The 57,671-nt window shown below is 31.9% G+C and carries 65 protein-coding genes and 1 pseudogene (1 of these 66 running past the window's edge); 33 read left to right on the forward strand and 33 right to left on the reverse strand.

Features of this window, described 5'->3' with window-relative positions; translation table 11 throughout:
• Positions 1–127: 127 nt before the first annotated feature.
• The 8 genes and pseudogenes from FOF46_RS18820 to FOF46_RS18855 all read right to left on the reverse strand — a co-directional run.
• Positions 128–448, reverse strand: a pseudogene (locus FOF46_RS18820) (ATP cone domain-containing protein); the annotation flags it as partial.
• A 20-nt stretch (positions 449–468) separates the two neighbouring features.
• Entirely contained in the window at positions 469–888 is a 420-nt protein-coding gene (locus FOF46_RS18825) for a pelota family protein (RefSeq protein ID WP_109434299.1), read from the reverse strand.
• A gap of 21 nt (positions 889–909) precedes the next feature.
• A complete protein-coding gene (locus tag FOF46_RS18830; protein WP_143917533.1) occupies positions 910–1,761 on the reverse strand; it encodes a universal stress protein in 852 nt (283 codons plus the stop codon).
• Positions 1,762–1,828: 67 nt separating this feature from the next.
• Positions 1,829–2,677, reverse strand: coding sequence for a universal stress protein (locus tag FOF46_RS18835; protein WP_167571888.1), 849 nt, complete (start codon positions 2,675–2,677; stop codon positions 1,829–1,831).
• 89 nt (positions 2,678–2,766) lie between these two features.
• Complete coding sequence (locus FOF46_RS18840) at positions 2,767–3,264, reverse strand: universal stress protein (protein ID WP_109434472.1); 498 nt, start codon at positions 3,262–3,264, stop codon at positions 2,767–2,769.
• Positions 3,265–3,328: 64 nt separating this feature from the next.
• Positions 3,329–4,177, reverse strand: coding sequence for a universal stress protein (locus FOF46_RS18845; protein WP_160114025.1), 849 nt, complete (start codon positions 4,175–4,177; stop codon positions 3,329–3,331).
• A gap of 20 nt (positions 4,178–4,197) precedes the next feature.
• A complete protein-coding gene (locus FOF46_RS18850; protein WP_143917536.1) occupies positions 4,198–5,052 on the reverse strand; it encodes a universal stress protein in 855 nt (284 codons plus the stop codon).
• A 46-nt stretch (positions 5,053–5,098) separates the two neighbouring features.
• Complete coding sequence (locus FOF46_RS18855; protein ID WP_143917537.1) at positions 5,099–5,947, reverse strand: universal stress protein; 849 nt, start codon at positions 5,945–5,947, stop codon at positions 5,099–5,101.
• A gap of 142 nt (positions 5,948–6,089) precedes the next feature.
• On the opposite strand from FOF46_RS18855, the gene FOF46_RS18860 reads away from it, so the two are divergent.
• Together FOF46_RS18860 and pdxH are read left to right on the forward strand one after the other, a co-directional pair.
• Positions 6,090–8,498, forward strand: a complete 2,409-nt coding sequence (locus tag FOF46_RS18860) for a heavy metal translocating P-type ATPase (RefSeq protein ID WP_143917538.1) — start codon at positions 6,090–6,092, stop codon at positions 8,496–8,498.
• Positions 8,499–8,529: 31 nt separating this feature from the next.
• Positions 8,530–9,135: a pyridoxamine 5'-phosphate oxidase gene (gene pdxH / locus FOF46_RS18865; protein ID WP_143917539.1), complete on the forward strand. Its 606-nt coding sequence runs from the start codon at positions 8,530–8,532 to the stop codon at positions 9,133–9,135.
• Between the two features lie 14 nt (positions 9,136–9,149).
• Here the strand turns inward: pdxH and FOF46_RS18870 are convergent, their stop codons facing one another.
• Complete coding sequence (locus FOF46_RS18870) at positions 9,150–9,356, reverse strand: YgaP family membrane protein (protein WP_143917540.1); 207 nt, start codon at positions 9,354–9,356, stop codon at positions 9,150–9,152.
• A gap of 981 nt (positions 9,357–10,337) precedes the next feature.
• Here FOF46_RS18870 and ccoS point away from each other — a divergent pair.
• From ccoS to FOF46_RS18905, 7 genes are all read left to right on the forward strand, one after another.
• Positions 10,338–10,532 carry a cbb3-type cytochrome oxidase assembly protein CcoS gene (gene ccoS, locus FOF46_RS18875; RefSeq protein WP_109434308.1) on the forward strand — a complete coding sequence of 65 codons (195 nt, stop codon included), beginning with the start codon at positions 10,338–10,340 and terminating at the stop codon, positions 10,530–10,532.
• Between the two features lies 1 nt (position 10,533).
• Positions 10,534–12,735 carry a cytochrome-c oxidase, cbb3-type subunit I gene (gene ccoN / locus FOF46_RS18880; RefSeq protein ID WP_143917541.1) on the forward strand — a complete coding sequence of 734 codons (2,202 nt, stop codon included), beginning with the start codon at positions 10,534–10,536 and terminating at the stop codon, positions 12,733–12,735.
• A 5-nt stretch (positions 12,736–12,740) separates the two neighbouring features.
• The gene (locus FOF46_RS18885; RefSeq protein WP_109434310.1) at positions 12,741–12,926 is read left to right on the forward strand and encodes a CcoQ/FixQ family Cbb3-type cytochrome c oxidase assembly chaperone; all 186 of its coding nucleotides are present in this window, start codon (positions 12,741–12,743) and stop codon (positions 12,924–12,926) included.
• Positions 12,923–13,879 carry a cbb3-type cytochrome c oxidase N-terminal domain-containing protein gene (locus FOF46_RS18890; protein ID WP_143917542.1) on the forward strand — a complete coding sequence of 319 codons (957 nt, stop codon included), beginning with the start codon at positions 12,923–12,925 and terminating at the stop codon, positions 13,877–13,879. The genes FOF46_RS18885 and FOF46_RS18890 overlap by 4 nt, the downstream gene beginning before the upstream one ends.
• 41 nt (positions 13,880–13,920) lie before the next feature.
• Complete coding sequence (gene ccoG, locus FOF46_RS18895; protein WP_109434312.1) at positions 13,921–15,342, forward strand: cytochrome c oxidase accessory protein CcoG; 1,422 nt, start codon at positions 13,921–13,923, stop codon at positions 15,340–15,342.
• Between the two features lie 195 nt (positions 15,343–15,537).
• Positions 15,538–15,984 (forward strand): FixH family protein, encoded by a 447-nt coding sequence (locus FOF46_RS18900; protein WP_143917543.1) that lies wholly within the window; start codon positions 15,538–15,540, stop codon positions 15,982–15,984.
• Positions 15,985–15,987: 3 nt separating this feature from the next.
• A complete protein-coding gene (locus FOF46_RS18905; RefSeq protein ID WP_109434314.1) occupies positions 15,988–16,689 on the forward strand; it encodes a sulfite exporter TauE/SafE family protein in 702 nt (233 codons plus the stop codon).
• 13 nt (positions 16,690–16,702) lie between these two features.
• Here FOF46_RS18905 and hemN read toward each other — a convergent pair whose 3' ends face one another.
• The 4 genes from hemN to FOF46_RS18925 all read right to left on the reverse strand — a co-directional run bounded on the left by hemN (position 16,703) and on the right by FOF46_RS18925 (position 21,427).
• On the reverse strand, positions 16,703–18,067 hold the full coding sequence (hemN, locus tag FOF46_RS18910) for an oxygen-independent coproporphyrinogen III oxidase (RefSeq protein WP_143917544.1): 1,365 nt from the start codon (positions 18,065–18,067) through the stop codon (positions 16,703–16,705).
• A 131-nt stretch (positions 18,068–18,198) separates the two neighbouring features.
• Positions 18,199–19,035 (reverse strand): universal stress protein, encoded by an 837-nt coding sequence (locus tag FOF46_RS18915; protein ID WP_109434316.1) that lies wholly within the window; start codon positions 19,033–19,035, stop codon positions 18,199–18,201.
• A gap of 78 nt (positions 19,036–19,113) precedes the next feature.
• Positions 19,114–20,175, reverse strand: a complete 1,062-nt coding sequence (locus FOF46_RS18920) for a response regulator (RefSeq protein WP_143917545.1) — start codon at positions 20,173–20,175, stop codon at positions 19,114–19,116.
• A 25-nt stretch (positions 20,176–20,200) separates the two neighbouring features.
• Positions 20,201–21,427, reverse strand: a complete 1,227-nt coding sequence (locus tag FOF46_RS18925) for a sensor histidine kinase (RefSeq protein WP_109434318.1) — start codon at positions 21,425–21,427, stop codon at positions 20,201–20,203.
• 285 nt (positions 21,428–21,712) lie between these two features.
• On the opposite strand from FOF46_RS18925, the gene FOF46_RS18930 reads away from it, so the two are divergent.
• The 8 genes from FOF46_RS18930 (at position 21,713) to deoD (ending at position 26,449) form a co-directional block, all read left to right on the forward strand.
• On the forward strand, positions 21,713–22,123 hold the full coding sequence (locus FOF46_RS18930; RefSeq protein ID WP_109434319.1) for a hypothetical protein: 411 nt from the start codon (positions 21,713–21,715) through the stop codon (positions 22,121–22,123).
• 14 nt (positions 22,124–22,137) lie between these two features.
• Positions 22,138–23,013, forward strand: a complete 876-nt coding sequence (locus FOF46_RS18935; RefSeq protein ID WP_143917546.1) for a DnaJ C-terminal domain-containing protein — start codon at positions 22,138–22,140, stop codon at positions 23,011–23,013.
• 10 nt (positions 23,014–23,023) lie between these two features.
• Positions 23,024–23,320, forward strand: a complete 297-nt coding sequence (locus tag FOF46_RS18940; RefSeq protein ID WP_109434321.1) for a chaperone modulator CbpM — start codon at positions 23,024–23,026, stop codon at positions 23,318–23,320.
• An 86-nt stretch (positions 23,321–23,406) separates the two neighbouring features.
• Complete coding sequence (locus tag FOF46_RS18945; protein ID WP_109434322.1) at positions 23,407–23,691, forward strand: hypothetical protein; 285 nt, start codon at positions 23,407–23,409, stop codon at positions 23,689–23,691.
• A 136-nt stretch (positions 23,692–23,827) separates the two neighbouring features.
• Positions 23,828–24,712 carry an RsiV family protein gene (locus tag FOF46_RS18950; protein ID WP_143917547.1) on the forward strand — a complete coding sequence of 295 codons (885 nt, stop codon included), beginning with the start codon at positions 23,828–23,830 and terminating at the stop codon, positions 24,710–24,712.
• Positions 24,713–24,795: 83 nt separating this feature from the next.
• Complete coding sequence (trxA, locus tag FOF46_RS18955) at positions 24,796–25,095, forward strand: thioredoxin (RefSeq protein ID WP_109434324.1); 300 nt, start codon at positions 24,796–24,798, stop codon at positions 25,093–25,095.
• A gap of 2 nt (positions 25,096–25,097) precedes the next feature.
• Positions 25,098–25,745: a deoxyribose-phosphate aldolase gene (gene deoC / locus FOF46_RS18960; protein WP_109434325.1), complete on the forward strand. Its 648-nt coding sequence runs from the start codon at positions 25,098–25,100 to the stop codon at positions 25,743–25,745.
• A 5-nt stretch (positions 25,746–25,750) separates the two neighbouring features.
• Positions 25,751–26,449 (forward strand): purine-nucleoside phosphorylase, encoded by a 699-nt coding sequence (gene deoD, locus FOF46_RS18965; protein WP_143917548.1) that lies wholly within the window; start codon positions 25,751–25,753, stop codon positions 26,447–26,449.
• Between the two features lie 76 nt (positions 26,450–26,525).
• On the opposite strand, the gene FOF46_RS18970 is transcribed toward deoD, so the two are convergent.
• On the reverse strand, positions 26,526–27,365 hold the full coding sequence (locus FOF46_RS18970; protein ID WP_109434327.1) for a universal stress protein: 840 nt from the start codon (positions 27,363–27,365) through the stop codon (positions 26,526–26,528).
• A gap of 144 nt (positions 27,366–27,509) precedes the next feature.
• Between FOF46_RS18970 and FOF46_RS18975 the strand changes: the two genes are divergently transcribed.
• The 3 genes from FOF46_RS18975 (at position 27,510) to FOF46_RS18985 (ending at position 29,048) form a co-directional block, all read left to right on the forward strand.
• On the forward strand, positions 27,510–27,959 hold the full coding sequence (locus tag FOF46_RS18975; protein WP_109434328.1) for a DUF2267 domain-containing protein: 450 nt from the start codon (positions 27,510–27,512) through the stop codon (positions 27,957–27,959).
• 71 nt (positions 27,960–28,030) lie between these two features.
• Positions 28,031–28,303, forward strand: a complete 273-nt coding sequence (locus FOF46_RS18980; RefSeq protein ID WP_109434329.1) for an acylphosphatase — start codon at positions 28,031–28,033, stop codon at positions 28,301–28,303.
• 130 nt (positions 28,304–28,433) lie between these two features.
• Positions 28,434–29,048 (forward strand): WG repeat-containing protein, encoded by a 615-nt coding sequence (locus tag FOF46_RS18985; RefSeq protein ID WP_143917549.1) that lies wholly within the window; start codon positions 28,434–28,436, stop codon positions 29,046–29,048.
• A 7-nt stretch (positions 29,049–29,055) separates the two neighbouring features.
• On the opposite strand, the gene FOF46_RS18990 is transcribed toward FOF46_RS18985, so the two are convergent.
• Positions 29,056–29,496: an Lrp/AsnC family transcriptional regulator gene (locus FOF46_RS18990; protein ID WP_109434473.1), complete on the reverse strand. Its 441-nt coding sequence runs from the start codon at positions 29,494–29,496 to the stop codon at positions 29,056–29,058.
• A gap of 103 nt (positions 29,497–29,599) precedes the next feature.
• On the opposite strand from FOF46_RS18990, the gene FOF46_RS18995 reads away from it, so the two are divergent.
• Positions 29,600–30,529 carry a 2-hydroxyacid dehydrogenase gene (locus FOF46_RS18995; protein WP_143917550.1) on the forward strand — a complete coding sequence of 310 codons (930 nt, stop codon included), beginning with the start codon at positions 29,600–29,602 and terminating at the stop codon, positions 30,527–30,529.
• Positions 30,530–30,532: 3 nt separating this feature from the next.
• Positions 30,533–30,946, forward strand: a complete 414-nt coding sequence (locus tag FOF46_RS19000) for a VOC family protein (protein WP_109434332.1) — start codon at positions 30,533–30,535, stop codon at positions 30,944–30,946.
• Positions 30,947–31,223: 277 nt separating this feature from the next.
• Here FOF46_RS19000 and hpf read toward each other — a convergent pair whose 3' ends face one another.
• Positions 31,224–31,526, reverse strand: a complete 303-nt coding sequence (gene hpf, locus FOF46_RS19005; protein ID WP_143917551.1) for a ribosome hibernation-promoting factor, HPF/YfiA family — start codon at positions 31,524–31,526, stop codon at positions 31,224–31,226.
• Between the two features lie 115 nt (positions 31,527–31,641).
• Between hpf and FOF46_RS19010 the strand changes: the two genes are divergently transcribed.
• Genes FOF46_RS19010 through FOF46_RS19020 form a run of 3 tightly spaced genes read left to right on the forward strand, consistent with a single transcriptional unit; the run spans position 31,642 to position 34,669 of the window.
• On the forward strand, positions 31,642–32,724 hold the full coding sequence (locus tag FOF46_RS19010; RefSeq protein WP_143917552.1) for an efflux RND transporter periplasmic adaptor subunit: 1,083 nt from the start codon (positions 31,642–31,644) through the stop codon (positions 32,722–32,724).
• A complete protein-coding gene (locus FOF46_RS19015; RefSeq protein WP_143917561.1) occupies positions 32,724–33,986 on the forward strand; it encodes an ABC transporter permease in 1,263 nt (420 codons plus the stop codon). The genes FOF46_RS19010 and FOF46_RS19015 overlap by 1 nt, the downstream gene beginning before the upstream one ends.
• An 8-nt stretch (positions 33,987–33,994) precedes the next feature.
• Positions 33,995–34,669 (forward strand): ABC transporter ATP-binding protein, encoded by a 675-nt coding sequence (locus tag FOF46_RS19020; RefSeq protein ID WP_109434335.1) that lies wholly within the window; start codon positions 33,995–33,997, stop codon positions 34,667–34,669.
• Here FOF46_RS19020 and FOF46_RS19025 read toward each other — a convergent pair.
• The gene (locus FOF46_RS19025) at positions 34,662–35,501 is read right to left on the reverse strand and encodes a universal stress protein (protein ID WP_109434336.1); all 840 of its coding nucleotides are present in this window, start codon (positions 35,499–35,501) and stop codon (positions 34,662–34,664) included. The genes FOF46_RS19020 and FOF46_RS19025 overlap by 8 nt on opposite strands.
• A 139-nt stretch (positions 35,502–35,640) precedes the next feature.
• Here FOF46_RS19025 and FOF46_RS19030 point away from each other — a divergent pair, with 139 nt between their 5' ends.
• Positions 35,641–36,423, forward strand: coding sequence for a DUF6544 family protein (locus FOF46_RS19030; RefSeq protein ID WP_143917553.1), 783 nt, complete (start codon positions 35,641–35,643; stop codon positions 36,421–36,423).
• 59 nt (positions 36,424–36,482) lie between these two features.
• Here FOF46_RS19030 and FOF46_RS19035 read toward each other — a convergent pair whose 3' ends face one another.
• The 4 genes from FOF46_RS19035 to FOF46_RS19050 are packed head-to-tail and all read right to left on the reverse strand — an operon-like array spanning position 36,483 to position 39,514.
• Positions 36,483–36,971, reverse strand: coding sequence for a hypothetical protein (locus FOF46_RS19035; RefSeq protein WP_143917554.1), 489 nt, complete (start codon positions 36,969–36,971; stop codon positions 36,483–36,485).
• Positions 36,972–36,985: 14 nt separating this feature from the next.
• Positions 36,986–37,951, reverse strand: coding sequence for an MlaD family protein (locus FOF46_RS19040; RefSeq protein WP_109434339.1), 966 nt, complete (start codon positions 37,949–37,951; stop codon positions 36,986–36,988).
• Positions 37,952–37,979: 28 nt separating this feature from the next.
• On the reverse strand, positions 37,980–38,732 hold the full coding sequence (locus FOF46_RS19045) for an ABC transporter ATP-binding protein (RefSeq protein WP_143917555.1): 753 nt from the start codon (positions 38,730–38,732) through the stop codon (positions 37,980–37,982).
• Positions 38,732–39,514, reverse strand: coding sequence for an MlaE family ABC transporter permease (locus FOF46_RS19050; RefSeq protein ID WP_143917562.1), 783 nt, complete (start codon positions 39,512–39,514; stop codon positions 38,732–38,734). Before FOF46_RS19050 ends, FOF46_RS19045 begins: the two co-directional genes overlap by 1 nt.
• Before the next feature lie 151 nt (positions 39,515–39,665).
• Between FOF46_RS19050 and FOF46_RS19055 the strand changes: the two genes are divergently transcribed.
• Together FOF46_RS19055 and FOF46_RS19060 are read left to right on the forward strand one after the other, a co-directional pair.
• Positions 39,666–39,935, forward strand: coding sequence for a heavy-metal-associated domain-containing protein (locus tag FOF46_RS19055; RefSeq protein ID WP_109434341.1), 270 nt, complete (start codon positions 39,666–39,668; stop codon positions 39,933–39,935).
• Positions 39,936–39,964: 29 nt separating this feature from the next.
• Positions 39,965–40,147 carry a hypothetical protein gene (locus FOF46_RS19060; protein ID WP_143917556.1) on the forward strand — a complete coding sequence of 61 codons (183 nt, stop codon included), beginning with the start codon at positions 39,965–39,967 and terminating at the stop codon, positions 40,145–40,147.
• Positions 40,148–40,206: 59 nt separating this feature from the next.
• On the opposite strand, the gene FOF46_RS19065 is transcribed toward FOF46_RS19060, so the two are convergent.
• Genes FOF46_RS19065 through FOF46_RS19080 form a run of 4 tightly spaced genes read right to left on the reverse strand, consistent with a single transcriptional unit; the run spans position 40,207 to position 43,898 of the window.
• Positions 40,207–41,145, reverse strand: coding sequence for a hypothetical protein (locus FOF46_RS19065; protein WP_109434343.1), 939 nt, complete (start codon positions 41,143–41,145; stop codon positions 40,207–40,209).
• A gap of 11 nt (positions 41,146–41,156) precedes the next feature.
• Complete coding sequence (locus FOF46_RS19070) at positions 41,157–42,116, reverse strand: DUF6175 family protein (RefSeq protein ID WP_109434344.1); 960 nt, start codon at positions 42,114–42,116, stop codon at positions 41,157–41,159.
• A gap of 18 nt (positions 42,117–42,134) precedes the next feature.
• Positions 42,135–42,665: a hypothetical protein gene (locus FOF46_RS19075; protein ID WP_143917557.1), complete on the reverse strand. Its 531-nt coding sequence runs from the start codon at positions 42,663–42,665 to the stop codon at positions 42,135–42,137.
• 18 nt (positions 42,666–42,683) lie between these two features.
• Entirely contained in the window at positions 42,684–43,898 is a 1,215-nt protein-coding gene (locus FOF46_RS19080; RefSeq protein WP_109434346.1) for a hypothetical protein, read from the reverse strand.
• A gap of 740 nt (positions 43,899–44,638) precedes the next feature.
• On the opposite strand from FOF46_RS19080, the gene FOF46_RS19085 reads away from it, so the two are divergent.
• The 3 genes from FOF46_RS19085 (at position 44,639) to FOF46_RS19095 (ending at position 47,967) form a co-directional block, all read left to right on the forward strand.
• Positions 44,639–45,571, forward strand: coding sequence for a metallophosphoesterase (locus FOF46_RS19085; protein WP_109434347.1), 933 nt, complete (start codon positions 44,639–44,641; stop codon positions 45,569–45,571).
• Positions 45,572–45,596: 25 nt separating this feature from the next.
• The gene (locus FOF46_RS19090) at positions 45,597–46,727 is read left to right on the forward strand and encodes a helix-turn-helix domain-containing protein (protein WP_167571889.1); all 1,131 of its coding nucleotides are present in this window, start codon (positions 45,597–45,599) and stop codon (positions 46,725–46,727) included.
• Between the two features lie 103 nt (positions 46,728–46,830).
• Entirely contained in the window at positions 46,831–47,967 is a 1,137-nt protein-coding gene (locus tag FOF46_RS19095; protein ID WP_208746797.1) for an acyltransferase family protein, read from the forward strand.
• 26 nt (positions 47,968–47,993) lie between these two features.
• Here FOF46_RS19095 and FOF46_RS19100 read toward each other — a convergent pair whose 3' ends face one another.
• Positions 47,994–48,233, reverse strand: a complete 240-nt coding sequence (locus FOF46_RS19100) for a NifU family protein (RefSeq protein ID WP_109434349.1) — start codon at positions 48,231–48,233, stop codon at positions 47,994–47,996.
• 3 nt (positions 48,234–48,236) lie between these two features.
• Positions 48,237–49,382, reverse strand: a complete 1,146-nt coding sequence (locus tag FOF46_RS19105; RefSeq protein WP_109434350.1) for an Mrp/NBP35 family ATP-binding protein — start codon at positions 49,380–49,382, stop codon at positions 48,237–48,239.
• Positions 49,383–49,575: 193 nt separating this feature from the next.
• Here FOF46_RS19105 and FOF46_RS19110 point away from each other — a divergent pair, with 193 nt between their 5' ends.
• Complete coding sequence (locus FOF46_RS19110; RefSeq protein WP_143917559.1) at positions 49,576–50,403, forward strand: hypothetical protein; 828 nt, start codon at positions 49,576–49,578, stop codon at positions 50,401–50,403.
• 12 nt (positions 50,404–50,415) lie between these two features.
• Here FOF46_RS19110 and FOF46_RS19115 read toward each other — a convergent pair whose 3' ends face one another.
• Genes FOF46_RS19115 through trmB form a run of 3 tightly spaced genes read right to left on the reverse strand, consistent with a single transcriptional unit; the run spans position 50,416 to position 52,060 of the window.
• Entirely contained in the window at positions 50,416–50,751 is a 336-nt protein-coding gene (locus FOF46_RS19115) for an MGMT family protein (RefSeq protein WP_109434352.1), read from the reverse strand.
• A complete protein-coding gene (locus tag FOF46_RS19120; RefSeq protein WP_109434353.1) occupies positions 50,742–51,371 on the reverse strand; it encodes a LysE family translocator in 630 nt (209 codons plus the stop codon). The genes FOF46_RS19115 and FOF46_RS19120 overlap by 10 nt, the downstream gene beginning before the upstream one ends.
• A 14-nt stretch (positions 51,372–51,385) precedes the next feature.
• Positions 51,386–52,060 (reverse strand): tRNA (guanosine(46)-N7)-methyltransferase TrmB, encoded by a 675-nt coding sequence (gene trmB / locus FOF46_RS19125; protein ID WP_109434477.1) that lies wholly within the window; start codon positions 52,058–52,060, stop codon positions 51,386–51,388.
• Positions 52,061–52,407: 347 nt separating this feature from the next.
• On the opposite strand from trmB, the gene FOF46_RS19130 reads away from it, so the two are divergent.
• On the forward strand, positions 52,408–53,463 hold the full coding sequence (locus tag FOF46_RS19130) for a UDP-N-acetylglucosamine--N-acetylmuramyl-(pentapeptide) pyrophosphoryl-undecaprenol N-acetylglucosamine transferase (RefSeq protein ID WP_143917560.1): 1,056 nt from the start codon (positions 52,408–52,410) through the stop codon (positions 53,461–53,463).
• Here FOF46_RS19130 and FOF46_RS19135 read toward each other — a convergent pair.
• The 3 genes from FOF46_RS19135 to FOF46_RS19145 form a co-directional block, all read right to left on the reverse strand.
• Positions 53,401–54,483 carry a sensor histidine kinase gene (locus FOF46_RS19135; protein ID WP_109434355.1) on the reverse strand — a complete coding sequence of 361 codons (1,083 nt, stop codon included), beginning with the start codon at positions 54,481–54,483 and terminating at the stop codon, positions 53,401–53,403. The two genes, FOF46_RS19130 and FOF46_RS19135, sit on opposite strands and share 63 nt — an antisense overlap.
• Positions 54,484–55,167 (reverse strand): response regulator transcription factor, encoded by a 684-nt coding sequence (locus FOF46_RS19140; RefSeq protein ID WP_109434356.1) that lies wholly within the window; start codon positions 55,165–55,167, stop codon positions 54,484–54,486.
• Between the two features lie 146 nt (positions 55,168–55,313).
• Positions 55,314–57,671 carry the 3' portion of an inorganic phosphate transporter gene (locus FOF46_RS19145; protein ID WP_109434357.1) on the reverse strand. Its footprint extends 42 nt past the window's final position, so 2,358 of the gene's 2,400 nt are visible here — the last part of the coding sequence; the start codon falls outside the window, past its right edge; its stop codon occupies positions 55,314–55,316.

The following is a 57,671-nucleotide window of genomic DNA, read 5'->3' on the forward strand; positions in this document are numbered from 1 at the left end:
TACAAGTTATTTAATACACACACTTTTGGGGGTGGGTCAATTTAAACAAGAATAGGTGGGTCAGTTTAAATAGGATTTACTGGGTCAATATAATAGGAATAGGTGGGTCAGTTTGGCAAGAATTTCCAACCTGGTAACCAGAATATTTCAATATTGCTGCAACAAAACGTTCAAAAGGAAAACCTGTTGGCCCTAATTCATAAATTGCTTTCTTGAGTTTATATTTTGAAGCAAAAACAGATTTCTTCTTTTTAAGTAAAGCAAAAGCCCGATTATAAATTTCTTTAGTAGAAATTCCTTGATATAATTCATCTCGAACAACATCTAGAATATATGCTATCGCTTTATCATCGGCTCCACTTCGTTGCAAAGATTTACGAAGCTTATGCAGTGAAAACTTAACCTTTTCACCAGTAGATTTTAAAATATCAAAATCCTGGTTTTGCATTAAATGTTTATTAATTATGGTTAAAAAGCACTCTTAAACTTATTAAAATAATCTCTTACCAAAGCTTTGGTTTGGTTGTCGGTCATACTATCTGCAATAAGGACATCTTTTACTTTTTTGGCAACATCTTTATAATTATCATTTAATTCTTTATTAAATCTATCTCTGGCCTCTGCTGGTCCAAAAATGACAATCCTGTCTGCATCCTGTATTAACGGAACTATCGTTTTAACATATGCTCTAAATTGGTGTTTTTCTCGCTCTAAATATTTACTATCCTGTACTACATCCTGGGGTCCTCCTTTAAGTCGTGTTCCCGAACCACCATGTATACGATAATTCTCAATTTCTGACGGAATGGTTGTCATATCTTCACTTTCTTCTTTTACAGAAATAATATGAGCTTTTTCTTTATCTATCCAGATTCCTAAATTTTTCATTTGTTCTTTTTTTATTGTTTTTTAATTTCTTAAATCATGTAATGCCAATACAGGTACTTTAGAATGATGGCTTAAATCCTTGACCATTGGTCTGGAGAAAATACTCCCAAAAAAGCTGTGTTTTCTATTAAAAAAGATCACCATATCACTTTCTCTACTTTCTACAAAACACCGTACTCCAGATTTAACATCGATACTATGAAGTGTATGAAAATTATGTTTTAAGTTTTCAAAATATTCTTTTAATAATCGTTTATTACTTTTCTGGTCTTCTGTCAAATCTTCTCCATGAGAAATGTGTAATATGCGTAATTCGGCATTACTCATTTGCACAACATCAATAAGAGTTTGTAATTCTCTTCTTTTATAATTCATCTTATAATCTGTGGGAAATACAATTTCTTTCAATGCTCTATAATCTGCTTCATCTGGTATTGCCATTACAGGACAGTTTCTTGATTTCTCCATAACAAGAACAGTATTACTCCCATAAATAACCTCGCTGGCATTAGTTGTTCCTTTTGTGCCCATGATGATCATTTCTATATCCTGTTTTTCTACAATATCTTTGATGGCATCCAATATTCCATTAAACTGTGATACCATAAAAAACTTGTGATTGGGATAATCATCTCTAAAACTTAGTCTTTCCAAAATTTTACTTAATCCCTTCTCTGATTTATCTCTGGCTTCATCATAAAGCTTTTCTCCCGGTTCTGGAACCATCATACTTTCTAAAGCATAACCGGTAGCATTAAAGGCGTTAAGCACATAAAAATCACAAGCCTCATTTTTATAAAGCTCTAAAGCATATACTATAGCATTCCATGCATTTTTTGAAAAATCGGTAGGTAATAAAATCTTCTTTTTCATCAGTTAGGTTTTTTATTATTAGTGTTGTAAATGTATAGGTATACTTAGATGAATACTATGATAATTATCAGCTTGATGCTGGCATGACTAAAAAAGGAATAGTCAAACGAAAGCCTATTTTTTTGATTACGGCTTCTCTGGTTATACTTTCTATAAAACCATGTTTATAATGAAGCATAGATAACATATCAATCTTCATTTCATCAATAAATTCATTGATGACTCTTGATTTTTGATCGAACTTAGAAACCCAATGCATATTATATTTAACCTCTTTAAGATGTTCTTTTAGTTGTTTAAAATTACGTTCTTGGATTTCATCTAGTTGTTCTTTTTCATGAATATGTACAACTCTAATTTTGGAGTCAAATAACGATGCTATATCTATAAGCGGTTTTAGTTCCTCTTTGCTTTTAGAACGGCTTAAATCTGTTGCAAAAGCTATTTCTTGTGGTATCTTAAAATCAAATTCATCTGGAATTGCTAATATGGAACAACCTCTAATTTTCTGTATAGCTCTTACGGTATTACTACCCATTAAAACCTCTTTAGCACCACTGGCTCCTTTGGTGCCCATCACGACCAAATCAATGCTTTTACTTTTTACGGTTTTGTTAATGGTTTCAGAGAGTTTTTTAGAAACTGAAATCATCTCAAATGTATGATTCAGATCTTCTGTATCTCTTGTTATTGCATGAAAAGTCTCAGTAAGTTTTTCCCGCGACTCATTACTTAATTCCTTATATAGCTTTTCTCCTTTACTTGTATTTAATCTACTAGTCAAAACAGGTGTTTCGACACTAAATGTATTTAGAATATAAAAATGACAAGCCTCATTTTTAAAAAGCTTTGTAGCGTAGCAAAGTGCACTATATGCATTGTTAGAAAAATCGGTAGGAACAAGTATTTTTTTCATAATCTTTAGTTTTATCATATAGGACATAAAACTATCTCCAAAACACAAAAAATACTATGATAATTCTCAGGAATACCCTTAAAATTTCATTATTTTTTTGTTATTACGTCCTCTTCAGAAAATGTAGTTTCGGTGTTTTCAAAATTGAATTCGTGAGGAACGGCCAAAACTGGACAACATTTGATTTTTTGAATGATGTTTGATGTATTACTCCCCATAAAAAACCCTTTGGCACCAGTTGCTCCTTTGGTTCCCATCACGATAAGGTCTATTTTTCTTTGTTTTACAGTTTCTTCAATCACTTCATGAAGTTTTTTTGCGGTACAAATTGTTTCAAAAACATGTCCAAAATCTTCAGAATCTCGAACAATAGAATGGAATGTTTCTTCTAATTTTTCCTTAGACTCTTTTCTTATTTGTTCATCTCCAATACTCGTATCAATAATACCTGTAAAAAGTGGAATTTCTACATCACCAGCATTCAAAATATAAAATTGACAAGCTTCATTCTTAAACAAACGTGTAGCATAGTAAAGAGCACTGTATGCATTATCAGAAAAATCGGTAGGAACAAGTATTCGTTTCATGATATTTACTTTAAAATTATAGCATAAAATTATACTCAATTCATTAGAAATAATATGATATTTATCAGTCATCAGAAGGAATAACCAAAAAAGGAATATTGGTATGAAATGTCATTTTTTTAATCACTGGTTCTTTGGTTAACCGTTCTATAAAACTATGTTCATAATTGATCATAATAAGGAGGTTAATCTCCAATTCTTCAATACACGCCTGAATAGCCTTTTCTGTTGTTGAAAAATCTGAAATAACATGAAAATCATAGTTAACCTTCTTAAAATACTGCTCTAACGTATTCGAATTGTAATGTTGTATATTATCTAGTCCAGGTTGATCATACACATGGATCATTCTAATGGTTGCATTATGATTTTTTGCAAAATCAAGTATAGGTGAAATCTCTGCTTTATGATACAATCGTTTAAAGTCTGTTGCAAAAGCTATTTCTGAAATTTTCTCAAAATATACATCCTCAGGAACAACCAAAATTGGACAGTTGGATATGTTCTTAATCACTTTCTGCGTATTACTTCCCAAAAAAGCTTCCTTTACACCCGTTGCCCCTTTGGTTCCCATAACGATCATATCAAAAGAATATAATTGTATCAGTCTATTTATAGTATCTAATAAAGAACCAGATTTAGAAATTGTTTTGAAATTATGTTCCAAACCCGGTTTAGAGTTTTGAATATCATCTAATATCATTTTCAATCCTTGTTCAGATTCTACCTTAATTCCCTGGTAGAAACGACCAATCCGCTGAGAACTTACTGTGGTTAACAGTTGTACCGGGTTGAGCTCATATGTATTTAACAGGTAAAACTCACAGGGAACATCTCTATATGCCTCGATCGCATACAATATGGCATTCCATGCATTATCAGAAAAATCAGTCGGAATTAGAATTCGTTTCATACGTTTCATCACTTTATAAATTATGATTGCATTCTTTTTTCTGAAGGAATTACTAAAAACGGAATATTAGTATGATAAGCAACTTGGTTAATAACAGGTTTAAATAATAGATTTTCAAAAAAGGAATGTTTATTATGGATCATTACCAATAAATTGATTTTATACTTTTTCTGAAAATCTTCTACGGCTTCTAGTACATCCATTCCATCGGCAATATGAAAAACATGAGCGTTATCTTTAAAATATATATCAAGAAAATCCTTAACTTTTTGCTGATCATCATTTAAGGATACTCCATAATATGCATTTAAAATATTAAGTCTACATATATGCTTATCGCATATTTCTTTTATCAATGGCAGAAATGCATTATTTACATTAAAATTATAATCTGTTGGAAACAAAACATCTTTTGGCGCTTCAAATTCAAAATTAGAAGGAACCGCAATAACAGGACATTTTACTTTTTTGATAGTGTACATTGTATGTGTCCCTATAAATATTTCTTTGGCACCCGTAGCTCCTTTTGTACCCATTACAATAAGATCAATAGCATACTTTTCTAGCACTTCCTCAATTTCGCCGATCAACGTATTAAAAGCTGATAATCTAACAAAACTATGTTTTGGATTATCAAATTCTGCCCTAATTTTCTCCTCGGTTCGTTTAATATCACGTTTAGAATTTACCATTGCTACATCCTCTAGTCCATATAATGTTGGATTTTCGATAAGATATCCTGCATGATAAGATACTGGGGTGAATGTATTGAGAAGATAAAAAGTAACTTCCTCATGTTTAAAAAAATGCATTGCATATCTGATTGCATTAAATGCATTGTCAGAAAAATCGGTAGGTAACAAAATTTGTTTCATCTTATGTATGTATTAGTTGTTCAAACCTGTACTGATAAAATCTGTCTTAAGATCGTTTTAAATTCTGCATAGCTAAAAATGGAATTTTAATATGTAATCCTATTTTATCGATAGTAGACTGATATAAAATATTCTCCAGATAAGAATGTCTTGAGTTTACCATCACCAAAAAGTCTATCTTATTCTTCTCTATAAATCCATTAATTGCATTGGTAAGGTTTTTTGCATCTTCTCTATGAAATACCAATTCTATATCTGGTAATGAATCCAATATGAATGCCTTATTATCTTCTTGCCTTATTGAAAGTTTATCATAATCTGAAACATATAGAAAATTGATAACAGATCTAAAACTTTTAGTTAATGTACTTAACAGCTTTAATTCTCTTCTTTTAAAGGGTAAAAGATAGTCTGTGGGAAATAAAATATTCTTTGGTTGTTGGTATTTACAATTACTGGGAATTGCCAATAAAGGGCATTTTACATATTTAAGCACCTGTAAGGTATTACTTCCAAAAGTAAGTTTTCTATCATCTGTTTTGCCTCTGGTACCCATAATGACAATATCTATATTTTCCTTATCCACCAAATCATTTGCTTCATCAACCAGACTTCCAAATACTGGTAAAGCAATATATTTATGTCGTGGATTTGGAGATATTTCTTCTAATGTAGACAACGTACTATGTAATGCAACACTAGAGTTCTTATATGCCGTTTCTTTTAGTTCTTCAAAAACATCTCTGGACACCTGAGTGTTATTCTCATACACCTCATCGGCGTACGCATTTAAAATAAAAAACTCACATCGCTCATACTTAAAAAGTTCAACAGCATATTGTAAAGCATTCATTGCATTTTCTGAAAAATCTGTAGGGATTACTATTTTTCTCATTTGGTTCTTTTTTATGACATAGTGCATTCAAAACTAAGTCTTAAGAGAGGCAAAAACTATGATTTTTATCAGTCTGGCAATTATGATATTTGTCATAGTTTATCAGACCACACTTCTTCAAATTTGCAACAAATAGATTTTTATGTCTGAGTCTACTTGTTTTCACTGCGGAATTGATTGTGGTAAAACGGTAATTAAATTTGATCAAAAAACATTCTGCTGTAATGGGTGCAAAACCGTATATGATATTTTTTCGTCTAATGATCTATCCTGCTATTATGACCTACAGTCTGCTCCTGGAGCCATTCCTAAAGAAATTCAAGGAAAATACGATTATCTCGATACTGATATTATTGCTAAAAAATTAATCGAATTTGATGACGGAAATACCCAAATCATAACACTATACATTCCTCATATACACTGTAGCTCTTGCATTTGGATTTTAGAAAACTTACATAAACTTCAAACTGCAATTACCGCTTCCCAAGTCAACTTTCCAAAAAAAACGGTTCGTATCACCTTTAAAAGTGATGCTATCTCACTTAAGGAAGTAGTTATTTTACTTCATACTATAGGTTACGAACCTTATATTAGTCTTGATGATTATGCTTCAGCAAAAAAGAAAATTGATAGGAGTTTACTCTATAAATTAGGCATTGCAGGTTTTGCTTTTGGAAATGTAATGTTTCTGTCCTTTCCAGAGTATTTTGAAGTATCAGAATACTGGCTTGAGCAATACAAACCTATTTTTAGATGGTTAATGTTTGCCTTTTCTATACCTGTAGTTTTTTATGCTGCACAGGAGTATTTTATTTCAGCATATAAAGGTTTGCGTTCTAAATTATTAAATATCGATGTCCCCATTGCTTTAGGAATTTTGGTTCTTTTTTTACGTAGTACAGCAGAAATTATTTTTGATTGGGGGACTGGTTTTTTTGATAGCCTAACCGGTTTAGTATTCTTTTTACTGCTTGGGAAATTTTTCCAGAAAAAAACCTACTCCTTTTTATCTTTTGAAAGAGACTACAAATCCTATTTTCCTATCGCAGTAACACGAATTTCGACTGCGAAGCATAAAAAAGAACGAAAAGAAGAAAACATACAAATTTATGATATCAAAAAGGGAGATCGATTGTTGATTAGGAATGGTGAATTGATCCCTGTAGATGCCATTCTTATCGATGGTAATGCGCAAATCGATTATAGTTTTGTAACCGGAGAAAGTGATTCTGTTCATAAACAGTCAGGCGATACTCTTTTTGCAGGAGGGAGACAACTTTATGGGGCTATTGAAATCGAAGTTTTAAAATCAGTAGAACAAAGTTACCTTACTCAACTCTGGAGTAATGATGTATTTAACACTGATAAATTAGCATCTTTTACTAATCTCACTGATATTATAAGTAAATACTTCACAATAGCTATTTTGTGTATCGCTATAATTTCTACTTCATATTGGTTATTTACAGATGTTTCAAAAGCTATACACGTTTTTACGGCAGTACTTATTATTGCTTGTCCATGTGCATTAGCATTAGCGAGACCCTTTGCATTAGGTAATATTCTGCGAATCTTCGGAAAAAATAAATTTTACCTTAAAAATGCAGATGTAATAGAACGATTGGCATTGACTGATACTATTATTTTTGACAAAACGGGTACCATAACCACCACGATAACGAGTAACGTAACTTATGAAGGAATGCAATTAACTCCAGAGGAAGAATCTTTGCTCAAAAATACACTTCGAGCTTCAAATCATCCGCTTAGCAGAACACTTTATAATGTTTTAGCAGAACATGATATTCTAACTTTGGATGAATATCAGGAATATGTGGGCAAAGGTATTGAAGGTAAATCTGCCGATCATACTATTAAAATAGGCTCTCCAAACTTTGTAGGAAATGAAGACCTTTCTAAAGTATTTAGTACAACTGTGCACGTAAGTACTAATGATGAATATAAGGGCCATTATACTTTTCATAACCAATATAGAAATGGTGTAAAAAAAGTATTTAATCAACTATTTAAGAACTATCAACTAGCCATATTATCAGGTGATAATGAAGGTGAAAAGGAATACTTGCAAAAAGTATTGCCCGAAAACACTTCTTTAATCTTTAATCAAAAACCTGATGATAAACTTAATTATATAAAAATGTTACAACAACAACATAAAAAAGTAATTATGGTTGGTGATGGGCTAAACGATGCCGGAGCATTGGCACAAAGCGATGTAGGTATAGCTGTATCAGAAAATGTAAATGTATTCTCGCCGGCTTGTGATGGAATTTTAGATGCCTCTCGATTTGATAAGATATCAACCTATCTAATGATATCTAAAAATGCTATTAAAATTATTAAATCAAGTTTTATATTATCTTTTTTATATAACTGTGTTGGACTTTATTTTGCTGTGACTGGTCAGCTTTCTCCAATAATAGCTGCAATATTAATGCCTTTGAGTTCGATATCAATAATAGTATATGTTACCATACTAACCAATTGGATAGGTCAAAAAGTAAATGATAATCATAAGGATTTATAATTTGTTCCTAAATGTTTAAAACACATTAAATATGGAAACTACAGAGGACCATAACCCAATGGCACATTTCCAGCAATGGTTTTATGAAGTCGAAAAAGCTCATCCAGAAGACGAGGTTAATGCGATGATATTATCAACTATAGGTTTAGATGGTTTTCCAAAAAACAGAATTGTTTTATTAAAGCGTTTTACCTGGGAAGGTTTTGTTTTTTTTACTAATTACCATAGTGAGAAGGGAAAAGCGATAGCAAAGGACAATAGAGTTTCTTGTTCTTTTAATTGGACTGCTTCAAAACGTGAAGTCCTTATTACTGGAAAAGCAGAAAAAATCCCAGAAAATCTATCTGAAGGATATTTTGAATCACGTCCAGAAGGAAGTAAATTAAGTGCATGGGTATCTCATCAAAGTGATGTGATTTCTTCTAGAAAAGTATTACAGGACCGCCTAAAAAAGTATAAAACAAAATTTAAAAACAAAATCATTCCTAAACCTAAGTATTGGGGCGGATATATAATCAAACCAGAAACGATTGAGTTTATCTTACACTCTGAAAAAATAAAATTTAAGCACAGGACAAAATACAGACTTCTATCTAATTATTGCTGGTCTAAGAATATACAAATTATTATAGGTTAAAGATCTTTATTAAGCTAATTCTTTACTTTACAACTGGTTATCCCAAATAATTTATATAATGGACACCAACCCATAAAACCAGTAATAACTAATACTCCTGATACTGATAATAAAACAATTCCTAAGGTATCAGATATAAAATTGTTATAAAATAAATATGCTAATACTACACCTAAAATGATTCTAATGATAGCATCTATCTTTCCTAAATTCTTTCGCATAACGATTTAATTTAAAAGTGAATACTCTATTAACTTCTATAAAGTTCTTAAAGAATTTGAAAGTATTGTATGATAAATGTCACCTATAAAATGAAATAGGAAAAATCAGTGTATTGCAAAAAAAAGGCTAAATCCTAATAGAATTTAGCCTTATCAACACATAATAACACTCCACTTAATGCGCATAGCATTTAATTCTTCTAAACAAAGTCTCGTCATAATTGTAAAGATTTGTTGTGCAATCCAAAAACATATTTTGTTTTTGTGTCGCTGATTTTAGTCTTTTTCTGATGTTTCTTAAAGTTCTCATGATGATTAGTTTTTATTCCCTGTTGTTTCGGGAGTTGATTGATGTAAAATTTAACTATCGTTATTTATAACGCCTCTTTGTATTCCAGGTATATCCTACAGTTCCACTTAATTTTCTTGTAATTCTGTTGCTATCTAAAGTTCTCATAATTTCTGTATTTTAATGATTTTGATATATAAATTGATCTTTTGGTTTTTATAGTAAGATTATCTGTAACGTCTCTTTGTGTTCCAGGTATATCCTTTGGTTGCACTTAATTTTCTTGTAATGCTATTGCTATCTAAGGTTCTCATAATTTCTATATTTTAATTGTTTTTGATTATAAATTGTTATCTCTTGATGTTAGTATTCAGGTTATCTGTAACGTCTCTTTGTGTTCCAGGTATATCCTATAGTTGCGCTTAATTTTCTTGTAATTCTGTTGCTATCTAAAGTTCTCATATTTTATATATTTAATTGTTATTTATACTTACTAGACGTCAAGAGTTTATTTTTGTTACAGTACTATGTATAAAAAGGTACTATTTTAACAATTATTAACATTTTGTACCTCAAAAACAGGTACTGGGAGTTGGTTTAAGCCTAGAATGATCCTTTATTATTAAAACCTGACAAATGTCATTTTTTAAGAAAATCTTCAAACATACTTTTGGCTCACAATCAAAGTAAGCATGAGTGTAATCTATGTACTCTTAACGATTAGTATTATCGTTGCCATCGTCTTTTTTATAAGTTTTATTATATCTGTCAGGAATGGACAGTATGATGATGTGTACACTCCTTCTATTCGAATGCTCTTTGAGGATGAACTTATAAAAGAAAACAAAGAAAAATCTTCAGAATCCAATAAAACTAAACAATCATAATATGGAAATGGAACAATTCTATTACGATAATAAAATCGTGAAAAAATTCTTATATGCAACCATGTTTTGGGGCATTGTAGGAATGTCTGTAGGTCTACTACTAGCATTCATGTTTTTATTCCCTAATGTAACAGATGGTATCTCATGGTTGAGTTTTGGTCGTTTAAGACCATTACATACAAATGCCGTTATTTTTGCTTTTGTAGGTAACGCTATCTATGCAGGAGTCTATTACTCTACCCAGAGGTTGCTAAAGACCCGAATGTTTAGCGACGCATTAAGTAATATTAATTTTTGGGGTTGGCAGTTTATTATTGTTTTAGCCGCAATAACATTACCATTAGGATATACTTCATCAAAAGAATATGCAGAACTCGAATGGCCAATTGACATTGCTATTGCCATCATCTGGGTAGTTTTTGGATGGAACTTAATAGGAACTATTTTAAGAAGACGACAACGGCATATGTATGTAGCAATTTGGTTTTATCTTGCCACTTTTGTTACTGTTGCGGTTTTACATATTTTTAATAGCCTCGAACTTCCTGTAAGTGCTTTAAAAAGTTATTCTGTATATGCAGGTGTTCAGGATGCATTAGTACAATGGTGGTATGGTCATAATGCAGTTGCATTTTTTCTTACCACTCCTTTCTTAGGATTAATGTACTATTTTGTTCCTAAAGCTGCCAATAGACCCGTATACTCATATCGATTATCTATTGTCCATTTCTGGTCTTTAATATTTATCTATATCTGGGCAGGACCTCATCACCTTCTATATTCATCTTTACCTGATTGGGCACAAAATCTTGGTGTAGCATTTTCTGTAATGCTTATTGCTCCATCATGGGGAGGTATGATTAATGGTCTCTTGACCTTAAGAGGAGCGTGGGATAAAGTACGTACTGATCCCGTTTTAAAATTTATGGTAGTTGCCATTACAGGTTATGGTATGGCCACTTTTGAAGGGCCAATGCTTTCTTTAAAAAACGTAAATGCTATTGCTCATTTTAGTGATTGGATTATAGCACATGTTCATGTTGGAGCTTTAGCATGGAATGGGTTTTTAACTTTTGGTATGATCTACTGGATGGTACCAAAACTAACCAAAACAAAATTATGGTCTACAGGCCTTGCTAATTTACATTTCTGGATTGGTACTTTGGGGATTATCATGTATGCACTACCAATGTATGTTGCCGGTTTTGTGCAGGCATCTATGTGGAAGCAGTTTAATCCTGATGGGACACTTACCTACGGTAATTTCTTAGAAACCGTTAATGAAATCATTCCTATGTATTGGATGCGTGCTATCGGAGGTAGTTTGTTTATTTTGGGAACCTTTGTAATGCTATATAACATTATTAAAACGATACAAAGTGGTAGTAAAGTTACTGATGAATTAGCCGAAGCTGCTCCGTTACAAAAAGTAACTCGATTTAGAACTGCTAACGAAGGGTACCACACCTGGCTAGAAAGAAGACCTGTTAAACTAACCATCTTTGCTACAATTGCAATTTTGATTGGTGGTATTGTTCAAATCGTTCCTACCATAATGGTAAAATCCAATATTCCAACAATAACCAGTGTAAAACCTTATACTCCGCTTGAGCTTGAAGGAAGAGATCTCTATATACGAGAAAGTTGCGTATCCTGTCATTCACAAATGATTCGACCATTCCGTAGTGAAGTAGAACGTTATGGAGAATATTCTAAAGCTGGTGAATATGTATATGATCACCCTTTCCTTTGGGGAAGTAAACGTACTGGACCCGATTTAATGAGGATTGGAGGAAAATATTCTGATAACTGGCATTTAAATCATTTTTATGATCCACAAACTACCTCATCAGGATCAATTATGCCTAGTTATAAATGGTTGATTAAAAACAAACTTGATCGTTCACAAACCGAAGATAAAATGAATGCTATGGTATCTCTGGGTGTCCCTTATACTCCAGAAGAGATAGACAGAGCACAACAATGGATGGATGAGCAAGCAACGCAAATTGAAAAAAATCTGTACACCGACCCTGATTTTGCAAAAACATATGAAGCTGATAAAAAATATGCCAAGGAAAACGGATTGGATTTTATCGAAATGCGCGATAGAGAAGTCGTTGCGCTCATAGCATATATCCAAAGATTAGGAACTGATATAAAAGTTAAAAACCAAGAGAACGTAGTTCAAACTAAAGAATAAACGCCATGCTAAAATTTATAAAAGGTCACATGGAGAGTATTGAAGGTATTGAGATCTATCCTATGATTTCATTACTCATATTTTTTATATTCTTCGCCGGATTATTCTGGTGGGTGATCACAGCAAAAAAAGAACATATAAAAGAGGTAAGTCAAATTCCTTTAGAAACCGAAAACGATATACAATCATGAGAAGTACTTCATCCTATTTAAGAGTGCTTGCCTTTTTAGGTATTGCTTATATATTAATAGAACTTACTGTCGAATCTGGAGAACAATCTGCATTCATTGCACAACCATTAACATGGTTAGTCTTAGGAATGGTTTTACTATTTATTGTGGCGATAGAGATTAGTTTACAGGCTTTAAGAAGCATCTTGTTTCGCTCTTTAAATCCAGAGGCCCAAGAACGTTATCTCCTGGCAGAAAAAACTAAAAAAGAAAAACAATTTGGGTGGATTAAAAAGATCTATCTAAAATTATTGGATAGTAAACCTGTAGAAGAAGAAGGTGAGATTATTCTTGATCATAATTATGATGGGATTCAGGAACTGGATAATAATCTCCCGCCATGGTGGGTGTATGGTTTTTATGCAACCATCGTATTTGGAGCTGTATATTTAGTTCGCTTTCATATTTTCAATGATTATACACAAACAGAAGAGTATGAAACTGAGGTTGCCGAAGCCAAAATTGCTATCGAAGAATACAAAAAAACTGCAAAAGACTTAGTCGATATAAACACAGTAACTCTGCTTACAGAAGCCTCAGATATTAACGCTGGAAAAGCAGTTTTCACTACAAATTGTGTAGCATGTCACAAAGCTGATGGTGGTGGTGGTATTGGGCCTAACCTAACCGATGAATATTGGATTTTAGGAGGTGGTATTAAAAATGTATTCAGGACCATCTCTGAAGGAGGACGTGATGGAAAAGGAATGGTTGCCTGGAAACAAACTCTGAAGCCTGCAGAAATGGCTCAAGTAGCAAGTTATGTGATTTCTCTCGGGGGAACAACTCCTGCCGAACCTAAAGAAGCTCAAGGTGAAATATGGATTGATCCAGATGCATCTCAAGAAGAAACTCCTAAAGAAGAGATCCCCGAAACTATTTCTGATTCGACAAGCATAGTTGTAAATCATTAATGTTTCTGGAACCTTATATCAAAACTTAAAATAATATTCCTTTGGAAACACCCGCAAACGAAAAATTCAGAGATTCTATCGGTACCATCAACGAAGAAGGTAAACGTGCCTGGGTGTATCCTAAAAAACCAAGCGGCAAATATTATTCTTATCGCAAATGGGTAAGCTATGGGTTACTTATCTTTTTGTTTTCTGCACCATTTATAAAAATAAACGGAAATCAATTTTTACTATTTAATGTTTTAGAACGACGTTTTAACATATTTGGAGCTCCATTTTGGCCACAGGATTTTCACCTCTTCGTAATCTCAATGATTATAGGTGTTCTATTTATTACTCTATTTACAGTTGCATTTGGAAGACTTTTCTGCGGTTGGGTATGCCCACAAACCATTTTTATGGAAATGGTATTTCGAAGAATCGAATATTGGATTGAAGGGGATAGAGGAAAACAAATACGACTAGATAAGCAATCCTGGAATGCCGAAAAAATAAGAAAAAGAGGGATGAAATGGATTATATTTTTTATCATTTCATTCTTTATAGCAAACATATTTTTGGCTTATTTAATAGGAAGCGATCAGTTATTACGATACATCATAGATGGCCCTTCTGAACATATTAGCACATTAATTTCCTTACTTATATTTACTGCTGTCTTTTACTTTGTATTTGCATGGTTTAGAGAACAAGTTTGTATTATAGCTTGCCCCTATGGTCGATTACAAGGCGTACTTCTGGACTCCAAATCTATAGTTGTTGCTTATGATTATAAACGTGGAGAAAAAGAAGCTGGAAGAGCAAAGTTTAAGAAAAATGAAGATCGTCCAACTACAGGAAAAGGAGATTGTATTGATTGTTTTCAGTGTGTCCATGTATGTCCAACCGGAATTGATATTCGTAATGGCACACAGCTCGAATGTGTAAACTGTACCGCTTGTATTGATGCATGCGACCATATGATGGAAAGTGTAAACCTACCAAAAGGATTAATACGATACGCCAGTGAAGATAATATTGCAAAAAAAGCAAAATTTAAGTTCACTCCTAGGTTAAAAGGATACAGTGCTGTACTTGTAATTCTAATAGGTGTTCTTCTGGGAATGTCTTTTTTACGAAATGATGTAGAAGCTAATATCCTACGATTACCAGGACAATTATACGATCATAAGGACGATAATATAATTAGTAATGTATACACGTATAAACTAGTCAATAAAACAACAACAGAGATTAAAGATGTTCACTTCGAATTGTTATCTCATAAAGGAAAAATAGAGCTGGTTACTCATAAAAATTTTACCGTCCCAAAACAAGGTTTGGCCGAAGGGACTTTATTTATAGAAATTAATGCAGCTGCATTAGAAGGTGATAGTAACAGATTAAAAATTGGTGTCTACAGTGGTGGTAAATTAATTGAAACAACAATAACGGCTTTTTTAGGTCCAAGAAGTTATAGGTAATATTCAGTCTTTGTATAAGTGAAAAATAGTAAAGAACCTAGAATTACGGATATAGAACAAAACACTTATAATAATAAATAAAACTGTTAATTATAATGGATTCCAGCCTATGCTGGAATGACAAACATTTTACTACCATGCATCTTTGTCATCCCATTGTAGAATGGGATCCACTGTACAAAACTAAAAAAAATTATGAAAATAAACTGGGGAACAGCTATAGTATTAGTGTTTATAGGATTCATTTCTTTCATCCTATATTTTGTTGTGCGAATGAATACAGAAAAAAAATATGAACATGATCTTGTAACAGAAGGTTACTATAAGAAAGAACTCGCTTTTCAGAATGAAATCGATGCCGAGAAAAATTCAAAAAATCTAGAAAACAATATCTTAATTCATACCACTATCGAGGGGTTAGTTATTTCTTTTCCCAAAGACAAGAACTCTAGTGATATTTCTGGAATGGTATCTCTATATCGTCCTTCAAATAAAAAACTGGATTTTGAAATTCCTATCTCGCTTTCTAGTTCTAAAATGATAATCAAAGATGAAAATATAATAGAAGGGCGTTGGAATATCATAATCAATTGGGAGTATAACGACACTTCATACTTGTTTAAAGAATCATTTACATACTAAAAAATGTTATTATCGGCATTCATATTAGGATTATTAGGAAGCTTTCACTGTGTTGGAATGTGCGGCCCGATAGCTTTTATGTTGCCTGTACATCAATCAAATACTTTTCAGAAAATTTTCCGAGTTTTCCTATATCATTTTGGCAGACTGATAGCCTACTGTATAATTGGATTATTCTTCGGAATTATTGGAAAAAGTCTAAATATATTTGGCCTACAACAAAATCTATCTATTGCTGTAGGAGTGTTGATGATTATCCTCATATTAATTCCTCATCAGACCCTTAATAAATATAATATCTCTAAACCAATATATAAAGTCATTACCAAAGTAAAAAATGCATTGGGTATTGCTCTTAAAAAGAAAACACCCGACACCTTTCTTTCAATTGGTTTTTTAAATGGTTTTCTACCCTGTGGTTTAGTGTACATGGCAGTTTTTGGAGCTATCGCTTCTGGTCAAATTTTTGAGGGGAGTTTATATATGGTTTTCTTTGGATTAGGCACTATACCCTTAATGACTGTAGCAGTTTATGCCGGAAATTTCTTAACTAGAAAAGTGAGACAGCACATTCAAAAAGCTATCCCGGTGTTTGTTGTTATTATCGGATTATTATTTATTATAAGAGGGCTTGGTTTAGGTATTCCTTATCTTTCTCCTAAGCCTGCAGTAGAAATGGTTTCTGCAGACTTTGAATGTCATTAATTCTAGTGAAAATTTATATTGTCATAGAAAACAATGTAGTTTCAGGTTTACTTCGTTGCAATCTCAGATCAAATGCCATGCATATATTACGAACAAAAGGCCTTCCTTTTTCTGTTACTTTTATACTATGATCATTTTTAACTAATAATCCATCCAGTGCTAATTCTTCGAGATTCTGTACTACTTCTGGTAATTCCTTAAAATACATAATATCATTCTTCCAATTGGTTTCAAAATGACACATCAAATTTAAAATATGCTGTCTAATAATTTCGTCTTCCTTATCAAGCATATGACCTCTATATACCGGAATAATCCCTTCGTTTATAAGATGTTGATACTCTTCTATATTTTTAACATTTTGAGCAAAACCATACCAACTATCACTTATTGAAGATACTCCTAAACCAATCATTGCATGCGTTTTAGAAGCAGTATACCCCATAAAATTGCGATGTAACGTTTGACTTTTCATGGATTGAAATAGAGTATCATGTTCTAACGCAAAATGATCCATGCCTATTTCTATATAACCAACCTCTGACAACAACTTCTTACCCATCTCATATTGCTTTCTTTTTTGAGCCCCAGTAGGTAAATCAGCATCTTTAAATCCTCGTTGTCCATTCCCTTTTTGCCAAGGTACATGAGCATAACTATAAAATGCTAATCGATCCGGAAGTAATTCTTTTGTCTTTAAAACGGTATCTACTATACCTTTTTCAGTTTGAAATGGTAAACCAAAAATAATATCATGTCCCACAGATGTATAACCAATAGCTCTTGCTGCTTCTGTAACTTCCCTTACACGCTCAAAAGGCTGTACTCTATGAATTGCTTTCTGCACAACCTCATCATAGTCTTGTACTCCAAAACTCACCCTTCTAAAACCTAAATCATATAATGTTTGTAAATGTTCACGAGTTGTATTATTAGGGTGTCCCTCAAAACTAAACTCGCAGTTTTCTGCACGTTCTACTCCACTAAAAATACCATGAATTAAATGTTGTAAATTCTTAGCAGAAAAAAACGTAGGAGTACCTCCTCCTAAATGCAATTCTCTTATTTTGGGTTTGGTTTCAAAAAGATTGAGATATAAACTCCATTCTTTTAATAATGATTTGATATATGGGACTTCTACATCATGTCGTTTGGTAATTCGCTTATTGCATCCGCAAAATGTACACATGCTTTCGCAAAACGGAAGGTGAATGTAAAGACTTACTCCTTCATCATCATTACTTTCATTAAATGATCTTTGTATAGATGTTATCCATTTTTTTAATGAAAATGTATTGTCATCCCAATATGGCACGGTTGGATAACTTGTATATCTCGGCCCTGGAATATTGTATTTATGAACTAAGTTTGTTCGCATTTTTTTATTTTTTATTTTGAGTAGTTTCTACTCCTATTTAAAATTCTATTATAACCTAAGTTCAACTTATATAGCACCAATCAAAACGAAACACATTAAATTCTTCAATTCATTAAAGCTGCGCAGTTATATCATTCATGCAATACCAAAAAAGGAATGTTGGTATGATAACTTATCTTTTCGACCATAGGATGAAATAAAATACGTTGGAAAAAATTAAGGTTTTTAGCTATCATAGTAATCATATTAATCTCTCGACTCTCAATAAAACACTGCACTGCTTCTTCCATATTCGTATTGGATAAAAAATGAAAACTATGATCTAGGTTGTCAAGGGAGTCGTCCAGAAAATCTTTATTTTTCACTTGTAAAGTCGTTAGATCTTGTTCCTTTTTGGCAATATGCAACACTCTTAAACTTGCATTATTCATATAGAGTATTTCACTAATAGTATTTAGTACTCTACTTTTATAATACATGTAATAATCGGTAGGAAATACAATCTCTTTTGGCTTGGTATATGTAGCTTTTTCTGGAATTACTAAAACCGGGCATTTTACCTTAGTAATCACATCACCTGTATTACTTCCTATAGTTTTTTCTTTGAGCCCAGAAGCTCCTTTGGTTCCCATAACAATAAAATCAATATTTTTTTCCTGAATTTGTTTTCTAATTGCATCAACAAAAAAAATATATTCATTTATAGTGAAAAATCGATGTTTCGTATTTAAAGGTAATTTTTCTATGCTTTTGAGCAATGACTGCATTTGCTCTTTATTATTATGTGTATGTTTTTCTATGACTGTATCTTTTGAAGCATAGAAAGAATCTCCGCCTATCATTTCTTCAAAGGGAGAAACATGTAGAATATAAAAATTACAATTTACTTTTCTAAAAAATGAAAGGGCATAGCTTATGGCATTCCATGAATTTTCAGAAAAATCTGTAGGGATCAGGATATTCTTCATTTTAAATACTTTCTAACACAACAAATGTATTAGGATGTATTTATGAAAAGAATGACAAAAATCAGTTTAGCACTATTTTTATTCAACTAACTGAAGACCTGCTAAATCTAATATTCGAATATTACGCCCTTCGATTTCGATCAGCCCATCTTTCTTAAAATTTGATAGCGTACGAATTAAACTTTCTGTAGCTATTCCAGCAACACTAGCCAGGTCATTTCTTGATATTTTGATGCTATCTTCTGGCTTTTTATTTAAAACCTGAGCAAATTGTAAAATTGTTTGTGCTGTTTTTTTTCTCACCGAACTATATGCCATCTGTAATAGTTGTTCTTTAATTTCAGAAAGATTATCGGTTAACAGTTCCATCAACTCCAGAGAAATATTTTTGCTCTTTTCCAAAATCTCTTTGAGATTGTTTTTTGATATTCCGGCCAATTCAGTGTCTTCAACCGCAGTAGCAGATTCTTGATATGGAGTATTATCTACGAAAGAAGAAAACCCTAAGAAATCATCGGCTTTATATAGTGCTGTTATTAATTCCTTACCACTTTCATCCATTTTATGGCTTTTAATAACTCCTTTTAGAATAAGATATATTTTATTAGAATGCTCTCCTTCTTTATAGATTATGCCTCCTTTTTTAAAATTAGAAATTTCGCCATGATCATCAAAAAAATTCTTGAGTTCATTTAGGTTTCTAAATCCTTCTTCATCCTCAGTTTTTGTTTCAGTACGTTGATTTTGCTCTTCAAGAATTCTTGAAATTATAGTTGCTTTAGCTAAACGACTTTCTATTGCACTTAATAATTCATCTTCTTCAAAAGGTTTGGTTAAGTAATCATCTGCCCCCAAATCCATTCCTTTTCGAATTTCTTTATGTTCAGTTTTTGCAGATAAAAATATAAAAGGAATATGATTTGTATTTGTATCATAAGACAAAGCCTCGAGTACCCCATAGCCATCGACCTCGGGCATCATAATATCGCAAACAATGATATCTGGTTTCTCTTCTTTTGCTTTTGCTATTCCCAATTTGCCATTTGGCGACGTAATTACTTTATAATCAGAAAGCTCTAAAAGCTCTGCAGTATTTTCTCTTAGTGCAGTATCATCTTCTATTAAAAGGATAGTTTTCATCGGTTTACCTAATTATTATTGGTCGTTATGTATTGGTGGTTGGTATGGTTACGGTAAAAGTAGATCCTTGATTTTCTTCACTTTTAAAGATAATACTTCCACCAAGATTTTCTAGATGGGTTTTTACAATATTTAATCCTATCCCGGTTCCTTGATCCAGTAATGCATTTTCTGCTCTAAAATATCGTTTAAAAATAAAACCTTGTTCTTTTTCAGGAATTCCAATTCCTTGATCGATAATGGTAAATGTAAGGATGTTATCTTCAAAGCCAACTTCTAAATCTATAGTTGTATGTTCCCCAGAATATTTAATTGCATTGTTAATTAGGTTTGACAAGACAAGTTCCAGAATTTTTTCATCAAATTCTATAACATAACCATCAATGTCTTTGGGGTAATTAATCCTTTGCCCGTCTTTGAGTAGCATATTTGCATTATAAATCACTTCATTAATTACTTTGCTCAAAGGAAAGCTACTGTACTTGTAACAAACTTTACCTGTTTCTAAACGCTCAATGGATAAAAAATCATTTAGAATATTATTAAGGTATTTCACTTTATTTTTGATCGTACCCAGATGTTTTTCTCTTTTCTCTTGTTGTTCTGTTTGAGTATATTTTCCTGCAAGTGTTGCTGAAGTAAGAATACCGCTCAATGGTGTTTTAAACTCGTGAGAAACCAAAGAGAGAAACTTCGTTTTTAACTCATTAAGATCTCGCTCTTTTTCTAAAGCTTCCTTAGCCTTGGCTTCGGCTTCCATTCGTAGTTTTACCTCTTCTTTTAATTCTTCAATTGTACTATGTAATTTTTCTGTACGTTCTTCTATTCTTTCTTCTAACCTTGCATTTAATTCTCTGATCTGCCGTTCCTGTTCTTTACGAAAAGAAATGTCAATCACTAGAGCCATTACATAATTATTTCCATAAATAGAAAATGGGTTTAATCCCGCTTCTACTGGGAATTTGGTACCGTCCTTTCGTACTCCGTGGATATCTCTCCCATTACCCATAGACCTTTTTTCTTTGTTACGCACAAAACCTTCAAAGTGTCCTTTATGTTCTTTATGGTGTTCTCGCGGAATAAGAATATTTAGTGGCTTTCCTATTAATTCATCGGTTTCATATCCAAATATCTCATTTGCTGATCCATTACATGCTACTATGACCTGATCTTCATTTACAACCACAATACCTTCAGAAACACCTTCTGACAAGAGTCTAAAAATATTACTTTGTTTTTCAAAAACCTTCATATAAATATTAAGTAGTGGTTGTTTATTGTATATAGATTGACTTCAAAAAAATAATTCCAAAATAATCCCTTCTTATTGTTGTATTAAATTTTACCTCCAAAAATAATACAAACGATAATAAAAACTTGTACTTCCCATTTGTTATTAGCATTCTCTAGGATACTTTAACTGAAAATTATGAAAAATTCCTTTTACCAATCTCTTTTTTAAACCTGATTTATATCATAAAAATACTCAACATCACTTCCTAAATTTATCTCACAAATTGATAAATTTTATATAATCATGACAACTGCACAAAATATAGGAATTACATTTTATCAAAATCTCGGAAAACTATTTTATGCCGTTGCTGCCTCGGATAAGGTAGTTCGTAAATCTGAGTATGATACTTTAAGAAAAATCGCGAAATCAGAATGGTTAAAAATAGATGACATTGAAGATGAATTTGGCGTAGACGCATCTTTTCAGATCGAAATTGTTTTTGATTGGTTAGATAATGAAGAACTTAATGCCGAAGAAAGTTTTAAACAGTTTGAAGCGTATTATCATGAAAACAAATCACATTTTAAAGATGCTATAAAACAACTCATTTGGACAACAGCCAATGCAATTGCTGGTGCATTTTCTGGAAAAAACAAATCAGAATTAATGATGTTGGGGCGACTAAAACTACTTTTTGAAGATAAAATTTAATTCTGAATAAGAACATGGAATTTATCGATTACTATAAAATATTAGGGATTCCAAAAAATGCTTCTGAAAGTGATATTAAAAAGGCTTATCGAAAATTGGCAAGAAAATACCACCCAGACTTAAATCCAAATGATAAGGAAGCAGAAAGGAAATTTAAAGAAATTAATGAAGCAAATGAGGTTTTAAGCAATCCCGAAAATCGTAAAAAGTACGATCAATATGGTAAAGACTGGAAACACGCTGAAGAATTTGAAAAACATCAAAAATCAAAACAACAATACAATCATGCTAATCAACAACAGCAGTATTCTAGAGATTTTTCTGATTTCTTCGAATCTATGTTTGGAGAAAGAAGTAGAGATTATGGTCGTGGAAAGGTAAAATATCGGGGGCAGGATTTTAATGCAGAGCTACATCTCGGTTTAATGGATGTTTATAAAACTCATAAGAGAACACTAACCATTAATGGAAAGAATATTAGAATTACTATTCCGGCTGGAGTTGAAAACGGACAAATTATCAAAATCAAAGGGCACGGTGGACAAGGAATAGGAGGTGCCCCCAAAGGTGATTTGTATATTACTTTTATTATCGAAAACAAAACATCTTTTAAACGTGATAAAAGTAATCTATATCTAAATAAAGATATTGATATATACACAGCCGTTTTAGGAGGTGAAATCACAATTAACACTTTGGATGGAAAAGTAAAATTGAAAGTAAAACCAGAAACTCAAAATAACACACAAATTAAGCTAAAAGGAAAAGGATTTCCTATATATAAAAGAGAAGGACAATTTGGGGATCTTTATATCACCTATACTATCAAAACACCTAAAAATCTATCCCAAAAACAAAAAGAATTATTTAGAGAACTATCAAAACTTTAAATACATTACAATGACAAAAAAGCATCTCATATCTGCTAAAGAATTCTGTACAAATCATAAGATAGAATTTTCATTCATAAATTCTTTATATGAATTTGGTTTGATAAAAGTTATTACCGTTCGACAACAAGTATTTTTAAGTGTGGATGAGTTACCAAAACTAGAGCAAATTTTACTTTTTAATAAAGAATTAGAAATTAACCTCGAAGGAATAGAGGTAATCATTAATCTATTAGAACGAGTACAAAAAATTCAGGAAGAAATGAATATACTTAAGAATCGGTTACAATTATATGAAAAGCCTTAATCTATTTTATCATTCAAGCTGATTTTTATCATATTTTTAAAAACCTAAAGTATCTAATTTTACTTAGAATTTAAAACGTAACAATTATGACACTTTATGCAAAAATAAATGCTGATTTTTCTGAAAACTTTATAGGATATTCTGCTCTGGCTATCATAGCATCAACTTGTCTGGGTTCTATTGCTATTATGGCAACATTGCTTAATGGAAATGCGCCTATACAAATGTTCCTTGTTTTTCTAAGCGTAGTTGTATGTAGTGCTCATAATGCCGCAATATTAACCGTTCAGAAACCAAAATTAGTTCTAGATCTTTTAATCACTAGTTTGATTATTAATTCTGCAATAATTATTGGAAACGGGCTTTCTTAATTAACACTTAATTAGTTTGATAAAAAGGTGATTTTCAATTGAAAATCACCTTTTTTATTGTACTCCATATCCTGATCAATATCATATTTTTTAACCATACGCTATCCTATTTTTATACCATTCAAAAAATCAACATATGAAAACCTTAATCGCTTGCCTTGTCCTGCTAAGTTTAATCTCTTGTAAAAATGAAGTTTCTCCTCAACATCAAACAGAGCAAAAAGAAACAGAATCTCATATCGAACAAAAAGCCAAAGACACTATATCAATATTTTCTGAAGATAACTTAGAATTAAATCAAGAAAAAACAAAGGCTATAAAAAGAGAACGATTAATAACCGCAGAAGACGATAAACCACAATTACAAGAGCTTGTAATCTCTAAACGTTTTTTCAAAGAAGAAGATCACTATATCCTAGATTATCAATATCCGTATCTTAATGAAAAAATCAATCCTAAACACTCCATATTTAATGATTATATCACAGAAAATTATTTAAATATTGAAAAAACAGAAAACCAGATTCTTGAAGATAAAGAGCTTCTTTGTGATACTCTAAAAATTAATAGATTTAGAGATAAAAGAAGTATCGATTACAAAATTTACAATACAAAAAATAATTTCATAAGTGTAGTACTTTATAAAGAAAATTATTATTCAGGAATGTTATACTCTACATACCTTTTTGATTGTGTCAACTTTGATCTCAAAACGTATAATTTTATATATTTTGATGATTTTTTTGAAATAGGTTCAGAAGAAGAAGTTTTTAATACTATAAACACTATCATAAAAGAAGGTATAGGCTCTGGAGATTTATATTATGATTGTTGGGAGTTATCCAAAGGTGATTTTAAGGCGTATAAAAACAACTTTGTGGTTAATGATGACACTGTAGAATTCTACTTTGACGATTGTGTTATTTGTCCATCTTACACAGGAACATACTCTATTGAGGTTCCTATTAAAAAAATTATGCATCTTATCAAAAAGTATAATAATACTCCCAAAATTGGTTAGTTTTTCGAATTCATTATTATAAATTAGTATTCAAAATAAATATATTCTTCTACATCTAATCTTTGAACGTAATATAAAAATTAATGAAAAGTAGTTTTAATACTATAATAGATTCTAAAACACCTGTATTGGTAGATTTTTTTGCCGATTGGTGTGGACCATGTAAAGTACTTGCTCCCATCCTTAAGGAAGTAAAAGATGATCTCGGTGAAAATATCAAAATTGTAAAGATCGATGTGGATAAAAACCAACCTTTGGCATCAAAATACCAGGTTCGTGGCGTTCCAACTATGATTTTATTTAAAGACGGAAAGCAATTATGGAGGCAATCAGGAGTACTACAAAAAAATGACCTTTTAAATATAATAAGTTCACATCGTTAACAATGGTACTTAATACATTCATAGACCATACTCTTCTAAAGGCTAATGCCACAGTTGATCATATTAAACAACTTTGCGCAGAAGCAAAAGAGCATCATTTCTATGCAGTTTGTGTAAATAGTTACTATGTTGCTTTGGCAGAAAGTGAGCTCATGAAAACCGATATCAAAATAGCTGCTGTAGTAGGCTTTCCTCTTGGAGCGACAATAGCAAAGGCCAAAGTTTATGAAGCAAAACAATGTATCAAAGATGGAGCACATGAGATTGATCTGGTACTTAATATAGGGTTACTAAAATCTGGATATCATAAGATTGTTGAGGAAGAAATCAAGGCAGTTAAAAAAGAAATTGGAGAACATATCTTAAAAGTCATTTTTGAAAACTGCTACCTTACTGATGAAGAAAAGAGAATTGCTTGTCAATTATCCTTGAATGCTGGTGCAGATTTTATAAAAACTTCTACTGGTTTTGGTACCGGAGGAGCTACTCCCGAAGATATAGTACTTATGAAAAATGAAGTACACGGGAGTACCATAAAAATAAAAGCATCTGGTGGGATTCGAGATCTTAAAACAGCAACTCAATATATCGAATTGGGGGTTGATAGAATAGGCACATCTGCTGGAGTCACCATCGTAACTTCAAAATAAATCAGATGAGTATACACATTTCAGCACAGCCAGGAGAAATAGCAGAAACAGTTTTACTTCCCGGGGATCCTCTTCGTGCTAAATGGATTGCAAACACTTTTCTAAATGATCCCGTCTGTTATAATGAAGTTAGAGGAATGTTAGGGTATACAGGAACTTATAATGGAAATCCAGTTTCGGTTCAGGGAACGGGAATGGGAATTCCTTCTGCTTTAATATATTATCACGAACTCATTAATCACTATGGAGTTAAAAATCTAATTCGAGTAGGCTCTGCTGGTTCATACCAAAAAAATGTTCAACTTAGAGATATTGTTATTGCTATGTCTGCTTCTTCTACATCGGGAATTAATACTACAAGATTTGTTAACTCAGATTATGCTCCGACTGCCAATTTTGAATTATTGATGAAAGCCGTGCACTATGCAAAAGATAATCATATTGCTATAAAAGCGGGGAACATACTATCTTCAGATGAATTTTATGAGGATGACCCTGATGCTTATAAGCATTGGGCAAAATACGGAGTGCTCTGTGTTGAGATGGAAACAGCAGGTTTATATACTATTGCTGCAAAATTTAATGTAAGAGCCCTTTCGATTCTTACAATTTCTGATTCTTTGGTTACTGGGGAGAGAACTTCGATTGAAGAACGAGAAACCACTTTTAGCAATATGATAGAAATCGCTTTGGGTATTTTATAAAGAAGCCTCATAAGCATATCGTAGCATCCGTCTTTTAGATACACGCCTATGAGGCCACAACAACATATGAATGGGATTACATTTTAAATGTTATCACTGGTTTATTTGCGTGATTTGCGATATCCTCTCCTATACTTCCGTTAAAGAAATGTGCCAGACCACGACGACCATGAGTAGGGATTGCAATAATGTCTGCTTCTATTTTATTACTATAATTAAACACTCCGCTTTCTACACTATAATCATTATAGTAAACCACATTATTATACATATCCATATTACCAGAATCTGCTTTGAATAAAAATTCTCTTACCCTTTCTTCAATCTGTCCAGAGCTTCTAAATCGTTCTCCCGGTAGGTTTATATATAACAAATGTACATTAGCTCCAAATGAGTTAAACAGTTTTATCGCATTATGATAAGGTCTAATATTCTCTATCTTAAAATCACATGCAAATACTACTTCTTTCATAGTAAAATCTTCTACTGGATTCTTAATCACTAATACAGGCACATCTGCAGTTCTAACTACTTTCTCTGTATTTGAACCTATAAAAACTTCTTCAGATAAACCACTAACACCATGAGAACCCATAACAATTAAATCTGCATCATTTTCATGTGCTACCTCATTAATCTCACTAAAAATCTTATAATTCTGTACAGTTTCTGTTACTTTAATTCCTTCCAGATAATCTTTATCCAAAAAAGCACTAAATCTATTTTCTGCAAGTTTCATATAATACATTGCTTCATTAATCTCCTGACCTTCATTTTTGGTCAATACGGCTTCAGATAATCCTAACATGTGTAATACTACAATTTCTGCATTTTGTTGTTTAGCTAGTATTGCTGCAACCTTTAATGCATATTCAGAATATTCAGAAAAATCTACGGGGACAAGAATTTTTTTCATAATGTAAGTATTAAGTGTTTTTACAATGTCAAAATTATAAGATGTAATCCCCAATTAATATGATAATTATCATACAAATCCTCTTTAGAAGATGATAACTTTATATTTTATGTTCGAATAATCGAAAACCAAAACCTCTTTATAATGGCACTTAATTTTAATCGATATGCAACAGAAGCAAACACTTTTTTAAAAGAATATGCTGAAGAAATGAACTTAAGCGAGACTCCAGATAAAGCAGGTAGAATTCTATCTGCAATTTTACATGGATTACGAGAAATTATATCTATAGAAGAGTCCTTGCAATTTATTGCTCAACTCCCCATGTTTCTAAAAGCTGTATATGTCAATGGGTGGTCTATTAAAGGTAAAAAACATAGGATAAAACATATGAAGGAGTTTATTGATTTAGTAAGGTCCTTTGACGGAGTGACTTCTACTTATGATTTTGAATCTAATGAAATAGCAGAACATTATATTAATACTACATTTTTCATACTTCGTAAATATGTATCGACAGGAGAGATGAAGCATATAAGAGACGAGCTCCCCAAAAATCTTAAAAATATGATTTTTGATAAGTTATTTTTATAAGAATTTATATCACTTTTTATATTATTTAGGTACCTTTCAAAACTATCATATATGTCCAAAAAGCATCATAAATGTTAAAACATTATAACATTACAGTAACAGGAAAAGTTCAGGGAGTTTGGTATCGAAAAAATACACTTGAAAAAGCCAAAGAACTCCATATCACGGGCCATGTAAAAAATCTAAGCAACGGAAATGTATATATAGAAGCCGAAGGAAATCACGATCAACTTACCTCCTTTATAGCATGGTGTACTCTTGGACCAGAATTTGCAAAAGTGGACGATGTTTCATTTGAAGAAGGGGATATAAGGCCTTTTAAATGTTTTGAAATTATATACTAACTTGCTTTTCCAGTATTCTTTTATATCAATTCATAAGATTTAACCAAGATTTTGATAGTATGATATTTCTCATTTTATGATTGGTATCCATATGTTATTTTTAGAAGTATAATTTAAAAGATACATACTGATGAAAAGAATACTCATTTTAAGCATAGGCCTGATATTATTTTCGTTTTATGGAACCGCGCAGATTATAAAAGATATTGATGAAATTACACCATTTCATGAAGAGCTCGCTGCAATACGAAAAGGAAATAAATGGGCTTTCATAAATACAAAAGGAGAAATAATAATACCGTATAGAGAAGATATTGTAGCTTCTAAGGGAAGTGAAAGTTATCCTTACTTTAGCAACGAAAGATGTCTGATTAAACAAATAAAAAATGATATTTATTATTATGGATATATTGATAAATCTGGAAAGACGGTAATTGAACCAGAATACCTAAATGGTATTCCATTTAATGACGGATATGCTATTGTTCTAAAAATTGCAAAAGAGGAGTTGGGGAAAAATGATCTACTTGATAAAAAAGTGATTTCATATAGCTACGATGAAGTGGTGATAAACCCAAATGGAACTATTATAACTCATTTGTCTGGTCCAGAACATCTAATTTTTTCTAAAGATAAATTAAAGAAGCGACCTGGAATTCAATCCTATCTTATATCATCAAACTTAGTAGCTTTAAATAATAATAGTCGATGGGAAATCCATGTAGTAAATACTACGAAAGAATAAAAACCGTTCAGGTTTCTTGAGGTGTAATATCTGACAATATCAAAAAAGTAGTTGTATCTCCATATTGCATTAACTTATCTATTAAATCTTGTAAATGCAATTGATCCTTAAGTACAACTTTGAGGTGTACATTTTGGTTTCCTGTAATACGATGGGCTTCTTTGATTTCTGGCAACTTATTTATAAGCATAAAAAGAGCTTTTAAGTTTCCATGAAATACTTTTACTAATACAAAAGCTTCAATTGTATATCCAAGTAATTTATAATCTAAAGATAGATTATAATGTTTAATTATCCCTGTGTCTTCCATTTTCTGAATTCGCTCACGAACAGCAGATGGAGAAAGGTTAATTATACGCCCCAGATCTGCAAAAGAAATCCTGGAATTCTTTTTTAAACTAGAAAGTATTCTGTGATCAATATTATCTACAACCGATTCGTTCTTCATTTCTTCATAATTAACTTTATTCAATTTCAAATATAGCCATTAACCAAAGAATCAACTTCGAATTGAATATTTCTATCTTTAATTTTGATAAAAAAATAAAACTATGAGTATTGTGATCGTTTTTAATAACAAAGATCCTAAACCTTGGGCAGAAAAATTAAAATCTAAATTATCTGATATCCCTATCCAAATTTATCCAGAAATACATGATCCCCTGATAGTTAAATTTGCATTATGCTGGAAACCACACCAAAACATTCTTTTGCAATTTCCTAATCTTAAAGTAGTTCAGTCTGTAGGTGCTTCGGTAGAGCACATCATTAAAACACAAGAACTACGTAAAACAATTACATTAAGCAGAATAGTAGACAATAATCTTTCTCATGATATGTGGGAATACTTGTTGACTGCTATATTATCTATCTCAAAAAACAACTTTATATATGCTCACCAACAATCTATAAAATTATGGAAACAACATCCCTATACCAATATTCAAAACACTAACATATCTATCCTTGGATTAGGAAAAATAGGCTCTTTTGTTGCAGAAAAGCTTGGTCTACTTGGATATAAGGTTAAAGGATGGTCCTCTTCTGTCAAAAACATAAACAATGTAATCAGTTACTCAGGAATACAGCAACTTGATAAGTGCCTGCACAACACCGATATACTTATTAATATATTACCACTTACCGATACTACTCAAAATATTCTTAATATCACAAACCTTAAAAAGATAAATGCTGGAGGATATCTAATTAATGTAGGAAGAGGTGAACATCTTGTAGAAAATGATCTATTAGATCTGTTAGAGGAGAAATATCTTTCAGGGGCTATACTTGATGTCTTTAGATCAGAACCTTTACCAGATAATCATCCTTTCTGGAACCATCCAAAAATTCAAATAACTCCACATGTAGCAAGTCTTACCAATATCGAATCTGCATCATTACAAATTGTAGAAAACTATAACAGGTTTACATCTGGTAAGGAATTAATGCACCAAGTTTCATTAAAAAAAGGATATTAAACCATGAACACCATATTTCATCTTGCATTTAAAGTAAAAAACATCAGTAGTACCAAACAATTTTATAATAAAATATTAGGTTGTCCTCTGGGGCGAGAAACCACAGACTGGGTTGATTTTGATTTCTTTGGACATCAAATTTCTGCTCATGTCTCTGATACTATCCCTCCTCTTGACTATTGCGGAGTCGTAGATAAAATTAAAGTCCCCATTCCTCATTTTGGATGCATCCTACAAGAAGACCAATTTGATATTTTAAAACAAAAATTAAAAACTAATAATGTTGATTTTATGATTCCTCCACAAACACGATATGCAGACCAAACAGGAGAACAAAAAACAATGTTTGTACTAGATTTTAGTAATAATCCTATAGAATTTAAATGCTTCATTAAGAAAGCAGAAGTATTTAAATAAGTGTTTATAAACGGAAACAGGTAGACCTTCACCTACCTGCTTCTTTATAGGAAATTAATCTTGTAAATTACTTATAATTATAATTCTTAAACTTATTACTAAGCCAAGGAAACCTAATTATGTTCCTTTAAGCATGATTAACTTCTCTATTTGGTTTCTACTATACCATACTAAAAACCTTTCTTTAACTATAAATCACTTCTTTATCATCAAGGCTAAAGTACTCCTATTTTTACTCAAAAAATATGATATATATCAGTTTATACATCTTGAATAATTAATGATAAGGTTTAAACTCTTGCTTTCTTTTTTTTAATTGTTTTTCTATATCACTTAATGTTTCTTTAAAAGCTAATTCAAAATTCTGTTCATTTGATGTTGCATATATTTTAGGTCCTGGCAAACTCAATTCCATAGTACAGATTTTCCCTTTTCCTTTTGGATCATTTTCTTTTTTAAAAAACACATCAGATTTGATTACCCAATCGTATTTCTTGAATAGTTTATCTAGTTTTTCATGTACATAATCTTCCATGGTTTCACTTGTCGGCATTTGTACAAATTGAATATTGGTTTTCATAAATATCTCTGTTTAATTTTTATTCAAAAATAATAGGTATACCCTGTTTTAAATATGATAAATATCATTTCGAAAGCCGCTCTTTTAGTAGAAATTTGATAAAAAACAAATACGTATGCATACCCTCGTATTAAGGATACTTTTTGTTACCATTTTTATCTCTTGCTCTACTAAAGAAGATAAAATACTTCCCACGGTTAGTAATGTTACAGAATCAGTATATTCATCGGTAACGATTCAACCAGATAGTTTATATCAAGCATATGCTTCGGTAAATGGCATCCTGGATAAAAATCTCGTAGAAGAAGGACAAATCATAAAAAAAGGGGTTCCTATACTTCAGGTTATAAATAGCAATCCGAAATTAAATGCAGAAAATGCCAGATTATCTTTAGAGCTGGCAAAAAATAATTATGACGGAAACGCAGCTATTCTTAGTAGCATAGAAGAAGAAATAAAAGCAGCAATATTAAAAATGACAAATGATTCTATTAACTATTGCCGTCAAAAAAATCTTTGGAGTCAACACATTGGTTCAAAAGTAGAATATGACACTAAAAAATTAACCTATGAACTTTCTACCAATAATTTAAGCCTGTTAAAAAACAAATATTACAGGACTAGGGAAGAACTTCAAACTCAATTAAAACAAGCCAAAAACACTTACAAAACATCGGTTATTACCACAAAAGACTTCACTATTAATAGTAAAATTAATGGAAAGATTTATGCATTGTATAAAAACCCAGGAGAAGTTGTTAATACTTTGGAACCCTTGGCTTCTTTAGGGAGTGATAGCGTTTTTGTTATAGAAATGTTGGTTGACGAAGTAGACATAGTAAAGATAAAAAAGAACCAAAAGACGCTCATAACCTTAGATGCATACGATGAAGAAGTCTTTGTAGCAAAAGTGAGTAAAATTTATCCGAAAAAAGATGAGCGTAACCAGACTTTTATGGTCGAAGCACTGTTTGAAAAAAGTCCTGGGGTATTATATCCTGGTTTATCCGGAGAAGCAAATATTATAATTGCTCATATCTCAAAAACCTTGACTATCCCAAAAGAATATTTGGTTGATGGCAATAAAGTAAAAACTGAAAAAGGGTTAACTGAAATCAAGATCGGATTACAAAGTATGGATACTGTAGAAGTATTATCCGGAATTACTTCGAAAACATGGATTTACAAACCTCAATGATGGTTAACAAAAAAGTTATATTAAACATCGCCAAAACACATTTGGTTACCAAAATTAAACAAACCGCAACAGCAGCTCTTGGAGTAACATTTGGTATTGGCTCATACATCACTTTGGTTTGTTTTATGACTGGACTTAATGGAATGCTAGATGATTTAATACTCAATCAGACACCACATATTCATATTTTTAATGAGATTGAGCCTTCAAAAAAACAACCTACCGATCTATATTTTGAATTTCAAAACACACTTAACATTGTACACTCAATTAAACCAAAACAAAGCCAAAAAAGGATTCATAATGCATTACCAATAATCAATTATCTAAACAAAGATCCCAAAGTAAAAGGTGCTATTCCTCAAATAAAAGAGCAAATATTTTATATCGCTGGTTCTATCGAATTAGGAGGAAACTTAACCGGTATAGATATTTTACAAGAAGTTGAACTCTTCAATTTTAAAGATTATGTAGTTAAAGGTAGTCCGCAAGCATTAAAAAATAATGATAATGGTATTTTATTGGGTGCTGGAGTGGCAGAGAAAATGTCATTAGATATAGGAGATCGAGTTCAGGTTAGTACGATAAAAGGAGATGTCTTTCCGTTAAAAATTGTAGGGTTATATCAAAGCGGTATTGCAGATATTGATAATATTCAAAGTTTTGCAAATGTAAAGACAGTACAACGAATATTAGGTCAAGCCGAAAATTATATTACTGATATCAATGTAAAGCTATTTAATATCGAAGATGCAATTCCATTAGCACAAAAAATTGAACAACAATTTCAGTTAAAAGCTATTGATATCAAAACCGCAAATGCCCAGTTTGAAACAGGAACAACAATCAGAAATCTAATTACATATGCTGTTTCTATTACCTTATTAATTGTAGCTGGTTTTGGCATTTATAATATTCTAAACATGATGATTTATGAAAAAATGAATGATATTGCTATTCTAAAAGCAATCGGATTTTCGGGTAAAGATGTGCAATTCATCTTTATGAGTCAAGCGATGATCATAGGAGCTGTTGGTGGAAGTTTAGGGTTACTAATAGGTTTTGGATTATCTCATTTGATTGGTAGTTTACCTTTTGAAACTGAAGCTTTACCAACAATTTCTACATATCCAATTAATCATAATCCCTGGTTTTATATTATCGGTTTCTCTTTTGCTATGATTTCAACTTTTTTGGCTGGCTATCTACCATCTAAAAAGGCTAAAAAAATAGATCCTGTTCGTATTATCAGAGGACAATAATTTAAGTTATGAAAACAATTCTTGAAGCAAGAAACATCAATAAATATTTCAGGAAACCAGTACTTTTTCACGTACTAAAAGATATTAATTTTAAGGTAAATCAAGGAGAGTTTGCTTCTATTATGGGAAAGTCTGGATGTGGAAAATCCACTTTATTATATATATTGTCTACCATGGACACAGGTTATGAAGGTGACTTGTATTTAAATACAGAATTGATTACAGGTCAAGAAAACGAAAAGCTCTCTTATATCAGAAATAAGCACATTGGTTTTGTGTTCCAGTTTCATTATTTATTATCCGAATTTTCGGTTTTGGAAAACGTTATGCTACCAGCTAAAAAGTTAGCTGAAAAATCAATCGAAGAAATAGAATATAATGCCATAGAAAAGCTCCGCATCCTTAACATCGAGCATATTGCAAAAAAAAGAGCATCACAAATATCGGGTGGAGAAAAACAGAGAGTAGCCATCGCCAGAGCTTTGATTAATAATCCAACTATCATAATGGGAGATGAACCTACAGGTAATTTAGATAGTCAAAATTCTGATAATGTTTTTAATATTTTCAAACAACTTAGTGAAGAACAAGGGCTTTCATTACTTGTTGTGACCCATGATCAAGATTTTGCAGATAAAACAGACCGAATTATACAAATGGGTGATGGGAGGATTATTAATTGATATTGAAACTTAATAACGGAATAGTTGTATGAGATTCTATTTGTTTTACAACATCCTTATGAAATAATTTTTTAATGAAACCTCGTCTACCTCTTTCTAGCATTGCAATTATATCTGCATCAAGACTTTTCAAATACTCATTTAATTTGTCATGGATATTATCAGAAACAAGGACATCAAATTCGAGATTAGGATAGCTCACCTTTTGAAATAACATTTCTTTAAACCAAGCCATTTGATTTTCGTCCTCATCGTTTTCTTTGGACGAGATATGAACAACATGTATTGTGGCCTCAAAAAATGCTGCGATTTCTAGTAGTCTTTTAATAGCAAAAATATCTTCTTCTTCAAAATCTGTTGCATATACAATATTCTTTATCTCGGTGGCTATACTATTATTTGGGATAACCATAAGAGGGCAAGAAATCTTAGTTATTAGTTTTTTAGCAATATCTCCTTCTAGAAATCCTCGCTTACTATATTTATCTTTTATTCCTATAACAACCATGTCAACAGATAATTCTTTTACTTTTAGTAGGATTTCTTCTGTAATTGATATATTCCTAGCTACTTCAATTTGTATATTCATATCAGACAAATTATTTCCTAAATGTCTAATACAATACTCTTTCAGAATAGAATACTGTTCCTCATATAATCTTTTTGAAGTCTGCCTTAAGGAACTTATTACTGTAGTTCCTGTAAAAGTCATAACATCAAAAACATGTAATACTATCAACCTTGCTTTTATTCTACTACTTAAATCGTATGCATAACGCAAAGCAGATACTGAATGTTCTGTATAATCAGTAGCATAAAGAATATTTTTCATGATTTCTGTCTGTTTAAAAAAAGGTATGATTTTATCGGCTCAAAAAGAATGACATAAATCATTTATAATCAGCCAGTCATACTATAATTTAGAAGACTTCAGATTATTAGTATTTTAAAGAATTATTAAAATAATATTTATGATAATTGGGAGTATCGTATTATTACTATTCTTAATAGGTGTTGCCGGAATATCCTCTTTTAATAGTAGGGTTGAAAAAGAAAAAACAGCACTATTCAATTCAAAAAGAGGTGATCAAAAAATCACCAAAAATGACCTGAAAAATCTACCAAATCTTATAAAAAATCATCTCATCAAAACGGGTGTTCTGGGAAAACCAAAATATTGCAATGCTACTTTTAAACAAACGGGAATGATAAAAACAAATCCCGAAAAAAATTGGTTATCGTTTACTGCTATACAATATATGTCATCCAACAACCCTGGTTTTATCTGGACAGCTAAAACTTTACCAATGCTTATTCGAGATAAATATGTTAATCATAGGGGAGAAGTAAAAGTGAGTCTATTAGGCCTGAAAAACTTAATACTATTTACTGGTCAAAAAGTAGATCAAAGTTCACTAGGACGATATTTAGGGGAACTAATATGGTTCCCTATGGGTTTTCTGGATCCTGATATTTTGTGGCAAACTATTGACTCAAAAACAATCAAAGCAACTATTACAAAGAATAGCCAAGTCCTTGATGGTCTTTTTATATTTAATCAAAATGGAATGATAGACCTCTTTAAAACCAAAAGATATAGAGATATCGAATTAGAAAATTTTATAGGCGAAGTTGGAGAATATCAAGATTATGATGGACTAATAATTCCAAATAAGATGACTGCAATCTGGGATAGTAAGGAAGGAAAACAAGAATACTTTAAAGCGGATATTAAAGGCTATACACTACTGTAATAATAGCATTGAATACCTAAAATGTTATGATCATTAACTATAACAAAGCTTGCTTTATTTTAATATCCCACTTTCTTCTTTAATGAAGGGACTTCCCATTTAATCATTTCTTTCAAAAATTCATCAACTTTTTCTACTATAAATTTTTCGGTTATAGATTCTGGGGTATATACGCCTAATTCTACCATATTATTTTCATGAGATACGTTTTCGATCTGTGGAAATATCATAAAAACATAAACATCCCCATTGTAGGATTGAGAAAAAATCAGTGCTCCTCCCGGTAAAAATTGATACGCTGGGATTAAGTTGGTACAATCTATTAATTCTGGAGGAAAAGAATCAAAAGTGATATTAACTGCTTCATTGTTCTGTATCCAGCTTAATTCTTGAACTTTCCATCCAATATCATATTGTTTTACAATTCTGTTCAATGTTCTAACAAGAATATTTTTTGTTGTGTTTTTCCATAATACTCTTTTATCCACAACAGTTTTTATAGAATTTCTATAATCACTTATTCGTTCTTCGAGATGTTCTATTTTCATAACTCATGATGATATTAGTTTTTTTCTTTTTCCATCTTTTTAAAGTAATTTTTAAAAAAGAAATTATGCTTTAAAGCTTCCATATTTTCATTAAATCGATTGGTTCCTTCTTTAATATTATTCATTGTAGAATCTATATTTTTTACTAACATAGAGTCATTTGCCAAATAATGTAATACTCCTTCTCCATCATTAATCTTTCTAACCACATTGTTTAGGTTTCCTGTAACTTCGACAATCTCAGTACTCGATTTCTCTAGGTTACTAACTATAGTTTTCATTTTTTGCCCGGACAAACTATCATTTAATAAAACCCCAGCAATACTTTCGTTTTCCTTAATAGAAGAAATAACATCTTTGAGCTCTTCAATTGCATATGATGCTCCAGTACTAGCTTTTCTTAATTCATACATTGTCTTTTTAAGGTCTTTAGCCATAATAGAATCATTGATTAACAATCCTAGTGTTCCTTTACCATTAACAATTTCTGTTGTTATTTTTAATAAATCAGCTGTAAGTAATGCTGCATTTTCATTGGTAACGTTTAAGGTCGTAAGCATATCATCGGTTCCAATTTTACTATAGGATTGAATTGTATCTCCTGAAATCACAGATGGTTTTTTACTTTCCCTAGGAATTATATTAACAATCATATTACCTACTAAACCGTCTGATCCAATTGTAGCAACAGCGTCTTTTTTTATATGCTTCCCAATCTTTTCTTCAATGACCATTTCTACTATAATTTGAGCATCATTTATCATACGAATTCTACTCACGGTTCCCACATTGATTCCAGAATAACGAACATTATTACCTAATTCGAGACCATTTACATTTGTGAATTGCGTCATGATTTTAATGGTATTACCAAATAGATTTTGTCGATTTCCTATCGAATATAATGCTGCAATAAGTAGTACTGTCCCGACGACTACAAAAACGCCAAGTTTAAATTTTTGAGATGTTGTTTTTTTCATAACATTTTACTTTTGGTTAGTGTCATTTCTAATGTTTAAAAAATGCCATTGTCTCAGGATCATCAGAATGTGATAATTCTTGATAAGTCCCCTCTGCATAATTAATCCCATCGACCAATAAAATAATTCGATTAGAAATGACACGAGCACAATCCACATCATGCGTTATAATTAGTGAAGAGGTTCCATATTTTGCTTGTATACTACGCATCAACTCAATAATCTCTTTTGCTGTTATAGGATCTAGCCCTGTAGTAGGTTCGTCATAAAGAATAATTTTAGGTTTCAATATTAGTGCTCTCGCTAACGCGATACGTCGCTGCATTCCACCAGAAAGTTCTGCAGGCATTAGATCAATGGCATCTACTAGGCCTACATTTTCAAGTGCTTCAATGACTAATGCCTCAGTATGTCCTGTCATCCTTAGTTTTTTTTTATGCCGTCTAAGCGGAAATTCAAGATTTTCTCGCACGGTCATCGAATCATATAATGCACTTCCTTGAAATAGAAATCCAATTTCGGTTCGTAATAGATCTAATTCGGTTTGTCCCAGAACTGTAATATCCTGATTCCTTATCCTTATGCTACCACTATCAGCCTGCATCAATCCAACAAGGCATTTAATCATTACTGATTTACCAGAGCCCGACTTTCCCATTACTACAAGATTTTCTCCTTCAAATAATCGCAGATTAAACCCATTAAGTACATGATTCTCTCCAAAACTTTTTTTAAGATTCTGGATTTCTAAAACGGTTACTATATTCTCTTTTAATTTCATCAGATTTCAAAAAATATATCTGCCAAAAAAACAGCGACAAAGTCAATTATAAATAATAGCATCGAAGTATATACTACTGCAGAATTCGATGCTTCACCCACTCCAGCTGTTCCCTTTTTACAATAATACCCTTTATAACATCCTACTAATCCAATCGCATACCCAAAAAAGAATGATTTTATAGTTGCAGGAACTATATCGCTATACTCAATAGCATCAAAAACCTGATTAAAATACAGTCGGTAGGATACAGCTCCTTTTAGGTTTTCTACGATTGCAGAACCAAATAAAGCAATCGCATCTCCAAATACAATAAGAATAGGTAACATTAATGTAGTTGCTACAATGCGAGTAACTACTAAATATTTAAAAGGATTTGTTCCTGATACTTCCATCGCATCGATTTGTTCTGTAACTCTCATCGAACCCAACTCTGCTCCAATTCCTGAGCCAATTCGACCTGCGCAAATCAAAGCGGTAATTACTGGCCCTATTTCTCTAACTATAGAAATCCCTACCATAGAAGGCATCCACGATTCTGCTCCAAATTCCATTAACGTAGGTCTTGACTGAAGCGTAAAAACCAACCCTAAAATAAACCCTGTTACTCCTACTAAAAGCAAAGAACGATTGCCCATATGATAGCACTGTCGCAATAACTCCTGGAACTCAAATGGTTTGGTAAAGACTTCTCTGAAAAAACGTCTAGAGAAATATGATAAATCTCCAATCTCTATAAAAAAAGCTTTGGTTCTTGCTACTATACGAAGGGATTGCATCATAACATAATCTACTTCAGGTTTATTATCAAAGATAGAAGTAGTGTTTTCTAATAAAAATGACATAAATCATCATAAGAAGCAGATATTCTCTGATATATATCATAGTTTACCATAGTATAAACTCATAGTTTCGATTGCTAAAATTGATATTATGAGAACAACTATTGAAATCCAAAATTTAAAATGCAGTGGTTGCGAAAATACAATTGCAAAAAAACTTCATGCACTAGAGGGCATCAAAGATATATGTATAAACGTCAATGATTGTTCTGTATCTTTTAGTTATAAAACCCATCAGGGTCTGGAAACAGTACGACAGGAACTTTTAAAACTTGGATATCCAATTAAGGGAGATAAAAACAACTTTAATATAAAAGCAAAATCGTATGTGAGTTGCGCTATAGGAAGAGTAAGTAAATAATGTATGTTATATAGATAAAAAGTTCTACAATGAAAGAAAAAGTAAAAACAAATGCTTCTTCTAATTCAATCTATGGTTTAGGTTTTATAGGAGCAGTAATCTATTATATTAGTCACGCTACAGGTTTTTGGATAGGTGTAGTTGGTGTTTTAAAAGCAATCGTTTGGCCAGCAATTCTAGTTTATGAAATTTTTAAATATGTAAAAGCATAAAAAAAGCTGTCTAATTAGTTAGACAGCTTTTTTTTATATTAGGTATATGATATATAATCTTAATACCAACCTCTTACATTATATTTTACATTTTGAGGTTGATTTTTACCATACGCTACTCCTACGTCTCTAGCAGCCTTAATATAAGTCTTTTTAAGATCTAATACTTTTAACTGATAGTTCCAGTCTCTATCACTTAAATCCTTAACTCTTGCCGCAATTTTTGCATATAAAGATTTTACTTTACCATAACAAGCTCCTTGAGGCTCTATAGTTGATAAAATAGCTCCAGCTTCATTTGCTGCATTTATATCCTGATTTGCCGCCCAGATAGCTGATGCCTCAGTAAGTTTTTGCTTACAATCTCTATCGATACTCTTTTGATAAAGAACCTTGATTTTTGACTTTACTTTATTAAAACAAGTACTTGCTTCAGGAACATTAGTTAATATAACCAAAGCTTCATCAAATTCATTCTGTGCTTCTAAAGCTGCTGCTTTTTTAAGAATGTTAGAACAGTTAGAATTATAATACTCTATAATCTTTTCTTTTCCTTTTTCAACAAACTCTAAAATTTCAGGGTTTTTTGGTGATAATCTTTTAATCGCAGAGATATATGCTTTGGTTTCATTATTACCAACTCCTTTTAACTCGATAGATTGACTAGCAAACAAGGTTCCAGATACTCCATCACCAATATATAGTGTTACATTTAAATTTAATGCAGTTTTTGGAGGAGCCGTAGCTGTTATATCTTTACTTAACACACTAACATTTGGTGCTAATATAAACCTTGAGTTATACGGATTTTCACTAATTCCATTTTTAGTAATAATCTGTGCTAATCTATTCAATAGCATTTTTTTGGCAGAAGCAGGAATTCCTTCTACTTGCCTCGGCACATATGCTGCTAATGAAATACCATCGTTGTTACTTTTTTCTTGTGCTACCAATGAAGTCGCAACAAAAAACAACATTATATATAATACTCTTTTCATCATTTTATATTTTATTTTCCTCCTAATATGATTGTTGCTCTACCTAAGCCTTTCATAACAAGCTTGTTTGGAATTGCATATGGCTCACTTTTTAGCATTTTGCTAAGTCCTCTTACAAATCTTCTTGCATCCATAGCTCTTCCTTTATCATTAAAAAGAGGAATTCTTACTTGTTCAAATAAAGCCATATCTGCTGTCATATCTGTAGTATTAAATCTACCTTTAACTGCATTATCAGCTAACCAATCTTCGATAATAATTCCTAGTTCTTCATCATCATCACCATATTCTGATTCTAGATCACCATCCCAATCATCCCATTTCTGAACTCTTACAATAATTTCACGTCCGTTTTCAAACATATCATCAAAATGAGTTTGTAGAGAACCGGTAAAGTTATCCATGTGTGATAATACCGCTTCAGAAAGTAATACTGGTACTTCTGCAGAGAAAGAAGGAGCTCCTGTACCTGTTGCTGTTGCGATTTGTTTGTCTGTATATGCATCTAACCCTTGAAGATTAAAGTTAACTGATTTCTTAGGACCAGTTTTATTAATAGTCCAAGTTAATTGCATAATAATATCTGCTTTGGCAACTTTCTTAAGTGCATCAATTGGACTTTCACTTACACCGCTTCCTGTGTCTTTTGAAGAACGCATATTATCTTCGGCAGCATTAGACTCTAAAGTTTTTATAGCAGATTCCATATTTTTAAGAGGAAATCCTCTTTCTGCCATCATACCATTTATTTGACTAATTACCTGTAATACTTCAGCATTTTCCTGAAATGCCCTTTTATAATCGGGAACCTTTACAATTGTCCCTTGATTGTTAAACCCTAACATATATCCATTTTGATTGCACCAAACATCACTAGGAACAACCATAATAGTAGGTTTTTTTGCTTGACCAAAACCAAAGGAGATGGTAAGCATTAAAACCCCAACGAGTACGATAATATTTTTTTTCATTAATCTTTTGTTTTATGTTTAAAATCCCGAATTTAAAGCTCTAATTATTCCCTCTGCCTCTAACTTTTTTCTTAATTGGTCAGTGGTCACATTTACAACTACACCTATTTTATATTCTCTTTTACTAACTTTTAAGCGATCACCTGGTGCTATATTACCATCTGCCGCTGCTGTAACGTATTTTCTAAATTCTCCACCATCGCTAAAAAAGGTTTTAAAGAATTCTGCATGATCCTTCTCAGCACTTGGATTACTTACCAAAGGTTTAAATGGTGTACAACCATTTCCTCCTCCTGCATATCCTTTAAACACCATACCATGTACGGCATTTTTCATTGCCTGAGCAACTGCAAACTTTGGGTTTTTGGAATATGACCATACTTTTACAAGTTTAGAACCTTGTTTAGCAATACCTTCACATTCTACATCATACCTCCATTCTTGGGTATCCTTATTAGCCAATTTCTTTTTTCGTTGGGCATTAGCATTAAAACTAAAACATAACAATAGTAATACTACCAAGCCAATCTTTGTGATAAACTTATTCATAATATAAAGTTTTCTTTCTTAATTAATTTGTCTGATTAACATCCCGGAGTAAAAGTTTTTACCCCCTTTAAATAGTGTATATTCTTTAATCTCTTCTGTAGATTCGTGCTCTTCTCCAGCCATAAAACGGTTATCCCATATTTGTTTTTTGTTTACTTTGATAACACCTTGTCTTTTATAAACTGTTTTCCCATTTTTATCAATGGTTTGCTCTAATACTTCATATTTATCTCCTCCTTCTAATCCTTCTTTCAATCCAATTTTTGCAGATAATGGATCTCCACTTATTAAAGGAGTTTTTGTTCTAAATACTTCGTATTTTCTTTGCAATTTTGCAATTACAGCATCAACTGCTTTTACAGTAGCAATGGATACTAGTTGTTCTTCACTTTTTCTAGTAAATGAGCTACTTTGCAGATCGGCCCATGCAACTTCTGTACCTATTAATTCTACTTTAAAAATATCAGACTCATCAAAAGCCTTCTTCTTGGCTTCATCAAGATTAGCATCATCTGTCCAATAATCATTATAGAAGATAGCAGCAGTTTCTTCATTCCATACCAATTTATAAAGGTTTGAAGTTGTTTTAATCACATATCCTTTTCCTGCAACATCAAGAGCCTTACCTGCTAACTTGGATCCAAGTCCACCACCGTTTCCTGCAAGACTTGCAGCAAACCCTAATCCTGCTTTGGCTTTTTCGGCAACTTCTTCTTTACTGATATACTTAAAATCATTAACAACAATAAATGTGTTCTTGATAAGTTCTTCTCCAGCATCTGCTAGCAAAGCAAGTCCTCTTTCGCTATTTTTAGCAATTTTCACATCTAACTCTGTAGCGTTATATGACCCTCTCTCTGAGATAAGATCCATATTAAAGCCTCCTTGTTCACTTCTATTAAACCATTTTGCAACTACTGCTTTTGCAATTTTGTTAGTAGAAAAGTATTCTTGAATAGCTACTTTCTGCGCTTCTTTTATCTCTTCTTTCGATAATGATTCATCATAAACTTTGGCTATTGTTCTTAGCTCAATGTTATGATTATTAAATTTTTCAGGAATCTCGGCTGATGTAAATGCCTCTTCAATGACATCTGCGTATTCTCTTTCTTTATCCGTTACCATAAGTGTAAATAACGAACTTCTCCTGTAAACGACGTCAGTTGGTTTTTCCTGACCATAGACCCCAAACGTACTTACAGCTACTAATAAATATAGTATTACTTTTTTCATAGGTTAAATTAGTTAAAATTGATAGTTAGATTTTAATAGCATTTATCCCTTACTAAATGCTAATATGTACCTCATTTCTAGGCGCAAAAACAGCGAAATTAAATAAAAAATGTTAATTAACTTAATTTTTGTTAACATTTATTCATCGATAAAAAACGTTTTTTAACGACAAAAAGCTATTTCACAGAAAATATTCGATGTTTTTAACAACACTCTGTTTTTTTAATCCCGCATATACAACAAAAGTAATCTGTACACTTAAACAAATTAAAACCAAATATATATACGATTTCTTTTAATTGATATTCGAGATACTTCATCTTTTATTTGTATTTAATTTTATTCCTTAATTAAATACACACTTAAAAAAAGTAGCACAAGAAAACAACTATCAATTTTATTTTTAAAACGAATTTTACATCGTTAAAAATAGTTAGTCAAAAATGAATATTTAACATTGTATAGAGTACCCCGTTTTCAGTGAATTTTTATATCCTCACAGAATTTCTATATTCCTTTTATTATAAAATGTTTTAAGAGCGCTAAGTTTTTTAAAGGCTTTTAGGTTTATTCCTCTTTATTGTTTCCGCATATAAGCGGGAAGAACAAGGTTTCATTATTCAGTTTTAAAAAAACACCTCTATACTACATTGTATTCACAAATACCATTACTTCAGTAATAAAAAAACATATTCTAAAAACAAAAGCATTACTTATATTTACTTATAAATTTGATTCCTATGTCATCAGAATCCCGATTAAACCGTGCATACAAAAATGCCAAAGTCATTCCTTTTGATGATACTTCTAAATTTATATTGTTTAGCGACTGCCACCGAGGAGATAATAGTTTTGCAGATGAGTTTGCTAATAATAGGAATATTTATTTTCATGCTCTTAAATATTACTACAATAAAGGGTTCACATATTGCGAATTAGGTGATGGAGATGAGTTATGGGAAAATCGAAATTTTGATATGATATTTAGAGCTCATAAAAATGTATATGAATTACTTTCTCTTCTTTATAGTGAAAATCGATTAGAAATGATTTGGGGTAACCATGATATGGTATATAGGAATCCTAAATATGTAAAAAAACATTTATCTTATTATTTTGATCGTAAAACTGATAGGGAAATTGCTCTTTTTCCCAATATAAAATATGAAGAAGCGATTGTACTCAAACATAAAAATACGAAGCAGGAAATTTTTATGCTTCATGGTCATCAAGCAGATTTTATGAATTATACAGGATGGAAAATCAATAGATTTTTGGTTCGTGTATTATGGAAACCTTTACAGGTAATAGGAATTTCTGATCCTACCAGCCCTGCTAAAAATTATAAAGAAACTATTAGAATAGAGCGCAGAATTAAAAAATGGATTGCTAACAACAAAAATTTATTTACCATTATTGGTCATACTCATCGTCCGCGATTTCCTGAAGCTGGAGAATTACCACTTTTTAATGATGGTAGTTGTGTTCATCCAAGATCAATTACTGGAATGGAAATTGAAAATGGAGCTATTACCTTAATTAAATGGCAAATTTCTACTACTGAAGATGGTATCTTGAAAATTATTAGAATCCCCTTGGAAGGCCCTCAAAAATTAACTGATTTTGTTACCGATCGTATACCCTTAGATGCAAAACACCCAATACATAATTGACAATATCCCTATTAGACATAATCTAGTGTCTTATTTTATATCTATTGGAATCTTTTTTGGATTACTACTAAGTGCTGTAATTCTTTTTAGAGCTTCCAAAAAAAATATTGCTTTTAGGATATACGGCTGGTCCTTACTTATACAATCAATTATAGCAGCAGATACTTTTCTATGCTATACAGGGCTTATGAAATATACTCCACATTTAAATGATAGTACAGAACCATTAGTCTTACTTCTGGCACCTTCAATTTACATATTTATATATGCTCTTCTGGAACGAAAATCAATCACTTTAAAAAAACATTGGATACATCTCTTACCATCTGTATTATATCTTATATCTCAAATTAAATATTACTTTCAACCTACATCGATCAAAATCAATGCATATTTGGGTGCATATTTCCCAAATATGGAAAGAGCAATCGTTCTTGAGAATACAGATTATAGTTACCAGATCATCAAAGATGAATTTCGATGGCTTATCCTCTTTAGCTTAATAGTGTATATTGTACTATCGATACGACTGGTGTTAAAGAATTTCTACAATGGTAACACAAAAAACGCAAGCAATATTAAAGTTAATAAATATGATTTCTCTCGAAATACCATTCTTGCTTTATTAGCTTTTTTTATTCTTATTTTTTTGGTGTATTTGAATTTTGATGATGATGGTGGAGATCATTATATATTTATATTTCATACTATAACAGTATGTATCACTGGTTTTGTATTACTATCAGAGTCTCGATTTTTCGAAAATTCATGGTTGGCAGATAAATACGAAACCTCAAAAATTAATAGTGACTCTTTTTCTATTCAAAAAATAGAGCAATATATCAGAAATGAGGAGTATTATTTATCAAAATCTGCATCTTTAAAGGATCTGGCAAAAGCTCTTGGATCTAATCCTAATTACATTTCTCAAATCATTAATGTAAGTACTAATTTAAATTTTAATGATTTTATAAATCAATACAGAATTGAAGAATCAAAAAAAAGACTTTTAGATGACTCTTATGATCATCTCACTATAGAGGCCATAGGAAATTCTGTCGGCTTCAAATCAAAAGCCACTTTCTATAACGCTTTTAAAAAACATGTACAGCTTTCTCCAAAGGCATTTATAACACTTCAAAAATCAAATACTTAAAAATTAAAACGTCTAAAATTATAATTCTAGACGCAATACTTATTTTTTAAAACCTGATTACAAGCAAAATACGTCATTTTTGGAAAAATAAATTTTTAGTATTATGCAACAAAAAATTCGCCGTTATGATCTCGACTGGTTACGTGTCATTGTATTTGGGTTACTCATTTTTTATCATGTAGGAATGTTCTTTGTTCCCTGGGGTTTTCATATTAAAAACAACATCATTTATGATTGGATAAGATGGCCTATGTTATTTTTAAATCAATGGAGATTACCTATTCTATTTGTCATATCAGGTATGGGAACATATTATGCGCTTTCATCAAGAAATCTTTGGCAATTTAATATCGAACGTTGTAAAAGATTAGCTATTCCATTACTTTTTGGTATGCTTTTTATTGTTCCTCCTCAGGTATATTATGAACGTTTAACTAACAATGAATATTTTGGATCTTATATTGAATTCTTTACAACAAAGGCCTTTATTGGAGTATATCCAGAAGGAAATATTAGTTGGCATCACCTTTGGTTTTTACCTTATTTATTGCTTTTTTCTATATTTCTTTCACCCATCTTTGTCCGTTTAAAAAAGAAGCCTTCAAAACTTATATCCTGGATCAGGAAAAAGATTCAAAAAACATATGGTTTATATATTTTTATATTTCCACTGTATCTAACAGAAGCTTTTTTAGAGCCATTTTTTCCTATCACTCATGCACTAATTGATGATTGGTTCAATTTCATAAACTGTTTAGTGTTATTTTTCTTCGGTTTTATTCTTATTGCATCAGGTAAAGAATTTTGGAATAGTGTGGATCGAATAAAATCTCGAGCATTGATTATAGGAAGTGTTACGTTTTGTACGTTACTGATCATCTGGCTTCAGTTAGAAGATAGCACCTATGTACACTTCTCTGAAGCCTTAATCAAAGTCGTCAACTTATGGTCTTGGATATTGGTATTATTTGGATATGGAGCAAAGTTTCTAAATAGAAAAAGCAATCTGCTTGCCTATTGTAACAGAGCTGTCTATCCCTTTTATATTTTACACCAAACGATCACTATAGCAATCGGATATTATATTATGAATTTGGATTGGGGACTTGTACCTAAACTTATCTTAATGATTATTGGTACTTTTCTGGGAAGTTGGATGATCTATCATTTGATCATCATCAGAATCCCTATTTTACATCCATTATTTGGACTTAAAAAGTCTTATAGAGAAGCAGGTTAGCCTGCTTCTCTATAATTTTGATATTATTATTCTATATTGAGTACTTCTTCTATCTGCGGAGCATACTTTTTAATAGTCATCTCCACTCCAGATTTAAGTGTCATCTGATTCACACTACATCCTACACAAGCACCTTCTAACTGAACCTTTACTGTTTTATCATCTTCGATAGCAACTAAAGAAATATTTCCTCCATCACTCTCCAAAAATGGTCTAATTTCATCCAGCGCCTTTTCTACATTAATTCTTAATTCTTCAGAAGTCATTTTTTATTTTTTTACGGCAGAACATCCTGCCATGGTTGTTATTTTAATTGCCTCTGTTGGAGGTAAGTTATCGTTTCTATCTACTACCTCTTGCACTACACTTTTGGTTAATTCCTCAAATGCTTTTTCTATTGGTGTAGCTGTCTGTAATGCTGCAGGTCTCCCTACATCTCCTGCTTCACGAATACTTTGTACTAACGGAATTTCTCCTAAGAAAGGAATATCCATATCCTCTGCCAGATGTTTTGCCCCTTCTTTTCCAAAGATATAATATTTATTGTTAGGAAGCTCTTCTGGTGTAAAATATGCCATATTCTCTATGATTCCCAAGACTGGCACATTGATACTCTCTTGTTGGAACATAGCTACACCTTTACGAGCATCTGCCAAAGCAACATTCTGCGGAGTACTTACTACCACAGCTCCGGTTATAGGAAGAGATTGCATAATAGATAAATGAATATCTCCTGTTCCTGGTGGCAAATCGATCAACATGAAATCCAGTTCTCCCCAGGCTGCATCAAAAATCATCTGATTTAGTGCTTTTGCAGCCATTGGACCTCTCCAAACTACTGCTTGATTAGGTTGTGTAAAAAACCCTATAGATAAAATCTTTACTCCATAATTCTCTATGGGTTTCATCTTAGATTTACCTCCTTCTTTTACAGAGAGGGGTCGTTCTCTTTCTACATCAAACATAATAGGTGCAGAAGGGCCATAAATGTCTGCGTCTAACAATCCTACTTTAAAACCCATTTTTGCCAAAGTCACTGCCAGATTTGAAGTTACCGTAGATTTACCTACACCACCTTTACCAGAAGCCACTGCAATAATATTGGTAATTCCAGGAATAGATTTTCCTTTGATCTCATTAGTTTGAGACTGCGTATTAGCGGCAGGCGCTTCGACTTTTATATTTACCGTTATTTTTGCCTTTTCATAAACTTTCTCATGAATTACTTTCATGACATCTACCTCAGCACGTTTACGAATATGTAGTGCAGGGGTAGTCAATACCAAATCTACAACTACTTCGTCGCCAAAAGTAATTACATTTTTAACCGAACCGCTCTCTACCATATTCTGACCTTCTCCTGCAACAGTTATAGTCTCTAATGCCTTTAATATATCTGATTTCTCTAACTTCATGAGTATTTTTCTTTTGCTGACTAATTCATCTATCTAGATTGATTCTAAGTGCAAAGATAGGTTGAAAAGTTAAGATTATAAAGCCTCCAAATTGAAATGATTTATAGTGGTATCGTATTTCACAATAAGATGATTTTTATAAAGTGGTATGATTAATGTGAATAGCGAATTAAAAAAATACAAAATAACCATTATGAAACCAATTACTCTTCTTCTACTAGCCTACTTTATGGTATCTAATCATGGATTTAGTCAAGGTAAATTAGAGAAAGCCGAAAAAAGTTTAAGTAAAAAAGAAGAGAGCAATAGAAGTTATAATAATTCTAGATCAAGATTAAGAACTTCAAATAATTATGACGACACTTATCTTTTTGGTGACTTACTTATAGAAATAGGAGCTATTATAACCTATGGAATTATCTTTGAAGCCCCTGGAGAAGCGGAATATGCTGCTAGTACTGCTTCTATTACCAAATACCCATATCTTCATTCAAAAAAAGGAAACTATTCTTATGATTGGGGAGAAGATGCCGCTTTATTTAGGACTACACTTTCTACCCGAACCGTTGTCGAAAATGCAAAATTGTATGGAAATCATCTCAATGCCGATTTTAGATTTTTTAAAAGAATTGGTTTTGAAGCAGATTATTTACAATTATGGGAAGACAATACTTTTTTTGGAGATAATTCATTAGCCGTATATATTTTTCTCGCAAAGTATCATCGAATTCGTACTGAAAGATTTGATATGTATTGGGGATTAGGTGCCACCTATGTTGATGGTGAAGTAGATGAATTAGGATTTACTTATGGTCTTGGGGCTGAGCTTTTCTTTGCAAAACCGTTAAGTTTGGAGGCTAATTTTAATCAAGCTTTTATCAATGATACTACCGTAAACAAATTTAATACGTTACTCAACTATCACTATAAACGTTATACATTTTCTGGAGGGTATGAGCATCTTAAATTGGGTAGCGTAGATTTTTCCACCTTTTCTGCCGGAGTCGGGGTTTCTTTTTAAGTGATTTTAAAATTATAACTCGGTCATAGGATCCCAGAATAGTTTTTCAAAATCTATAATCTGATTATCGATTACTTCTACTCCTTCACTTTCTAATAATTGTTGCATTAAGTTTGTTCCATCAAAATGGTGTTTCCCGGTGAGTATACCCTTTCTGTTTACCACACGATGCGCAGGCACATCATCTCTTCCACCACATGCATTCATTGCCCAACCAACCATTCGTGCACTTCTTGCCGCACCAAGACATTTGGCAATTGCTCCATAAGAAGTTATTCTTCCATAAGGTATTAGTTTGGCCACTTCATATACTCTTTCAAAAAAATTATCGTTTTCTTTTACTCCCACGTGTATACAATTCTTGCTAAGGTTATAATTACTAAAATCAACATCAATATTCCCATAAAATAATTAGAATATTTAGTGATAGACGCTGTTTTCTTTTCAATCTTTAAAAAAGACAATACATAAAAATAAAGAGTTACAAAAGTTCCTGTTCCTGCCGCAACAGTAAATGCTATAATACGTAAAGTATCGTATTCCATTTTTCCACTAACGCTCATTCCAGCAGCAATAGCACAGAAATAAGGTATCGGTAATACATTAATCGCTGACATCATAACACCTTTGAAAAAACTTCTCTTTTCATTTTTGCGATATACTCTGATTTTTGTTCTTCTTTGTTTTGCTTTTGCGAAAAAGTAAATCGCCATCAAAAAAAAGATTACTGCTCCTGTACGCAGTAAAATATTTCTAACAAAAGGGTTGAAAAAAATATATTTGGCCAAAAGAATAGCAATCAAGGCCTGAAACAAGACCACTACAGAAGCTCCAATTGCCACTAAAATACCATTGTTCTTTCCTCTTTCAAGACATGTGCGTGCAACGGTCATATTTACCAATCCAGGAGGAATAACTCCAACCAGTGATGCAAAAAATGTAACTAAAAATAGTCTAGTAGTTTCCAAAATTATTATGCCAATTACGTGATCCTAAACTGGATGTAAGTTATAGGTTTATTTTGTTCTAAATATTGTTTTTCATAAAAAGTTTGAATTGAAGTTACAATCTTTGGTGCACCTTCATTATGGTAAACATTATGATTTGCGTACAGCACTTCATGCCCTTCTCCATGCAACAATCCTAAGGTGTATCCATGCATAAATTCACTATCTGTTTTAAGATGCATGAGCCCTGTTGGTTTTAATATTTTCTTATACCGTTGTAAAAAATCATGATTTGTTAATCGATGCTTTGTGCGTTTATATTTGATTTGTGGATCTGGAAAAGTAATCCAAATCTCATCAACCTCTCCTTCGGCAAAAATATGATCGATTAGTTCAATTTGTGTTCTAATAAAGCCCACATTATTCATTTCGTCTTCTATCGCAGTTTTAGCACCACGCCAAAAACGGGCTCCTTTAATATCAATACCAATAAAATTTTTATCTGGATATTGTTCTGCAAGTCCTACCGTATATTCTCCTTTACCACATCCTAACTCAAGAACAATAGGGTTTTGATTTTTAAAGAATTTCTCATTCCATTTCCCTTTATATCCAAGTGTATTATTAAGCACTTCATCTCGTGTAGGTTCTACTACATTATGAAAGGTTTTGTTCTCGTTAAATCGTTTTAATTTATTCTTACTTCCCACTAATTCTCTAATTTCTTTTCTTATTCGACTCTCGAATCCTTTTTGTGTTACATTAAACCTCTGATTTTTGGTATTAAGAAACACTAATCTCTTTAGTAAAAAGAGTTCGATATATAGTAACATATCAAAAAATACACCAATTCAAATATTTCTATCAACAAAATATGATTTGAATCCCTTCTTAAAAAGGAAAAATCAATATGTTCAATATAATTTTCATGATGTTGAGTTTCACTAAAGATAATTTTTTGGTAAAATTAAGGAAATATACGCATAAGGAAATAGGATTACTTTTATTATTAAGAATTAAATGGTCAGTCGTTATAACCAATTAAAAACTAGAACATTTGAAAAAAAAAGTACTTGTAGCTCCTCTAAATTGGGGACTAGGTCATGCAACACGTTGTATCCCTATTATCAATGCGTTAATAGAAGAAGGTCTGGAGCCTGTTATTGCCTCTGATGGTATTGCTTTATCATTATTAAAAAAGGAATTTCCTAAGTTACAAACAAAACTCCTTCCTTCCTACAATATAGAATATTCTAAAAAGGGAAGTAATTTTAAGTTGAAAATGTTACTTAACAGTCCTAAAATTGCTCATGCTATAAGTGCCGAAAAAAAAGTCATTAAAAAGCTTATGCAGGAAGAGGATTTTTGCGGTATTATTTCTGACAACAGAATGGGAGTACGACACAAAAGTATTCCTTCAGTTTTTATAACTCATCAACTTACCGTACTAAGCGGAAAAACAACATCAATAAGCACAAAACTTCACAATAAGTACATTAAAAAATTCGATGTGTGCTGGGTTCCTGATATGGCTGATGATCCAAATCTTAGTGGTGAATTAGGTCACCCAAAAAAGAATACTATTCCTGTTACGTATCTTGGTCCTTTAAGTAGGTTTGAATATCAGGTTGTACCCAAGAAATATGATATTATGGTATTACTTTCTGGCCCAGAACCTCAACGCACTTTATTAGAACAAAAGTTATTTCAGGAATTTGAACAAAGTGATAAAAGAATTGTATTTGTACGTGGACTTATTGAAGATATACAACAGACGTATATAAAGAATAATATCACAATACATAATTACCTTACCGGGAAAGATCTGGAAGACACTATAAACAGCAGTAATTTGATCATTTCGAGATCAGGGTACACTACAGTAATGGATCTTGCCAAATTGAAGAAAAAAGCATTTTTTATCCCTACGCCAGGTCAGTTTGAACAAGAATACTTAGCAGAGCGTTTAACAATTAATAAATTAGTTCCTAGTTGTACTCAGAATGATTTTACATTAACTAAGTTAAGAGATTTGAATGCGTATCGAGGATTAAGTAGTTTTAGTACTGACATCGACTACGGGGAACTTTTTCACTTTTTCCAAAGTAAATGAAAATTCGCTTCCTACTCGATAATCGCTTTCTACATAAATTCGTTCGTGGTGCGCTTCGATAATATGCTTTACGATAGCTAACCCAAGACCAGAGCCTCCTTCTTTACGCGAGCCACTTTTATTTACTCGATAAAAGCGTTCAAATAATCTTGGGATATGGGCTTGTGCGATCCCTTCTCCATTATCTGTAACTCTAACAATAGTTTTATTACGGATCAAATCTTCGATACTTACCTCGGTCGTACCATCTTCTTTTCCATACTTTATGGAGTTTACAATAAGATTAGAAAGAACTTGTTGTATACGTTCTTTATCGGCATGAACCAGAATAGGGTTACTATAATTCATATCAAATGTAAGTGCAATATTCTTTTTTGCAGCTTTCATTTCATACAGATCAAATACACTTTGTACCAATTCTACAATATCAAAATTAGTATAGCTAAGATTAAGATCACCTGCTTCTAATTTGGTGATCATATCCAGATCGTTCACGATATAAATTAAACGCTCTACTCCCTTACTAGCACGATTTAAGTATTTATCAAGAATTGCAGGATCATCCATCGCTCCATCCAAAAGGGTTAATATATACCCCTGAACAGTAAATAATGGTGTTTTTAACTCATGCGAAACATTCCCCATAAATTCTTTACGATACGCTTCTCTGATTTTTAACTTTTCAATCTCTGTTTTACGCTGTTGTGCAAATTTTTCAACTTCTTTAATAAGAGTTCTCATATCTGTTGTAACAGGAGTATCACTAATAACATCATCTACTTCCAACATTTCGATATCATCATATATTTTACGAACTCTTCTATAAATAAACTTCTCAACACGATATTGAATAATTAGAAAGCAAATTGCATAGCATACCATTACAAAACCTAATATAAATAATAGGTTAAACTGGGATTGCGCATACAAAAAAACGCTCATTACGAGCGTTAATAATATAGTAATGTATAAAGACGAAAGGTATGCAAACCTATACGACTTCTTAAAATTCTCTGCCATTTAAACTACGAACTTATATCCTACTCCTTTAATCGTTTTAAAACTATCATCGCCGATCTTTTCTCTTAATTTTCTGATGTGAACATCTATAGTACGACCTCCTACGATCACCTCATTACCCCATACCTTATCAAGAATATCTTCTCGTTTAAATACCTTTCCAGGCTTAGAGGCTAATAAAGATAATAATTCAAATTCTTTTCTAGGTAAAACAATCTCTTTTTTATCTTTTACAATCTTATACTCATCTCTATTAATAACGAGATTACCTATCTTAACCACATTATCAGAAGATTCGTCTTCTTTAAGTCTACGTAATAAGGCTTTTACTTTACTCACTAAAACTTTTGGACGAATCGGTTTAGTAATATAATCATCTGCTCCTGCATCAAATCCTGCTACCTGAGAATAATCTTCTCCCCTTGCAGTAAGAAAAGTGATGATTGTATTTTGTAAATCTGGTAGTTTGCGAATATGTTCACAAGCTTCAATGCCATCCATTTCTGGCATCATCACATCCAAAATAATTAATTGTGGTTTTTTCTTTTTAGCAACTTTTACAGCTTCAACTCCGTTTTCTGCAGTAACAACACTATATCCTTCCGCAGTAAGATTATACCCAACAATTTCTAAAATATCTGGCTCATCATCTACTAACAGAATTGTAATATCTTTTTTATTCATTTTTTATAGAATTATATCACTTGATTGAGGTAAATATACTATGTTACAATGAAAGTTTTCACAACTATTACACTAGGAAACAATAAACTAACGTAAAAATTTCATAAGGATAACATTTACTTAACGTCACAATTATCCTAAAATAATTAATCCTGATGATCTCTATAAGTGGTTAATAGATTCATCGTGGCTGTAATCAAGTCTTTTGTCTCCATTAACAAACCAAAGTACAATGTAGTATTTTTAGGACTGCTTTCTTCGGTTCTTGTTCTAGCAACTTGTTTATTGATTTTATCATTAACAATCGTAAACAACTCTTGTTTTTCATTTATAATACCATTAAGTGTATTAAACTCTCTGCTATCAAAAACAGTTTTGATATTACTGAAGAAGTCATTAAGATGATCTTCTATTTCTTTTAGGTCTTTAATTTGGTTAAACCTAAGTTTCTTATGATTATTATTTACATGTTTATGACTTACCTTGGCCACATACTCCAGAGATTGAGTAATATCCTCTAGATATCCCAAAATTGAAATATAAAAATTACTGGCTCCTACACTGGATTCATCAAGGTTTTTGATAAAATAAAAGATACTATCTCTTAATTCTTCGACCTCAGTTTCTAATTTTGCAATTCCTTTTCTACTTTTCTTTAATGCAGCTAAATCATATTTTGCCAAACTATCAATAGTCTGTCCATAGATCTTATTTCCTCTATTTACAAAAGACTTAATATTATCTGCACTCTCTTCTATAACTCCTTGTATAGAACTACTTTCAGATTTTTTAAGTCTATCTTCAGCTCTTTCTGCTCTGGTTTTATTACGATATTTAATCGTATTTCTAACCAAAAGAAATACTGCCAAAGAAAGCAATACAGCTAACATTGCAGGTAGATGAATATTCAATAAAAAAGCAATTGTAGCCGCAGCAATAAATGCACTTATTGCCGTAAAAAACCATCCACCGATCACATTTAATACTCCAGCTACACGATACACAGCACTCTCTGTTCCCCAAGCTCTATCTGCTAATGAAGTACCCATTGCAACCATAAAAGTTACATATGTTGTAGAAAGAGGTAATTTCATAGAAGTTGCAATAGAAATTAACACCCCAGCTACCATAAGGTTTACTGCTGCTCTTACCATATCAAAAGCAGGAAGGTCCTCCTTTTTGGCTGTTAAGGTATTTGTAGAATCAATAGATTCTTGATCGAATTGTCTTTCTGTAACTCCTTTAAATGATTTTGGAGTAATAGAAGTAATTACATCAGAAATAAACACCGTTCCTCTAACAATGCCTCTGGATAAAAAATTTGGACGAAACTTCTCATCTCCTTCGCCTTGTCTTGATAAATCAATAGAAGTCTTAACAACATTCCTTGCCTTAGAAGAAAACCATAAAGTTAAGACCATTATAATACCTGCAGCCAATAACAATAAGGTAGGAGTTTCTGCTTTCCCTCCCAAAACTGCCATCGAGAATTCACCTGGTAACTGTCCGGATGCGCTCCATGCTTCATAAGCTTTCAAAGCAGCGATAGGGACACCTATAAAGTTTACAAGGTCATTTCCAGCAAAAGCCAATGCTAATGCAAAAGTTCCTACCACAATAATCAACTTATAGATATTAGTTTTAAATAATACTATTATTAAATATGAAATTATGGATAGCAATACAAAACCCGCTGACACAATTAGCGGAACATTAGTTTCTAAGAAACCTCTCAATGTTAATGCTATGGTTCCTGCTTCAGTATCAATTTTAAATAAATCTTTTTTGGCCGCTACTAATTCTTTAACGGTCTCATATGAACTATTAAAATATGCATTTGCCCAATCCAGCAATCCTTCTGCTCCTCCATTATATATAATGTCAACAATAGACTTAGCATAATTTGTTCCCTTAATACCTTTTATAAATATAAAATAGAGTATTGCTGTAAGGGCAATTCCTCCAAATAATGCTCCAACCCATTTCGCCTTCTTTTCGAAATTAAAAGACAATAACAAACGAGATATATATTGAACAATCGCTCCAACAGAAAACGCAACCACAACAGATAATAAAATCCCGGTTATAATTTCGCCTGCTTTCTTTGTATTAATATAGTTACCCAAATCTGCAATAGAAAGTGATGAATCGGCAGAAATTTTAAGTAACGCTACACACACTGCCGCTCCTAATAATTCAAAAACGATAGATACCGTGGTCGATGTAGGCATTCCTAAGGTATTAAAAAAGTCAAGGAGCAATATATCAGTAATCATAACCGCCATAAAGATGATCATGATCTCATCAAAATAAAACTCTCCAGGGACAAAAATACCTTTACGAGCTACTTCCATTAGTCCACTAGAAAAAATAGCTCCTGCAGCTATACCTATACTTGCTACAATCATAATTGTTCTAAAAGAAATTGCTTTAGAACCTATTGCAGAATTTAAAAAATTAACAGCATCATTACTTACACCAACTATAAGGTCGGCTACAGCTAA

It is taken from the genome of Aquimarina algiphila, from assembly GCF_007489275.1.
Lineage (GTDB): Bacteria > Bacteroidota > Bacteroidia > Flavobacteriales > Flavobacteriaceae > Aquimarina > Aquimarina algiphila.

Excerpts from the sequence above, each read along its gene's own strand:
- FOF46_RS18945 (WP_109434322.1), top strand. The coding sequence starts at position 23,407 with ATGACACTTTATGCAAAAATAAATGCTGATTTTTCTGAAAACTTTATA.
- FOF46_RS18825 (WP_109434299.1), bottom strand. The coding sequence starts at position 888 with ATGAAAAATTTAGGAATCTGGATAGATAAAGAAAAAGCTCATATTATT.
- pdxH (WP_143917539.1), top strand. The coding sequence starts at position 8,530 with ATGGAAACTACAGAGGACCATAACCCAATGGCACATTTCCAGCAATGG.
- FOF46_RS19020 (WP_109434335.1), top strand. The coding sequence starts at position 33,995 with ATGAAAACAATTCTTGAAGCAAGAAACATCAATAAATATTTCAGGAAA.
- FOF46_RS18870 (WP_143917540.1), bottom strand. The coding sequence starts at position 9,356 with ATGCGAAAGAATTTAGGAAAGATAGATGCTATCATTAGAATCATTTTA.
- FOF46_RS19035 (WP_143917554.1), bottom strand. The coding sequence starts at position 36,971 with ATGAAAATAGAACATCTCGAAGAACGAATAAGTGATTATAGAAATTCT.
- FOF46_RS18975 (WP_109434328.1), top strand. The coding sequence starts at position 27,510 with ATGGCACTTAATTTTAATCGATATGCAACAGAAGCAAACACTTTTTTA.
- FOF46_RS19050 (WP_143917562.1), bottom strand. The coding sequence starts at position 39,514 with ATGATGCAATCCCTTCGTATAGTAGCAAGAACCAAAGCTTTTTTTATA.
- FOF46_RS19045 (WP_143917555.1), bottom strand. The coding sequence starts at position 38,732 with ATGAAATTAAAAGAGAATATAGTAACCGTTTTAGAAATCCAGAATCTT.
- FOF46_RS18940 (WP_109434321.1), top strand. The coding sequence starts at position 23,024 with ATGACAAAAAAGCATCTCATATCTGCTAAAGAATTCTGTACAAATCAT.
- FOF46_RS19110 (WP_143917559.1), top strand. The coding sequence starts at position 49,576 with ATGAAACCAATTACTCTTCTTCTACTAGCCTACTTTATGGTATCTAAT.
- FOF46_RS19070 (WP_109434344.1), bottom strand. The coding sequence starts at position 42,116 with ATGAAAAAAAATATTATCGTACTCGTTGGGGTTTTAATGCTTACCATC.
- FOF46_RS18970 (WP_109434327.1), bottom strand. The coding sequence starts at position 27,365 with ATGAAAAAAATTCTTGTCCCCGTAGATTTTTCTGAATATTCTGAATAT.
- FOF46_RS18860 (WP_143917538.1), top strand. The coding sequence starts at position 6,090 with ATGTCTGAGTCTACTTGTTTTCACTGCGGAATTGATTGTGGTAAAACG.
- FOF46_RS19080 (WP_109434346.1), bottom strand. The coding sequence starts at position 43,898 with ATGAAAAAAGTAATACTATATTTATTAGTAGCTGTAAGTACGTTTGGG.
- FOF46_RS19015 (WP_143917561.1), top strand. The coding sequence starts at position 32,724 with ATGGTTAACAAAAAAGTTATATTAAACATCGCCAAAACACATTTGGTT.
- FOF46_RS18950 (WP_143917547.1), top strand. The coding sequence starts at position 23,828 with ATGAAAACCTTAATCGCTTGCCTTGTCCTGCTAAGTTTAATCTCTTGT.
- trxA (WP_109434324.1), top strand. The coding sequence starts at position 24,796 with ATGAAAAGTAGTTTTAATACTATAATAGATTCTAAAACACCTGTATTG.
- FOF46_RS18935 (WP_143917546.1), top strand. The coding sequence starts at position 22,138 with ATGGAATTTATCGATTACTATAAAATATTAGGGATTCCAAAAAATGCT.
- FOF46_RS19065 (WP_109434343.1), bottom strand. The coding sequence starts at position 41,145 with ATGAAAAGAGTATTATATATAATGTTGTTTTTTGTTGCGACTTCATTG.
- FOF46_RS18855 (WP_143917537.1), bottom strand. The coding sequence starts at position 5,947 with ATGAGAAAAATAGTAATCCCTACAGATTTTTCAGAAAATGCAATGAAT.
- FOF46_RS19000 (WP_109434332.1), top strand. The coding sequence starts at position 30,533 with ATGAACACCATATTTCATCTTGCATTTAAAGTAAAAAACATCAGTAGT.
- deoD (WP_143917548.1), top strand. The coding sequence starts at position 25,751 with ATGAGTATACACATTTCAGCACAGCCAGGAGAAATAGCAGAAACAGTT.
- FOF46_RS19100 (WP_109434349.1), bottom strand. The coding sequence starts at position 48,233 with ATGACTTCTGAAGAATTAAGAATTAATGTAGAAAAGGCGCTGGATGAA.
- FOF46_RS18885 (WP_109434310.1), top strand. The coding sequence starts at position 12,741 with ATGCTAAAATTTATAAAAGGTCACATGGAGAGTATTGAAGGTATTGAG.
- FOF46_RS18850 (WP_143917536.1), bottom strand. The coding sequence starts at position 5,052 with ATGAAACAAATTTTGTTACCTACCGATTTTTCTGACAATGCATTTAAT.
- FOF46_RS18835 (WP_167571888.1), bottom strand. The coding sequence starts at position 2,677 with ATGAAAAAAATACTTGTTCCTACCGATTTTTCTAACAATGCATATAGT.
- FOF46_RS19025 (WP_109434336.1), bottom strand. The coding sequence starts at position 35,501 with ATGAAAAATATTCTTTATGCTACTGATTATACAGAACATTCAGTATCT.
- FOF46_RS18845 (WP_160114025.1), bottom strand. The coding sequence starts at position 4,177 with ATGAAACGAATTCTAATTCCGACTGATTTTTCTGATAATGCATGGAAT.
- FOF46_RS18900 (WP_143917543.1), top strand. The coding sequence starts at position 15,538 with ATGAAAATAAACTGGGGAACAGCTATAGTATTAGTGTTTATAGGATTC.
- hemN (WP_143917544.1), bottom strand. The coding sequence starts at position 18,067 with ATGCGAACAAACTTAGTTCATAAATACAATATTCCAGGGCCGAGATAT.
- FOF46_RS19140 (WP_109434356.1), bottom strand. The coding sequence starts at position 55,167 with ATGAATAAAAAAGATATTACAATTCTGTTAGTAGATGATGAGCCAGAT.
- hpf (WP_143917551.1), bottom strand. The coding sequence starts at position 31,526 with ATGAAAACCAATATTCAATTTGTACAAATGCCGACAAGTGAAACCATG.
- FOF46_RS18995 (WP_143917550.1), top strand. The coding sequence starts at position 29,600 with ATGAGTATTGTGATCGTTTTTAATAACAAAGATCCTAAACCTTGGGCA.
- FOF46_RS18930 (WP_109434319.1), top strand. The coding sequence starts at position 21,713 with ATGACAACTGCACAAAATATAGGAATTACATTTTATCAAAATCTCGGA.
- deoC (WP_109434325.1), top strand. The coding sequence starts at position 25,098 with ATGGTACTTAATACATTCATAGACCATACTCTTCTAAAGGCTAATGCC.
- FOF46_RS19135 (WP_109434355.1), bottom strand. The coding sequence starts at position 54,483 with ATGGCAGAGAATTTTAAGAAGTCGTATAGGTTTGCATACCTTTCGTCT.
- FOF46_RS18840 (WP_109434472.1), bottom strand. The coding sequence starts at position 3,264 with ATGAAACGAATACTTGTTCCTACCGATTTTTCTGATAATGCATACAGT.
- FOF46_RS18915 (WP_109434316.1), bottom strand. The coding sequence starts at position 19,035 with ATGAAGAATATCCTGATCCCTACAGATTTTTCTGAAAATTCATGGAAT.
- FOF46_RS19095 (WP_208746797.1), top strand. The coding sequence starts at position 46,831 with ATGCAACAAAAAATTCGCCGTTATGATCTCGACTGGTTACGTGTCATT.
- FOF46_RS19010 (WP_143917552.1), top strand. The coding sequence starts at position 31,642 with ATGCATACCCTCGTATTAAGGATACTTTTTGTTACCATTTTTATCTCT.
- FOF46_RS19040 (WP_109434339.1), bottom strand. The coding sequence starts at position 37,951 with ATGAAAAAAACAACATCTCAAAAATTTAAACTTGGCGTTTTTGTAGTC.
- FOF46_RS19030 (WP_143917553.1), top strand. The coding sequence starts at position 35,641 with ATGATAATTGGGAGTATCGTATTATTACTATTCTTAATAGGTGTTGCC.
- FOF46_RS19085 (WP_109434347.1), top strand. The coding sequence starts at position 44,639 with ATGTCATCAGAATCCCGATTAAACCGTGCATACAAAAATGCCAAAGTC.
- ccoN (WP_143917541.1), top strand. The coding sequence starts at position 10,534 with ATGGAAATGGAACAATTCTATTACGATAATAAAATCGTGAAAAAATTC.
- FOF46_RS18980 (WP_109434329.1), top strand. The coding sequence starts at position 28,031 with ATGTTAAAACATTATAACATTACAGTAACAGGAAAAGTTCAGGGAGTT.
- FOF46_RS19060 (WP_143917556.1), top strand. The coding sequence starts at position 39,965 with ATGAAAGAAAAAGTAAAAACAAATGCTTCTTCTAATTCAATCTATGGT.
- FOF46_RS18990 (WP_109434473.1), bottom strand. The coding sequence starts at position 29,496 with ATGAAGAACGAATCGGTTGTAGATAATATTGATCACAGAATACTTTCT.
- FOF46_RS19105 (WP_109434350.1), bottom strand. The coding sequence starts at position 49,382 with ATGAAGTTAGAGAAATCAGATATATTAAAGGCATTAGAGACTATAACT.
- FOF46_RS18890 (WP_143917542.1), top strand. The coding sequence starts at position 12,923 with ATGAGAAGTACTTCATCCTATTTAAGAGTGCTTGCCTTTTTAGGTATT.
- FOF46_RS19055 (WP_109434341.1), top strand. The coding sequence starts at position 39,666 with ATGAGAACAACTATTGAAATCCAAAATTTAAAATGCAGTGGTTGCGAA.
- FOF46_RS18985 (WP_143917549.1), top strand. The coding sequence starts at position 28,434 with ATGAAAAGAATACTCATTTTAAGCATAGGCCTGATATTATTTTCGTTT.
- FOF46_RS19075 (WP_143917557.1), bottom strand. The coding sequence starts at position 42,665 with ATGAATAAGTTTATCACAAAGATTGGCTTGGTAGTATTACTATTGTTA.
- FOF46_RS18920 (WP_143917545.1), bottom strand. The coding sequence starts at position 20,175 with ATGAAAACTATCCTTTTAATAGAAGATGATACTGCACTAAGAGAAAAT.
- FOF46_RS18830 (WP_143917533.1), bottom strand. The coding sequence starts at position 1,761 with ATGAAAAAGAAGATTTTATTACCTACCGATTTTTCAAAAAATGCATGG.
- FOF46_RS18925 (WP_109434318.1), bottom strand. The coding sequence starts at position 21,427 with ATGAAGGTTTTTGAAAAACAAAGTAATATTTTTAGACTCTTGTCAGAA.
- ccoS (WP_109434308.1), top strand. The coding sequence starts at position 10,338 with ATGAGTGTAATCTATGTACTCTTAACGATTAGTATTATCGTTGCCATC.
- FOF46_RS18905 (WP_109434314.1), top strand. The coding sequence starts at position 15,988 with ATGTTATTATCGGCATTCATATTAGGATTATTAGGAAGCTTTCACTGT.